This window comes from Marinobacter sp. SS8-8 (genome assembly GCF_030540945.1).
Taxonomy (GTDB): domain Bacteria; phylum Pseudomonadota; class Gammaproteobacteria; order Pseudomonadales; family Oleiphilaceae; genus Marinobacter.
Genome location: NZ_JASSVN010000008.1, coordinates 114,464 through 169,793, shown reverse-complemented (window position 1 = coordinate 169,793; position 55,330 = coordinate 114,464). Strand labels below are relative to the sequence as shown.

Genomic DNA, 55,330 nt, shown 5'->3' with positions numbered 1-55,330 from the left:
CTCACCCGTCCGCCGCTCGTCAGCATCCCGAAGGACCTGCTACCGCTCGACTTGCATGTGTTAAGCCTGCCGCCAGCGTTCAATCTGAGCCATGATCAAACTCTTCAGTTTAAATCATACAGAGATCCGAAGATCCCAATTCCTGCTCAAGACAAAACTCAATTTCGACGAGTCACTGTCCTGATATTTCATCTCCGAAATACCCCGGCCAGCGCCCACACGAATTACTTGGTTAACTTTTTAAAGAGCGGTTGAGCCATGGCTCAATCAAGGAGGCGTATTCTACATCGTTCCGCCACCCTGTCAACCGTTTATCTGAAGAATTTTAAAGCTTGCTTTCTTCACTAATTTCAAACGGTTATTTCTGCCTTGAAAGCCACCACATGTGGCTTGTTCCTCAGAAGTGGTGCGCATTCTACAGGCGTCAGGGAAACTGTCAACGAGGTTTTTGAATTAATTTTTGCAGTTTCGGCTTACACCTACCCTTTCGATCAACCACTGATCAACCTGCCGAATAAACGAACAGAAATCACCCTCTGACAAAGGGAATCATCCCCCGCGAGCCCGCCCACTTCCAGCGAACCGCAAGAAGCACCAGTATGACCAGACCATAAAACATCATCTCACCCACATCGCTGCGAGCCTGCCAGATAAAATGAACCCAGGCGACAACAACACTCGGATAAGCCAGTTTGTGCAATGGTTTCCAACTCTTACCCAATCGCCTCACCATTCCCCTGGCTGATGTCATGGCCAGAGGAATCAGCATCAGGAACGACAATGCTCCCGCCACAATATAGGGCCGCTTGGTGAAAGTGGCCCACAGGTCAGTCCAACCAAGAATAAATTGCAGAAACGCCAGAACATGAAGCGTTGCGTAAAAAAACGCGAACAATCCCAGCATCCGCCGAATCCGGATCCAGCCAACCCACCCAGTCCAGCGTTTGAGCGGCGTCATACATAACGTGGCCACGAGTAGCTGAAAGGCCGCCAGCCCCAGAGACTCGGTGACTTTCTGGCCCGGGTCTGGCCCGAGAGATTGCGCCGCGATACCGGTTATCAGAAACAGCAGGGGCGCACTGGCCAGCAAGGCGGCCAAAAACCGGAAAGCCAGCAGAAATCGAGGGTGCCCGATCCAGCGGAAAATGAGCATTAATAGTATTTCCGCAGATCCATGCCTTTATAGAGATGGGCCACCTGCTCGCCATAACCGTTAAATCTGACCGTTTCCACCCAGTTGGGAGAAAACAGCCCGGAGGGAAGCCTCCTTTCCTTTTTCTGGCTCCATCTGGGATGGTCAACCTCGGGGTTCACGTTGGCGTAAAAGCCGTATTCCTGTGGCGCAATCATTTCCCAGGTCGTTTTTGGCCGCTCCTCCTGGAACCGGATCTTTACGATGGACTTGATGCTTTTGAAACCGTACTTCCAGGGGACAACCAGTCGAATTGGCGCACCATTCTGTTTAGGCAGAGCCTTACCATAAAGGCCGACTGCCAGAAAACTCAGTTCGTTCATGGCCTCATCCATCCGCAAACCTTCCTGGTATGGCCAGTCGATGGTGCTGAAGAGGGAGCGCTGCCCGCGCATCTGGTCCGGATCGTACAGGGTTTCGAAGTACACATACTTCGCGCGGGAGGTGGGCCGCAATCGCTTGAGGATGTCCGCCAGCGGCACACCAATCCAGGGTATCACCATGGACCACGCCTCAACACAACGGAGGCGGTAAACACGCTCCTGATACTCGTAAGGCCTGAGCAGATCCTCAGGCGCGTACTCACCTGGCTGCTCACACTCTCCCTCAACAACCACCGACCAGGGATCGACCGCCATTTCGTCGGCATATTTGGCAGGATCATCCTTTCCCGTTCCAAATTCATAGAAATTATTGTACCGGGCCACATCTTCGAATGGCGTCTTCTTTTCATTCGTGGAGTAGCGGGGCATTGGGACGAAATCCAGGGTTTCACGCTGAACCGGTAACTCCGCGGCAGATAAAAGCCCGGGCATGGAAAGCCCGGCCGCCACGGCAACGGTGCCGGACATAAACTGTCTTCGATTCAGATAGACGGACTCGGGCGTTATTGCGGCGCGAGGCAAAGCCCAGGATGGGCGCTTCTTGATAAACATGAAAAGTCTCCGTCAGGGCGTCAGCCATGTAAGGCGTTGACCGGAGACTGCAGCTAAAATTCCCCGGGCTTCCGTGAGAAAGGCCGGGGAAAACCGCATCTTAGTCGGCGGCGCCCAGGGTTTTCCGGGGTTTACCACGGAACAGGGCACGAACGGGACCAGACAACGCGTAGATAAGGAACCCGGTAAAGAGTACGGTGGCAGGATCCAGTGCGATTACGACAAACACCAGCACTACAAGAAGAATCGCCGCGAACGGCACCCGGCCCCGCAAATCCAGATCCTTGAAACTGCGATACAGGATATTGCTGACCATCAAGACACCAGCGCCTCCGACCACGACCATGGTCAGCAGCGTGAGCCAGGTAGACGGTTCGAACCGATGGAAGTACCAGACCAGGCCTGCAACACAGGCAGCGGCCGCCGGACTGGGCAGGCCAACAAAGAACTTTTTGTCCACCGAACCGATCTGGGTATTGAAACGGGCCAGACGCAAGGCCGCGCCTGCCACATAGATGAAGGTGATGGCCCAGCCGACCTTATCAAAGGCGTTCAGCGACCAGAAAAAGGCAACGAGCCCGGGAGCAACACCAAAGGCCACCATATCGGCAAGACTGTCGTACTCCTCACCAAATTTGCTCTGGGTGTTGGTCATCCGGGCCACACGGCCATCCAGGCCATCCAGGATCATTGAGACAAAAATAGCAATGGCGGCATTATCAAAAACGCCGTTTGCGGCGGAGACTATGGCGTAAAATCCAGAAAACAGCGAAGCCGTTGTCAGCGCATTGGGAAGAAGGTAGATACCTTTGCGCCGAACCGGCGCACCTCCAACAAGCTCTTCCTCAACGACCTCTCCGGCTTCAACTTCACAGTCCGCATGCAGCTTGTCATCAGCAGATGTTTTTTCTTCAGTCATTCCCATTACTCCGGAAAGCGTTTGGGCGGATTATATACGAAAAACGCGGCCACCCGGGCCGCGTTTTTCAAAACCAGGCGCACTTCCGCTCAGTTTTTGTCCTTATCCACAATCTTGTTCGAGGAGATCCACGGCATCATGCCGCGCAGTTTCTCACCCACAATCTCGATTTCGTGAGCGGCATTCTGGCGACGACGCGCCGTCATGGACGGGTAGTTAAGCGCACCTTCAGAGATGAACATCTTGGCGTACTCACCGCTCTGGATGCGTTTCAGTGCGTTGCGCATGGCCTCGCGGGACTGCTCGTTGATGATTTCCGGGCCAGTCACGTATTCGCCATACTCCGCGTTGTTGGAAATGGAGTAGTTCATGTTAGCGATGCCGCCTTCGTACATCAGGTCCACGATGAGCTTCAACTCGTGCAGGCACTCGAAGTAGGCCATTTCAGGGGCGTAGCCCGCCTCGGTCAGGGTCTCGAAACCCGCCTTGACCAGCTCTACGGCGCCACCACACAGAACGGCCTGCTCACCGAACAGATCGGTTTCGGTCTCGTCCTTGAAGGACGTCTCGATGATACCGGTACGACCACCACCGATGCCGCTGGCGTAGGACAGCGCCAGGTTCTTGGCATTGCCAGAGGCATCCTGGAAAATGGCGATCAGGTCCGGAATACCACCACCGTTGGCGAACTCGGTGCGAACGGTGTGGCCCGGAGCCTTCGGTGCAACCATAATCACGTCCAGATCCTTGCGGGGAACGATCTGGTTGTAGTGAATGGCAAAACCGTGAGCGAAGGCCAGGGTCGCGCCCTGCTTCAGGTTCGGCTCGATTTCCGCAGCGTAAAGCTGAGCCTGGAACTCATCCGGAGTCAGAACCATAACAACGTCGGCTGCTGCAACCGCAGAAGGCACATCACTGGTCTTCAGGCCATAGGCTTCCGCCTTGGCAATGGAAGAAGATCCAGGGCGCAGACCCACGGTGACATCAACGCCAGATTCCTTCAGGTTGCACGCGTGGGCGTGGCCCTGGGAACCAAAGCCGATGATGGCAACTTTCTTGCCCTGGATGATGGAAAGATCGCAATCCTTATCGTAATAAACCTGCATGAGAAACCTCTGTTATTTATGACGGCCCCGGAAGGCCATAATGATCAAACCCTGTTTGAAATTGTTAAAGGCTGAGCACCTTCTCGCCCCGGGCAATACCGGATACACCGCTGCGCACTACTTCCAGCACGCCCGAGGTGCCAACAGCCTGAATGAAGCCGTCCAGCTTTTCGCTATCACCCGCCAACTGAACCGTATAGACTGAACTGGTCACATCCACGATCTGGCCGCGGAAAATATCCACGGTACGCTTGATCTCGGCACGCTGGGAACCCGTGGCTTTGAGCTTCACCAACATCAGCTCACGCTCGATGTGAGCGCCTTCGGTCAGGTCCACCAGCTTGACCACTTCGATCAGCTTGTTCAGTTGCTTGGTGATCTGCTCAATCACCTTGTCCGACCCCGTGGTGGTCACGGTCAGACGGGACAGGGTCTCGTCTTCGGTCGGCGCCACGGTCAGCGTTTCAATATTGTAGTTACGCTGGGAGAACAGGCCCACCACCCGTGACAGGGCGCCCGGCTCGTTTTCAAGCAAAACAGAAATGATTCGACGCATGATCACACCCTCTCCGTCTTGCTGAGCCACATATCCTTCATGGAGCCACGGGCAACCTGCATCGGATACACATGCTCAAACCGGTCCACATGGATATCCACGAATACAAGCTCGTCTTTCATGGCCAGCACTTCTTTCAGCCTGGCCTCGAGATCTTCCTTCTTTTCAATCCGGACACCAACGTGGCCATAAGCCTCTGCCAGCTTGATGAAATCAGGAAGGGACTCCATGTAGGATTCGGCATGACGGGACTCGTAGTTCATGTCCTGCCACTGCTTGACCATACCCAGGGCCTGGTTGTTCAGGTTGATAATCTTCACCGGCAAGTTGTACTGCTTGCAAGTGGACAGCTCCTGAATGTTCATCTGAATGCTGCCCTCACCGGTGATGCAGAGCACTTCGTCATCCGGATGAGTCAGCTTGACCCCCATGGCCGCCGGCAAACCGAACCCCATGGTGCCAAGACCACCGGAGTTAATCCAGCGGTTGGGCTTGTCAAACTTGTAGTACTGGGCAGCAAACATCTGGTGCTGGCCCACGTCGGAGGTCACAAACGCTTCACCGTTTGTGAGCCGGCACAGCATTTCGATGACTTCCTGTGGCTTGATTACGTCCGGGCTGGTCTCATACCGCATGCCATGGAATGCCCGCCACTCGTCGATCTGCCTCCACCAGGAAGCAATTGCCTCGGCATCCGGCTTTTCCTTGCTTTCCCTGACCAACGACAGCATTTCCTTGAGTACGGCGTCCACCGGGCCGACGATTGGCACATCGGCATCAACGGTCTTGGAGATGGAGGCCGGGTCTATGTCAACGTGAATAATGCGCGCACCCGGACAGAACTTCTCGGTGGCATTGGTGACACGGTCATCAAAGCGGGCCCCCACACAGAGGATCAGATCCGAATGGTGCATGGCCATATTCGCTTCATAGGTGCCGTGCATGCCGAGCCAGCCAAGGTGCTGTTTGTCGCTGGCCGGGTAACAGCCAATGCCCATCAGGGTATTGGTGATCGGATAGCCGAGCATCCGGACGAGCTCGGTCAGCTGATCCGAGGCCTTGCCAAGAATGACCCCACCGCCCGCGTAGATAATCGGGCGCTTGGCGGCCAGCATCATATCGACCGCTTTCTTGATCTGACCGGCATGGCCGCGAATGGCAGGATTGTAGGAGCGCAACTTGACCTTCTTGGGGTAGGAGTACTCATACCGCTCATTCGGTGTGGTCATATCCTTGGGAATATCCACGACAACCGGACCAGGACGGCCGGTGGCAGCGATGTAATACGCCTTGCGGATGATTTCCGGAATTTCCTCGGGATGACGAACGCTGAAGTTGTGCTTAACCACCGGGCGGGAGACACCCATCATGTCGGTTTCCTGGAAAGCGTCCTCGCCAATGAGGGTGGACGCGACCTGGCCGCACAGAACCACCATGGGGATGGAATCCATGAATGCGGTGGCAATGCCAGTGATGGTGTTGGTGGCTCCAGGACCCGAGGTCACCAGCACGGTACCCGGTTTTCCGGTCGCCCGCGCATAACCGTCGGCCATATGGACCGCCGCCTGCTCGTGCCTTACCAGAATGTGCTTGACTTTGTCCTGCCTGAACAGCGCATCATAGATATGAAGGGCTGCACCACCCGGATAGCCGTATATGTACTCGATACCTTCATCTTGAAGGGAGCGGATCAGCATATCGGCGCCAGACAATAACTCCACGATTTTCTACCCTCTTCTTACGAGTGAATGAGCCGGGATTCATCCCGGTTGCCTGGATTCACGGTGTCCGTGCTTCTTGTGAAAGCGGAACCGGCTGCTCCTCCACACCTTAAAAAGAGGTTGTCTCCTGGCCAGCCGCCCTCCTGAGGGTTGCGGAGAACAGCCAATCAACGGGTTGCACGTAAGCAACAACCATCCCGCGACGAATGTGCGGCGCGTTCAGTGTGGTGATTAACGGGGGATACTCGCTCGGGATTGCCTGCCGTATTGACCCCAGTCTTCAGGCAATCGGTAATTCTGACAGCGCTAAACTCCCTGTCAATAGCCGCTGCAGGTTTCTGTGCTCATACTGGCCGAAGGTCTGCCACACTTGGTACAAATCCGGTGCAAAGATTTGAACCAGACAGAAGAAAATCCGCAGCACTGGTGGCATGATAGGCCACAATCGAAAGAAAAACGGGCCCGGTTTATCCGGGTTGTACGCCTGCCCGGGAGCAGTGAACCTACGTGAGTAGAGCCATGAACAGAAAAACCCTGACGCTGACCTTATTACTGGCCGTTGTACCAGGTATCACCATGAGCGCCGCTGTCTATAAGTGGACTGACGAAAACGGCGTTACCCACTTTGGTGACCGACAGCCAACAGGCGCCAAGGCCGAACGGGTGAATGTACGCTCCGGCACATCTTCCGACGCCTCCGCCAGCCGGCAAAGCCTTCAGGAGCAGTTGCAGAATCTGGAGAAACATCAGGAAGATGAGGCAAAACAGCGTCGGGAGGCTGCCGTGGAGGAAGCCCGCCGGAAACAGCGCGAGGCAAATTGTGCGACAGCCCGGTCCAACCTGGAGGTCATTGCCAACCATGCCCGCATCCGGATTGAGGAAAACGGCGCACTACGCTACCTGACTCAGGAAGAGATTGCCGAGAAACGGGCAGAACTTGAGCGAATGGCGGAAGATAATTGCGGGCCGATGTGAAAATGGGGTCATGAAAATGGGGTCAGATGAAAGCTTTCATCTGACCCCGACTTCACGGCTTGACCCCGGCTTAGACCTCAGGCCTTGGTGAAATCCAGGTGGTGGTCCTTCACCGTGCCACGAATGACATCACCCGACATAAACTCTCCCTTTAGCAGCCTCTGGGCCAGCGGGTTCTCGATCATCCGCTGGATGGCCCGCTTCAGCGGCCGGGCACCGTAGACCGGGTCATAGCCCACTTCCGCCAGCAACTCCATGGCGGCATCATCCAGCTCCAGCTTCATGTCCTGATCTTTCAGGCGCTTGCTCAGAGACTCGATCTGTATCCGGGCAATGCCCTGAATCTGGCTTTCGGCCAGCGGATGGAACACCACCACCTCATCAACCCGGTTAATGAATTCAGGGCGGAAATGCGTACCGACAACGTCCATGACCGCATTCTTCATGGATTCGTAGTTCTCTTCTCCCGCCTTTTGCTGGATGATGTCCGAACCCAGATTCGACGTCATCACTATGACGGTGTTCCGGAAGTCCACAGTTCGGCCCTGCCCGTCCGTCAGGCGACCGTCCTCCAGTACCTGCAGCAGAATGTTGAAGACATCCGGATGGGCTTTTTCCACCTCATCCAGCAGCAATACCGAATAAGGCCGACGGCGAACCGCCTCTGTCAGGTAACCACCTTCCTCATAGCCCACATACCCCGGGGGGGCGCCGATCAGGCGGGCCACGGAATGCTTCTCCATGAACTCGGACATGTCGATGCGAACCATGGCTTCCTCGGTATCGAACAGGAAAGAGGCCAGGGCCTTGCATAGCTCGGTTTTGCCCACGCCGGTCGGGCCAAGGAACAGGAATGAACCGTTGGGGCGATTGGGATCTGACAACCCTGCACGGGAGCGACGAACCGCGTTGGATACCGCCTCCACAGCCTCATCCTGACCGATTACCCGGTCATGGAGCGCCTCTTCCATGCGCATCAGCTTGTCGCGCTCGCCCTCGAGCATCTTGGACACCGGAATACCGGTCCACTTGGAGACAATCTCGGCGATTTCCTCGTCGGTTACCCGGTTGCGAAGCAGCTTCATCTCCATCATTTCGGCCTGGCTGGCCATATCCAGCTGACGCTCAAGCTCAGGAATCTGCCCGTACTGGAGCTCGGACATCTTGCCGAGGTCGCCTGCGCGACGGGCATTTTCCAGATCAATCCTGGCCTGCTCCAGCCGGCTCTTGATCTTCTGGGAGCCATGAAGAGCGGCCTTCTCGGTATTCCAGACTTCTTCCAGGTCCGCGTATTCGCGCTCAATACCGGTAATCACATCCGATAACTCGGACAGCCGCTTTTTCGAGGCGGCATCGGTCTCTTTCTTGAGGGCCTCCCGTTCGATTTTTAGTTGAATCAGGCGCCGCTCAAGCCGGTCCAGAGGCTCCGGTTTGGAATCCATTTCCATGCGGATCTGGGAAGCTGCCTCGTCCACCAGATCAATGGCCTTGTCCGGCAACTGCCGGTCGGCGATGTAACGGTGAGACAGCTTGGCGGCGGCGATGATGGCACCATCGGTCACTTCAACACCGTGGTGAACTTCATAGCGCTCCTTCAGGCCTCGCAGGATTGCGATGGTGTCCTCCTCGCTGGGCTCGCTCACCAACACTTTCTGGAAGCGACGTTCGAGTGCCGCGTCTTTCTCGATATTTTCACGGTATTCATCCAGGGTGGTTGCCCCCACACAGTGCAGTTCGCCCCGGGCCAGGGCCGGCTTGAGCATGTTACCAGCGTCCATGGAGCCCTCGGCCTTGCCAGCACCCACCACGGTGTGAATCTCGTCAATGAACAGGATGATCTGGCCTTCCTGCTTGGACAGTTCATTGAGCACGGCCTTCAGACGCTCCTCAAACTCACCACGGAACTTGGCGCCGGCAATCAGGGCGCCCATATCCAGCGACAGGACTTTTTTGTCCTTCAGGCCATCGGGCACCTCGCCGTTGACAATGCGCTGGGCCAGCCCTTCGACAATGGCGGTTTTACCCACACCAGGCTCACCGATGAGCACCGGGTTGTTTTTCCGGCGACGCTGGAGCACCTGAATGGTGCGGCGGATCTCGTCGTCACGACCAATCACCGGGTCCAGTTTGCCGGCCTCGGCACGCTCGGTCAGGTCGATGGTGTATTTGGACAGAGCCTGGCGGTTTTCCTCGGCACCGGCATCATTGACGGCCTCACCACCGCGAACTTCATCGATGGCTTTTTCCAGGGCAGCTTTGTCGACGCCCTGCTCCCGGAGTACGCGGCCAAGGGTGCCACGGTCTTCCAGGGCGGCCAATAGCATCAGTTCGCTGGAGATATACTGGTCTTTCCGCTTCTGGGACAGTTTGTCGGCAATATTGAACAGGCGACCCATGTCATTGGACATGGAGACATCGCCGGCCGACCCCTGCACTTCCGGCAGATTCTCGATTTCGCGTGCGATGGCCTGCCGAATGCGCCCGGGCTCGGCACCGGCCTGCTTGAGCAGAGGCTTGATGGCACTGCCTTCCTGATCAAGCAGCGCCTGCATCAGATGCACCGGCTCAATGAAGTTGTGATCTTTCCCGACTGCGATGGATTGCGCATCCGCCAGGGCGGTTTGCAACTTACTGGTGAGCTTGTCGATTCTCATGTGTACTTTCCCCAAACATTCTGCGAATACTCTTGGCCATTTGCGGCAGATATTCCATTGCTTTGACACTTAATGTAGGGGCAAGTAGAGCGACTTCAAGCGGGGCTGCGGTGTATTCGTCAGAAAATTGACGGCCGTCATTTTGAGATTGGAACTTGGGTGCAGGTCTGGTGCAGGACTACTTTCCAGAACACGCCGTGAATACATCCCTGTAGGCTTGGCTGCGCCATCCATGCTGCAGACAGTTCTGGAAAGTAGTCCTGCACCAGCCCCCGAAATTCTCGATTACAACCAGAGCCAAACAATAAAAGACAATAATAGTCAGTCTGTTAGCCAGATTAACGTTGCCATCCGCCCGGTCCGGCCATCCCGGCGATAAGAAAAAAACTGATCGGGATCCTGAACAGTACACAGGCCACCGCCATTAACGTTGGAAACACCGAGATGATTTAGCCGCAAAGTGGCAAGGGCATAGATATCGGCCATGAAATGACCCGGGCGAGCGCCTTCGGCTCTGAAGGCGTGGACCGCTTTGGGATCATGGTCAAGGAAGGCATCACGGACTTCCGAGCCGACTTCGAAGCTATCCGGACCGATGGCCGGGCCGAGCCAGGCTTGCAGAGTCTCGGGTACGACGGCCATGGTTCTGACCAGATTTTCGAGAACACCGCCACACAGGCTTCGCCAGCCGCAGTGGGCGGCGCCGACGACTGCTCCTTCACGATCCGCGAGAATAACGGGCAGGCAGTCGGCGGTGAGGATGGCGCAGGCGATGCCCGGATAACGGGTGTAGCTGGCGTCAGCCTTCGAAATTTGTCCGATGTTGTTCGGCGTTAGTTCAACAACCTCGGTGCCGTGTACCTGGTTCAGCCAACCAATCCGGTCACTATCCAGTCCTATGGAGCCGGCGAACCTCTTCCGATTCTCTTGCACGTGTTCCGGGCGATCTCCGACGTGAACCCCGAGGTTAAGACTATCCCAGGGTCGACCGCTGACGCCGCCGGCGCGAGTTGTGCTGATAGCCCGCACTCTATGGGGCACGGACCAGTCCGGTTTCAGGGCGTTACCGTCAATAGTCACGGGATTCCAGCTCCCGCGCGTGTTTGCGCAGAACTTCAATCAACGCAACCATATCCTCCGGCAGAGGAACCTCCCAGGTCAGGATCTCACCGGTTTCCGGGTGCTCAAGGGTCAACTGCCGGGCATGGAGAGCCTGACGGTTAAACGCCGACAGCGCCTGGCGCAACTCTTCGGTGGTTCCCTTCGGCAGCCTCAGCCGGCCGCCATAGAGCGGGTCTCCGACCAGTGGATGTTTGACATGGGCCATATGAACCCGGATCTGATGGGTTCGGCCACTTTCCAGTTTGCAGCGGACGTGGGTGTGGGCCGCAAAACGCTCGACCAAACGATAGTGGGTGACCGCCGGTTTGCCGGAGGCTACGACCGCCATCTTCTTGCGTTCCCGCGGATGCCGGCCAATCGGCGCATCCACCGTTGCACCGCCGGTGAGTGTGCCGACGACGACGGCCTCATACTCGCGGCCCATGGTTCGTGTTTGTAGCTGATCGACCAGGGACGTATGCGCAATCAGGCTGCGGGCAACGACCATGATGCCCGAGGTGTCTTTGTCGAGGCGGTGAACGATGCCCGCTCTGGGCAGATTCTCGACTCCCGGCGCGTAGTTCAGCAGGGCATTGACCAGGGTTCCGTCGGCATGGCCAGCCGCCGGGTGCACCACCAGGCCCGCCGGCTTGTTGACGACCAGCAAATGCTCGTCCTGATAGATAATATCCAGGGAGATCTCCTCAGCCTGCCAGCTCACCTGAGCTTCCGGCTCGGCATCCAACTGCAGTCGATCATCCAGCATCACCTTGTCCCGTGGCTTGCGCGCCTGGCCATTCACTGTCAACGCACCACTTTTGATCCACGACTGCAATCGCGAACGGGAGTGTTCAGGCATCAGCTCCGCCGCTGCCTGATCCAGGCGCCGGTCACTCAACGTCGGCGGGACAACGAAGCTGGCGACGATTCGATTTTCAGATGACATTAAGCCCCCGGGGCCTGTGTGTGTTACGTTTCGGTCAGATTCCTTGAAACAGCGGGGCGTTGTTCTTCAGATGCCTCTGCACATGGAGCAACTTCCCCGCTACAATAGCTGCCCTTGAATTAATCGACATTATACGGGATTCCGGCATGAGATCAGGTCTTCGTTTACTGCTACTTTCCACACTGGTTGTTCTGATCAGTGCCTGCGCCTCCAACAAGCAGGAAGAAGTGCTTCCGGAGAAGACCTACTACGACAATGCCCGCCAGGCCCTGAGCTCCGGCAACTTCAACGAAGCGGAAAAAAGCCTGAATTCGCTGGAAACTTATTATCCTTTCGGCCGCTATGCCGAGCAGGCTCAGCTTGACCTCATTTATGCCCGTTACCAGAACCTGGATCTCGAAGGCGCCCGCGCGGCGGCTGACCGCTTTCTGCGGCTGAACCCGCAAAGTGACCACGCCGATTATGCCCTGTATATGCGCGGCCTTGCCTCCTACAACCTGGACCTGGGGCTTGCGGCCCGTTATTTTCCGATCGACGTGGCCGCCCGGGACCCGGGCGAACAGATTCAGTCCTTCAGGGATTTTTCAGAACTGCTCAACCGCTATCCGGACAGCCAGTATGTGGCAGATGCCCGTCAACGAATGATCGCGATCCGCAATCGGATGGCCGAACTGGAAATTAACGCAGCCCGCTACTATATCAGGCGCCAGGCGTACGTAGCCGCCAACAACCGTGGCCGATACGTGGTGGAGAACTACCCGTCATCGCCTTCCGTTGAAGAAGCCCTGATCATCATGGCAGAAACCTATCAGTTTCTTGACCTGAAAAAGGGCGCCCAGGACGCCATTGCCCTGCTTCGCACCAACTTTCCGGACAGCCAAGCATTTAACGACAACGGCGAGTTCGAATCAGACCTGTTGAAGGGTGAGAGTCGCTCACTCACCAACGTTGTCACCTTTGGCCTGATGGGTGACGAATAAAACGATGAAAATGGGGTCAGATGAAAATTTCATCTGACCCCATTTTCATCTGACCCCGGCAACCGGCTACTTTCCGCTTTTCCAGGCATTGGTAATGGGATAACGCCGGTCCTTGCCAAAACCACGCTCGGTGATCCGTACACCAATCGGCGCCTGACGACGCTTGTATTCGTTGATGTCCACCAGGCGGATAACCCGTTCCACATCGGCCCTTTCAAAGCCTTCCGCAACGATGGCGTCGGCACTGAAATCCCGCTCCACGTAGAGGTTCAGGATCTGATCCAGCACATCGTAGCCGGGCAGACTGTCCTCATCTTTCTGGTCCGGCGCCAGTTCTGCGGAGGGCGGCCGGGTGATAACCCGCTCCGGGATTACCTGGGATACCGTGTTGCGGTACCTGGCCAACCGGAACACCAGGGTTTTCGGCACATCTTTGAGAACGTCAAACCCTCCGGCCATATCCCCGTATAACGTTGAATAGCCCACCGCCATCTCGCTCTTGTTACCGGTTGTCAGCACCAGCGAACCGAACTTGTTAGACAGGGACATCAGCAGGACACCACGCAGACGGGCCTGAAGGTTTTCCTCGGTTGTATCCGGCGTAGTGCCCTCAAAAGGCCCGGCTAGAGTTTCCATAAAGGCGTCGTACATGGGCTCAATCGAGAACACATCGTACTGCACGCCCAGGGCAACGGCCTCCGCTTCGGCATCTTCAAGACTCATGCCGGAGGTATAGCGGAACGGCATCATCACCGCCCGGACACGGTCCTTACCCAGGGCATCAACCGCTACCGCCAGGGTGACCGCCGAGTCGATGCCGCCGGACAACCCCAGAACCACCGATTCAAAGCCATTCTTGTTCACATAATCCCGAACGCCCATCACCAGAGCATTGTACACATTGGCTTCCAGTGAGGGCTCGTCAGGCAAGGGCCGGGAAACCGGCTGGCAGTGGTGCTCGCAAAGGAAATCGACCGGGTACAGGCCCTCGCCAAACTGGGGCGCCTCCGCGGTCAATACACCGGAGTGGTCAAACACCATGGAGCCACCGTCGAAAACCAGTTCGTCCTGGCCACCCACCAGGTTCACATACACGATGCTGACCAGATTCTCCCGGGCTTTACGCTCCAGCAACGCCTTGCGGCGCGCCTGTTTGTCGATGTCGTAGGGGGAGGCGTTCAGGTTCAGGATCAGCCGCGCGCCAGCTGCGGCACAATCCTCAACTGGTCCTTCCTTCCAGAGATCCTCGCAAACCGTGATACCAACTGGAACACCACGGATATCAAGGGTCAAAACATCCGCACCTTCAGCAAAGTACCGCTTTTCATCAAACACCTGGTAATTAGGCGGGAAACGCTTGAAGTACCGACCGGTGATTTCGCCACCGTCGATAACCACCGCCGCGTTATACAGGAGCGCACCATGACGCAGGGGTGCCCCGATAACGATGGCCGGCCCCAGCCGCTCCTCCTGCAGACGCTCGAGGGCTTCGTTAACGCGAACCTCAAGGCTTGGCCGCAACAGCAGGTCCTCCGGTGGATAACCCGTCAGGCAAAGTTCGGGGAAAACCACAACGTCCGCCTGGTGGTTCGATACGGCACGGCGAGCCGCATCAATCACAAGCTCGGTATTACCGGGTATATCACCGACCAGAAAATCCAGCTGGGCCATCACCACCCGCAGTTTTCTGGCAGACACCCCGGTCGCTGCCTCGTTTCCGGACACGGACATAAATCGGCTCCTGTAACTCATTGCCACGAAAAGGCTATTATAACCCCGCAAGCGCGTGGATTTCTTCCGACCAACAGCGGATTCCCGTAAATCATGACAGCAGATACACCAGCACATTCGGCAGAACCACTCAGCCCGACTCCCTCAACGCCGTCCGGCCTGCAGCAGGCCAAGCTGTTCCGGATCTACAACCACTATCGCCTGGTGGTCAGCCTTATACTGGTGGCGCTGCTATTCGTCGATCCGGTCAATTTCGATGTGCGGTTCCGGATGCTCGACTACTATCAGGCCGGCGTTTCGGCGTATCTGGGGTTGAACGCTTTTATCGCCCTGCTCCTCGTGGCCGGGTTTCATCCTGGCCAGCGGCACATCACGCTTTCGATCCTGCTGGATATCCTGATCATACACGGGCTGTTGCTCACCAGTACGGGCATTACCAACGGCCTGGCCAACCTGGTTATTGTTTCCGTGGCCGCAGGCAACATCCTGACCCCAAGCCGCATGGGAACGTTTTATGCCGCACTGGCCGCCATCAGTTCGCTGGGCATCTCCGGGTGGGCGGTACTGGCACTGGGTGAATCGGCAGACGATATTGTCCGGGCCGGCTCCCTCGGCATCCTCTACTTTGCCGCCGCTTTTGTCTTGCAGAACATTTCTCGCAGGATGATGCGCAGTGAAGCACTTGCCAGCAGCCGGGCACGCAGCATTGCCGAACTGGAGCAGATCAACCAGCAGATCATCCAGCGCATGCGCACCGGCATTCTGGTGCTGGACCGTTTCGGCCAGATCCGTCTTGCCAACGCAGCCGCCGAGGAGCTTTTATACGGCGCTCCCAAAGTGTCATTACCGATTCACGAGCGCGCGAGCGTGTTGCCCAACCCCCTGAGGCAGGGTCTCGAAGACTGGCTGAAAGACCCCACGCGGCGAATTGAGCCGTTTCAACCGTCACCGACTTCCCCGCTACTGCAGGCCAACTTTACCCAACTGGACCAGGAGCGGGGCGACCAGATCCTTGTGTTCATCGAGGATATGAGTAAAGTCACCCAGCAGGCCCAACAGATGAAACTCGCGTCCCTGGGGCGACTCACCGCAGGCATTGCCCATGAGATCCGCAACCCGCTTGGCGCGATCAGCCATGCAGCCCAGCTTATGGAAGAAGCGCCGAACCTCGAACCCGATGACCGGCAGATGCTGGAGATTATCCGGCGTCATTCACGCCGGGTGAATGGTATTATCGAGAATGTTCTGGATCTTTCTCGGCGCCGGGCCGCCCATGCGGATCTGATCGAGGTCGCACCCTGGCTCCAGGAATTCCGGGAAGACTTTTTGCAAACGCAGGACAACAGCCGCAGTTCGGCCAACATCGTTCTGAAAATCGATCCGCAATTACCGCCAGCTCGGTTTGACAAAAGCCAGATTGAACAGGTGATGGTGAATCTTTGCGACAACGGTTTGCGCTATAGTAAACAACACTCTGGTAATCGGCGCATCGAACTGCATGCGGGGACAACCGCCGATGGCGAGCGGGCGTATATTGATGTCCGCGACTTTGGCCCCGGCATTGCTCCGGAAAACCGTGGCTCGGTGTTCGAGCCCTTTTTCACCACCGACAAGAGCGGAACCGGGCTAGGGCTTTATCTGGCACGGGAACTGTGCGAGGCTAACCAGGCGCATCTTTCCCTGGTAGAGGACAATCAGCCCGGCTGCTGTTTCCGCATCACGTTCGCCCACCCGGGGCGACTGATCTGACCTGGCGCCGGCGGATATCGGGCGTCTGAATAACGACATGGAACCGACAACACAAGATGACCACCTACACAGCGCTGATCGTTGACGACGAACCGGACATCCGGGAACTGCTGGAAATCACCCTGACCCGGATGGGGGTAAAAACACTTACGGCACACGACCTGACCAGCGCCCTGGCCTTGCTGGAACAAAACAAACCGAACCTCTGCCTCACGGATATGAACCTGCCCGACGGCAATGGCATCGAACTGGTTCAGTGGATCCAGCAGCACGCTCCGGCAACACCGGTGGCCGTCATTACCGCCTACGGCAATATGGATACGGCCATCGAATCCCTCAAAGCCGGTGCCTTTGATTTTGTTTCCAAGCCGGTGGAACTGCCCCGGTTACGGGAACTGGTGAATAGCGCCCTCAGGCTCTCGGAGCCCAAAGCAGATGCGGAAGACGCTGCCGATGAGCCCGGCCTGCTGCTTGGAAAATCCCCCGAGATCAAAAAACTGCGCAACCAGACCCGAAAACTGGCCAGAAGCCAGGCGCCGGTCTTCATCAGTGGTGAGTCCGGCAGTGGTAAGGAACTGGTGGCCAGAATGATCCATCTGCAGGGCCCTCGCCGCGACGGCCCGTTTATCGCGGTTAACTGCGGTGCGATCCCCTCGGAACTGATGGAAAGCGAATTCTTTGGCCACAAGAAAGGCAGCTTTACCGGAGCCGTGGAGAACAAGGACGGCCTGTTCCGCTCGGCTAACGGCGGCACATTGTTCCTTGATGAAGTGGCAGACCTGCCATTGGCCATGCAGGTAAAGCTGCTCAGGGCCCTCCAGGAAAAAGCCGTGCGGCCAGTTGGCGATACCAGGGAAGTGCCGGTGGATATCCGGGTGCTGAGCGCCACCCATAAAAACCTGCCGGAACTGGTTCAGGAAGGCAGTTTTCGGCAGGACCTGTTCTACCGGATCAACGTGATCGAGCTGGCTGTTCCGCCGCTGCGGGAGCGCCTGGACGATATTCCCCTGCTCGCCAGACACATCCTTGAACGCATTGCCAGAGAGTATGAATGCGATCCGGCGACGTTAACATCCGCTGCCATCAGCCACCTCAAGAGTTATGACTTCCCCGGTAACGTAAGGGAACTGGAAAACATACTGGAACGCGCTTTTACCCTGTGCGACGCCGACCAGATTGACGCGGAGGATCTGCTCCTCGGGAACGGAGCCCAGCACGCCGCATCGGCCTCACAGATCATTGCTGAGGGCCAGGTCAGCGAGGGCGAAGGGATAGCGGTACCGGATGGTGAAATCGATCTGGAGGGGTATCTTGAAAAAATTGAACGGCAGGCCATCGAGAAGGCGCTGGAGGCGACCCGGTGGAACAAGACGGCAGCGGCGAAACGATTGGGGATTAGCTTTCGGGCGTTAAGGTATCGATTGAAGAAGTTGGGGATGGAGTGACCGCCGTCCCAGAAAATGCTGCTCAAGGGTACGCAACAATCCGTTTTCAGGTAGACTCCAACATGCTTTTCTAAAGGATAGAAAAGCATCCCTCTACCAATCAACATGGATGTTGGCTATGCAGCTCCAAATCAATGCCAGGGGCTTCACTCTGGTTGAACTCGTTCTGACCATGGCGCTGCTGGCCATCCTGGCCGGCATCGCGAGCACCACTTGGACGCGCCTGATCTCTGAAACCCGTCATACCGACGTCATTAAAAACACGTATCGTATGTTTGCTTTGGCGCGCTCCTACGCCGTGCATCAGAAAACCCTCACCACCATCTGCCCTCTTTCCGCTGCACTACGGTGCACCGATAACTGGAATCAACCGGTGTCTGTTTTCCCCGACAGAGACAACGACAAACGCCCCGACAATGGCCGCATCCATAGAATATTCAATCTTTCAAAAAGCAATGCCAGGCTGTATTCAAGAACGGCGGGAAGGGGCTACTTTCAGTTGGCTCCCAATGGCATGAGTCGCGGCACCATGGGAAGTCTTGTTGCATGCTCTGAATCTGGCAATCAGGGTATAGCAATGAGTTACCTGGCACTTAATATCGGTGGCCGCCTAAGAACCCTTCACGATGAGGACGGCGATGGCACGATCAGGCTTCCTTGGGGCACCACCGTTAACTGCCCAGGCACCTGATGGACAGATAATTGCCTGAGACATGGCAGAAAAGCGTGACTTCAGTCACAACCGGAAAAACAGGATACCACTTACTCCCGGACTTCTACCGTTCGTCGCATGACCGATGCATACCGCTGGCACCTTTGATCTACTACCCTGAGGCTAACCAACAGGATATGGCATGTTGAAAAGAACGGCAGGTTTCACGCTGATTGAGTTGCTAATTACCATGGTAGTGCTCGCGATTATTGCTACGGTCGCGGTGCCCGGTTTTGGAAGGCTGATCGAGGGCAACAGGCTGGCATCTGGTACCAACCTGTTGGTTTCTTCAATTAAGCTCGCAAGAACCGAAGCAATAAAGCGCGGCACCTCTGTAACATTCAGTTCCGATGGCGGCTTGGCCAGTGGCTGGTGTGTACATGAAGGTGATGCAACCGGCGACTGTGCCAATAACCAGATCCGGGGCTTTGAGTCTCCGGGCAATCTTACCTTTACGGAGACTACCGGAGATTTGGTATTTGACCGCCGAGGGTTTCTTGTCCCACAAGCGGCCCAGATTTTTACCGTTGCCCCAAATGGCTGCGCCAGCGGTGACATAACCTTCCGTACTATCCGAATTAGCCCAGTCGGACGAACAGAAATTGACGACGGAGTGTGCCCGTGACCCCAATTGCTCGGAAACTTAAATGGTACACTCAGCCGACTTCGCTAAACCAGCAGTCGGGGCTGGGCTTGATCGAGATTCTTGTCACTGTTCTGGTGCTGGGCATCGGCATACTCGGGGTCGCTTCAACCCAGATCGTCTCTCTGCAAATGAATTCCCAGTCGCAAAATCGCAGCCAGGCTGTATTGCTCGCAGAAGATATCCTAGACCGGATTCGCGCCAATCCGGACAACCCAGGCGCATACGCTCTCGCTGAAGGCAATGCACAAGGTGCTGACAACGGAGCATGTGACACCTCATTCGTGCCTGCCAACGCAACAGTGGCGGCTAATGACATCGCCGCCTGGGAGAACAATCTCGCCTGCCTGCTTCCAGAGGCGGAACGTACGGTGGCTGTGAACGGCAATACGGTTACGGTCACGATCGACTGGGACCAGAATGACCAGGCCATGAACCCTGTAGTAGTGAGGACACAGATTTGATCATGTCAAAGCCCGCACTTTCTCGTCTTTCTGCACAAATATTTGCGCGCTGCCAATCGGGTCTGTCTCTAATTGAACTACTGATAGCCATGGCGCTCGGACTTGTACTGACCCTGGGTGTTACCCAGATTTATCTTAGCGGCAACGAAACCTACCGCCAGACCCAGGGCCTGGCTCATGCCCAGGAAAGCACCCGATTTGTGTCGGCAGTCCTGAACCCTGATCTTCGCTCTGCCGGCAGTTTCGGTTGCCTAGCAGAAATGGGACGACCGCTTGATCAGGTTGTTGATAATCGATTGAACGGCGTCTTGACAGTACCTTTGACACGGGCGGTTCAAGGGTGGGAATACACCGGCACCGGCCCTGGCGACAGCATTACACTTGCAGGCGCTCTGGCCACCCCCGGAGCTGGAAACTGGGCCTCTGGCGCAGGGGGCACGAACCTCCCCGCCAATCTAGCGGGCTCCGTCGTAACCAATTCCGATGTAATCATAGTCAATGCCTTGACACCGCTCGGAGTACCCGTAAATGCAGCCAACCCTCAGAACGGCAATAGCATTAACCTGACAGGCAGCTCCGGAGTTGATGCAAACAGAGTTGTACTCGCGACTCGCGGTGATTGTTCTGAGGGCGAACTTTTTCAAAAAAGTAACAATGCGAACGCCAGCTCCATCACAATGGCCGGTGGCAATATCAATCCTGGCAACAACGGCAACAACTTCAATCTGAGCTACGATCCCCAGACCAAAGTCTACGAATTCACGTCCATGGCCTATTACATCGGCGAGGGCACAAATGGCGAACCTGCCCTGTTCAGACGGCTGATAACGCCGCTTCAACCCCCCCAAGAGCTGGTTTCCGGAGTTGAAACTCTACAAATTCTATACGGAGTGAATACTGGTGGGACCAACGCTGCAGATGATTATCTGCCCGCAAACCAGGTCATTGACTGGGATTCGATTGCCAGTGTTCGATTCTCGGTTCTGACCCGTAGCCAGGATGAAGTCCTCGATGAGGAAAACGACCGTAGCTTTGACATGCTGGGTAGCGAAGTAGCACAGGCAAACAACGGAGATCGACGTGTTCGACTGGTGTCCGTTAGCACCACTGCACTGAGGGGAAGAATGTGACGCAGAAAACGTACAGAACTGAGGCTAGGATAGCGGTCGGCTCCTTCGCGCAACGGCAGCGGGGCGCCACCCTTATCGTAGCGCTTGTGATGCTGCTCCTGATCTCCCTCCTGGCGATCGGTGGCATGCAAGGTTCGGTCATGCAAGAAAGAATGGCGAGTAATGCGCATGACAGCGCGATCTCATTCCAGGCGTCAGAAGCAGGACTCAGGCAGGCAGAAACAGATCTAATAGGAACACTCGTGACACGCCAAACAGCATTTGTCACCGCCAGACTCACGGCGCCGTGGGACTGGGATGGAGCTAATCCGGCAGCTTCTGGAACTGGAAATGCAGGCGGAGATGTTAGTGCTCAACCCGTCTACCACCACGCACGCCTGGCAGATGTATGCCCAATTGAGCCGGGGCAGCCTTGCTTTGAGCGATTTGAAGTTACGTCCCGCGGACAAGGCGGCAGCCCGGACGCCGTCAGTGTTCTGCAATCAACTGTGCTTTTACCACCCCAGTAGACAAAGAGATTTTTCGAGCCGCGCAAGAATATTTTCTGCCCGCTCTAAATGGAGAGTTAGCCATGAGCTTACATATCAAACCCAGACCCAAGAAGTCGCACTTATCCCGGCTGTCTGCATTTGCTGCAAGTCTTGCGTTTTCGTTGGCCACCACCCAGGCCGCTTTCGCCCAGGTCAATCTGTCCTCGGTTCCACTGTTTCTCAAGGAATCAGTCGATCCTAACCTGATGTTCGTGTTTGACGACTCTGGCTCCATGGGTTGGCGATACATGCCGGATGACCTCGGAGGCAACGATATTTACAACAATTGGTATTACTCAAGCGACGTCAACAAAATTTATTACGATCCTGACGTGACCTACGTTCCTCCGTTCAAACCAGATGGCAGCGGTCGGCATCCAAACTCTTCATACACAAGCGCGCCGGTCAATGGCTTTGACCCCAATTCGCAAACCGATAACCTGAGTCAATACATTCGCTTTGATCAGATTGGAACCATTGAAGAAGGTTTTTACATGGATCTGATTCAGTCACAGGAGTGTCTCGCCAATCCCAAAGACAACGATTGCTACAACACAGTGTTACTTAACAATGCCGCGGATGAAGTAAAACAGAATTACGCCAACTGGTTTTCTTACTATAGTACTCGGGATAAGGCTGCCAAGTCAGGCATCACCGAAGCATTTTTTGACCTACCAGAAAACATCCGACTAGGTTATGGCGCGATCAACATTAACGACAACACGATTGATGGTGTTGCGGATACCGATACTATCGTCAGTGGCGCTCGACCTTTTAACAACAACCGGCGAGAACAGTTTCTTTCATGGCTGCAATCAAAAGATGTTAGCGGAGGCACCCCCCTAAGGACAGCTCTTAAGGACATTGGCGAATATTACTCCAGATCAGACAATCGTGGTCCATGGGGAGCCATCCCGGGAACAAACGACAATACAGCACACGTTGAGTGTCGCCAGAGCTTCTCGATACTTATGACAGACGGCATCTGGAACGGAAGCAACCCCAGTGTAGGAAACGTGGACAATGCACCCGGTCCCACCTATACCAATCCTGATCCCAACGGAGATGACTTCAGTTACCAGGCAGTTTCCCCATTTGCAGACAACTACTCCAACACACTGGCCGACGTTGCCATGAAGTATTGGAAAAATGATCTTAGAACCGACCTGGACAACGACGTACCCACAGGGGGAGTCGATCCGGCTTTCTGGCAACATATGGTGACGTTCACAATCGGATTGGGCGTAGTTGGTGATATCTCAGAGGCAGATGCCACCGCAGCGATCAAGTCAGGGGCTCAAATCAACTGGCCAGAGCCAAGTGGAAACAGAAGCCCCGAGAATATTGATGACCTCTTACATGCTGCAATAAATGGGCGAGGTGGTTACGCAAGCGCCCAAGACCCCGAGGCGTTCAAACTTGCAATTGCTGGCTTCCTGGGAGATCTGACGGCCAGGGCACAGACCTCTGCTTCGTCAGCAGCCGTCAGTTCAGCCGTGTTGAGAACTGAATCACTTGGCTTCTTCGCAGGATTCCGCAGTGAAGACTGGTCAGGCACCCTGATGGGCTTCAACTTCGATCAGGGATCGGAAATCTGGAATGCTGAGACTGTGCTTGCGAATACCGCTGTAGCCGACAGAACTCTGATTACTCATAACGGAACTGAGGGGGTTGAACTGGAGTTTGCTAGTGACGCATCCCTGTCCAATCTCTCCGCAGCTCAACGGCAGGCATTGAATGCGGACCCGACTCTCTCCTCGGTACAGGACAACCTCGGTTATCAACGATTGGCATGGCTGCACGGAGACACAAGCGCCAACGCTTCGTTCAGGTCCCGCGAAGTCAACGAGAACGGCAATACAGTAAACAGATTGCTCGGCGATATCATAAATGCCAACCCGCAATTCGTCGGGAAAACCAACTATGGACTTGCCAGGTTGCCCGTGCCTGAAGGAAGTAGTTATGGGCCTTTCCGCTCCACTACCGCCTACCAAAACCGGATTGATGCCCTCTATGTGCCAGCCAATGATGGCATTTTGCATGCGTTCAATAGCGAGACCGGGAACGAGCTGTTCGGCTATGTGCCAGGCGAACTCCTACTTCCTCAGGGAACCAATAGTTATGCACGCATCTCTGACCTGATGGACCCCGCCTATTCCCATAAATATTTTATGGATGGCACTCCCAGGATTCAGGACGCCTACATCGATAAGGATGGCAATAACTCAAAAGAATGGAGAACCATATTACTCGGCACCATGGGTCTTGGGGGCAAAACAGTATTTGCGTTGGATGTCACTGACCCGGGGTCTTTTTCTCCCTCTGACGATGTCCTGTGGGAGTTCACACATCCTGATCTCGGTTACGGTGTAACTGATCCCCAGATTGCGAGGTTGGCCACTGGTGACTGGGTTGCCATTTTCGGTAACGGTTACAATGGTTCAAGCAACGAATCAAGCTTATTCATTGTTAACCTTGCCGATGGAACTCTGCTAAGAGAGCTTGAAACCGGCGCAGGAAGCGCAGTGAGCCCGAATGGCCTGGCTTCGCCAGTTATTACAAGCTTCCCCGAGACGGACGCCATCACCCGTTACGCCTATGCGGGTGACCTGCTTGGCAATATGTGGCGGTTCGATCTTTCGAAAACCAACCTTCAGAACTGGTCGGCCACCCGGGTTTTTTCGGCAGAAGACGGCAGTGGAGCTTCCCAGCCCATTACGGTTGCGCCGCGAGTAGCTCTGAACCCCTCTAATGCTGATGAACTCGTCATCGCCTTCGGGACTGGCAGCTTCATCCGCAATGGTGATGAGAGCAACTACAACGTTCAAAGCCTGTATGCCATCAAAGATGACCTTTCCAAGAGCAATCTGGTGCGATCAGACCTGCTCGAACAGACCATTACGACACAGGAACAAGTAACTGTTAATCGCGCTTCAGGAAATGGGGCGAATACCTTTACTGTTCGCGAAACATCCGATAACGAGCTTACTACCGAAGATGGCTGGTACCTGGATCTGATCTACGGCTCATCACAGACGGGCGAACGCGTCATCAGCCGGGCCACCTTCCCGTTTGGGGTAAATCCCGACAGGGTCAGATTTACAACCGTCATACCTGATGACGATCCCTGCAGCAGCGGAAGAACAGGCTTTATCATGGATCTGAAGCTGGCCAGCGGTGAGCCCTCAGACACCCCGGTTTTCGACTTAAACAGAGATGGGCTCTTCAATTCCGGTGACATCACCGGAGGTTACACACCAAGCGGTATTCAGCAGGGTTACGGCGGTGAAAATAGAACTATCGCGACTAGTGACGGAGATTCTGAAGTGATCATTCCCGGGCTCGACCCAAACCAACTGGATCCGGACGAGCCCTGTGAAGACGCACTTTGTGCCAGATCCTTGGATTCAAACATTGGCCGGCAAACCTGGGAGCAGCTCCGCTAAGGAGCTGTTCCAGAGCGATGCCGCAGAACCTCTATTGACGAACTGGAAGGTACCAGTATGAAACTCAGCAACCACAAAACCCGGTTCAGCCTGATAGCTTTTGCGTCAGTGGCACTCTTGATACTACCGCTGGGGAGCCCGACAGCAGAGGAAATGCCTGAATCAGAGGTCAGTATACTCACAGAAGGACAGCGTTACACAGGCGCTATAAACTCGATAAACCCAGAACAAGGTTTGGTAATCATTGATGACAGATCTTTCATTCTAGACCGCGTTATCCGATTCAACAACGCTATCTGGTCAAGAGAGCAAGTGCTCAATCGTCTCCAACCCGGTACCTCGGTAGAAATTGAGGTGGGAAGAATCGTGGATCAGAGTCTCGGCGCAAGACTTATTACGCAGCTCGAATTACTCGATCAATGAGAATCGCGCAGATGTTCCCAATTTAGATAAGCGAATAGAGCGATATGATTTTGACCAACACCAGAATAGAAAAGAGCATAAAAGCATGCCAAGCTTATGGCTTCACTCTGATTGAAATGATGATTACGGTTGCGATCATCGGAATTATTGCAGCAATCGCATTTCCGCTATATCAAAATCAGGTTGAGCAAACGCGAAGGACAACAGCACAATCGGATTTACTGGAACTGTCCCAGTGGATGGAGCGCCGCTACTCGAACGGCTTTGATTATCGCGATGGAGGGAACAACCCCGCATTGCCATACACTCAGTCGCCTCAAAACGGCACGGCATTTTACGGCATAACTTTTGCCGGCAATGTCACAAGAGACACGTTTACCTTGCAAGCAGCCCCCACCGGAGGACAGGCAGGAGATGACTGTGGGACGCTGACTCTCGACGAACAGGGAAATCGAGGCGCAGCGCAGGCAGGATGCTGGTAACAAACTTGTGATGCCATTGAGCTCAATCGAGCTCAATGGCATCAATCCGCAACTCCCGCGGCATGGAGAACACAATATTCTCCTCGCGCCCGGCAACCTCTTCCGGAACGCTACCACCCAGATCCCTGAGGCGGGCAATCACATCATTCACCAGCACCTCAGGCGCTGAGGCACCAGCAGTAACACCAACCGAGGTCTTCCCTTCAAGCCACTCAGCATCGATCTGGGAGGCCTCATCAATCAGGTAGGCTGGCGTCCCCATTCTCTCGGCCAGCTCACGCAGTCGATTGGAGTTGGAACTGTTCGGAGATCCTACCACCAGCATCAGATCGCAATCGCCAGCCAGCTGCTTGACGGCATCCTGGCGGTTCTGGGTGGCGTAGCAGATGTCGTCTTTGCGCGGGCCCTGGATCTCCGGAAATTTCGCTCGCAGTGCGTCGATAACCCGGGCGGTGTCGTCCATGGACAAGGTGGTTTGGGTAACGTAGGAAAGCTTCGCGGGGTCTTTCACTTCCAGGTTGGCCACGTCCCCTTCGTTTTCCACGAGATAGATGTCACCACCATTGCTGTGGTCGTACTGCCCCATGGTGCCTTCCACTTCCGGGTGGCCATGGTGGCCGATCAGGATGCATTCACGGCCGTCGCGGCTGTAGCGCATCACTTCCAGGTGGACCTTGGTGACCAAAGGACAGGTGGCATCGAAAACCTTCAGGCCGCGGCGGGCGGCTTCATTCTGTACCGCCTGGGAGACGCCGTGGGCACTGAAAATAACGAGCTTGTCGTCCGGCACTTCGTCCAGTTCGTCAACGAAGACGGCGCCGCGGTTTCGGAGGTTGTCCACCACGAATTTGTTATGCACGACTTCGTGGCGCACGTAGATCGGCGCTCCGAACACGTCCAGGGCGCGATTGACGATTTCGATGGCGCGGTCAACGCCGGCACAGAAGCCACGGGGGTTTGCGAGTCTGATTTGCATTATCTTGCCACTATATTCCGGACGAAGGACTTTGGAGCATTGCGACCGCGGGCTACGGGGAAGAACCTGCCGGGACACGCTGTGAATACGTCCCTGTACGCTTGACTGCAGCATCCATGCTGCAGACAGTCCCGGCAGGTTCTTCCCCGCACTCCGCTAGTTCAGAGTATGACGCTCAGCTATTTCTTTTCAATGAGTCGCCCCTACGGGCTCCACATCAATAATCTGTACTTCGAAGGTCAGTGTACGCCCTGCCAGGGGGTGATTGAAATCCACCTCCACTTCGTCACCTTCCACGCGGCTGACAACACCCGGCAACTCGCTCTGGCGGGCATCGGCGAAGGAGATCATTACGCCCGGCTCCAGCACCATATCGGGGCTGAACTCATGGCGCTTGAACGTCTGAACGTTGTTCGGGTTGTGCTGACCAAAGGCTTTCTCAGGCGGCACCTGATAGCTTTCCCGGTCGCCCGCCTTCATGCCCAGCAGGTAAGCCTCGAAATTCTCCGGCAGGTTTTCATCGCCGATTTCGAGTGTTGCAGGCTCTTTCTCAAAGGTGGAATCGATCACTTCACCATCCGGAAACTTGAGGGCGAAATGCAGTTTGACCCGGGTACCCTTGTCAACAGGCAGTTCGTTCATAAGAACTACTCACTCCTCTCAGCGTCCCCGCCAGAATTGGCGGGTTTGCGGAACATATCGAGAATCATCATGGCGGCACCGGTGGTGATGGCGGTGTCAGCCAGGTTAAAGGCGGGGAAGTGCCAGTCCTGCCAGTACACATGCAGGAAGTCGACCACATAGCCATGCACCACCCGGTCGTAGACGTTACCCAGGGCCCCACCGAGAATCAATACGATGGCAATGGCGGTCCAGGTTTCATGACGCTGCAGGTTTTTCAGCCAGTAGATCAGCACAATGCTGACCACCAGGGCCAGGGTTACGAAGAACCAGCGCTGCCAACCTGCCGCGTCGGCCAGGAAGCTGAACGCGGCTCCGGTATTGTGGAGCAACGTCAGGTTGAACATGGGGATGACCGGAACCGGATCACCGTAGGTCAGCATGGCCGTGGCCATGGCCTTGGTGCCGAGATCGAGTATGACCACCAGCACCGCCAGCCATAGCCACTTCAGTTTGCTTCCGGTGACCTGCTCCGTCATGGTCGCGTCCATCAGGCGTAGGCGCGGGCTTCGCCGGGCCCTTCCACGTTGGTCACACAGCGACCACAGAGATCGTCGTACTTGGCATTGCGACCGACGTCTTCCCGGTGATGCCAGCAGCGCTCGCACTTGGTGTGAGTGGCCGGTGTCACCTTAACCCTCAGGCCTTCATGGGAGGTCATTTCCGCATCGCCAGCTTCCGACACCGGTTTAACGCTGGCCTCAGAGGTAATCAGCACGAACCGCAGTTCCTCGCCCAGTTGCATCAGATCGGCCGCCAGGTCGCCTTCGCAGAACAGGGTCACCTCGGCACTGAGCGAGCCTTTGATGTCACCACGTGCCCTGGCCTCTTCCAGGCACTTGTTGACGGCCTCTTTCACACTGTACATCTCGCGCCAGTAGTCACGGCCAAGCTCTGCGTTTTCGGGCAGTGCTGTGAGGCCTTCATACCAGGTTTCGTAGAACACGGTATCGCTTCGCTTGCCCGGCAGGTGCTGCCAGATTTCGTCCGCGGTAAAGCTGAGGATCGGCGCAATCCAGCGAACGAGCGCCTCGGCCACATGGTACAGGGCGGTCTGGCAGGAACGCCGCGCCAGACTGTCCGCCTGGGTGGTGTACTGGCGATCCTTGATGATATCCAGATAGAAGCCGCCCAGGGTGGCTTCGCAGAAGTTGTACACCTTCTGATAAATCCGCAGGAACGCGTAGTTGCCATAGTCCTCATGCAGCTCTTCCTGCAATTGCAGGGCACGGTCCACCATCCAGCGGTCCAGGGCGATCATGTCCTCCGGCGCGACCATGTGCTGCTCCGGATCAAACCCGGTCAAATTGCTCAGCAGGAAGCGGGAGGTATTCCGGATCCGGCGGTAACCATCGGCGGTCTGGCGCAGGATGTCCTTTGAGACGGTCATTTCGCCACTGTAGTCGGTCGCCGCCACCCACAGACGCAGGATGTCCGCACCCAGCTCGTTCATGACTTCCTGGGGCGCGATCACGTTGCCCAGGGATTTGGACATCTTGTGGCCCTTGCCATCGACGGTAAAGCCGTGGGTCAGAACCTGCTTGTACGGTGCCACGCCGTTCATGGCGATGGACGTTTTCAGGGACGATTGGAACCAGCCGCGATGCTGGTCGGAACCTTCCAGGTACATATCCGCCGGGAACTGGCCCAGCTCCTCGCGAACCCGCAGGACCGACTCGTGTGTCACGCCAGAGTCAAACCAGACGTCCAGAGTGTCGGTGACCTTCTCGTACTGCCCGGCATCGTTGCCAAGGAGCGCAGATGCATCCAGCTCATACCAGGCGTCGATACCGCCCTCCTCAATTTGCCGGGCCACCTGCTCGATCAGGTTCTGGGTGTCCGGATGCAGCTCCTGGGTCTCCTTGTGGATAAACAGGGTGATGGGCACGCCCCAGGTCCGTTGGCGTGAGATGCACCAGTCCGGAGATTGGTTGAACATGGCTTCGATACGGTTCTTACCCCAGGCTGGCACCCAGCGCACACCCTGGATTGCTTCCAGGGCGTCGGCGCGGAGATTTTCCTTGTCCATGCTAATAAACCACTGGGGCGTTGCCCGGTAGATCAGCGGGGTCTTGGTGCGCCAGCAATGGGGATAGCTGTGGCGGAATTTCTCGGAGCGCACCAGCTTGCCTTCACGCTCCAGTGCGCTGCAAACGGGCTCGTCGGCCTTGTATACATGCACACCCGCCAGCTCACCGGCGGCGGAGGTATAAGTGCCGTCAGCCTGAACCAGGTTGATGGTACCGATGCCGTACGCCTTGCCTACCTCAAAGTCTTCCATGCCGTGATCGGGCGCGGTGTGGACAGCGCCGGTACCGGCGTCGGTGGATACGTGATCCCCCAGGATAACCGGCACCTGCTTGTCGTAAATCGGATGCTGGAGAACCAGGTGTTCCAGTGCGGCACCGGAACAGGTCGCCAGCACTTCATACTCTTCCACCTGCCAGCGGATCATGATCCCTTCCACCATATCGGCAGCCAGGATCATGCGTTCATGGCCCTGCCCAACATCAGTCTGCACCAGCGCATAGTCCAGATCCGCATTCAGGGAGACCGCCTGGTTGGCCGGAATGGTCCAGGGCGTGGTGGTCCAGATGACGACAGACACATCGCCACTGCCATTATCGGTGCCGAACAGTGACAGGGCTTTTGCCTGATCAACGGCGGTAAAGCGCACATCGATCTGGGTGGAGGTCTTGTCCTGGTACTCTACCTCGGCCTCTGCCAGTGCGGACTGACCCACCACACTCCAGTAAACCGGCTTGTAGCCACGCACCAGATGGCCTTTCGCGACGATCTTGCCAAGGGCTCGAACGATGCCCGCCTCCACCTTCGGGTCCATGGTCAGGTAAGGCTTGTCCCACTCACCCATCACACCCAGGCGGATAAAATCGGCCTTCTGGCCGGCGATCTGCCTGGTGGCATAGTCGCGGCAGGCCTGGCGGAAGGTCTTGTAATCCACCTTCACCCCGGCCCTGCCAATCTCCTGCTCCACCTTGTGCTCGATGGGCAGACCATGGCAGTCCCAGCCCGGCACGTAGGGTGCGTCATAACCCATGAAGCCGCGGGACTTGACGATCATGTCCTTGAGAATCTTGTTGACCGCATGACCAATATGAATGCTGCCGTTGGCGTAGGGAGGGCCATCATGGAGAATGAACTTGTCCCGCCCTTCACGCTGCTTGCGCAGGTTGCCGTAGATGTCCAGATCCTGCCAGCGCTTGAGCATTTCCGGCTCGCGCCTGGCCAGGTTACCGCGCATGGGGAAGGCGGTTTCCGGCAGATTCAGGGTGTGCTTGTAGTCGCTCATGGTTTGGGTGCGTACTCTTTTGGTCTTGGTCAGTTTTGATCGGTCATTTATTCGTTGGGGCGCGGCGGTGGTTTTCAATTCGCGCGTTTCACAGAGCCGTTTTCGGCAACCCACGCTCGGGCGCGTTCAAAATCCCGGGCAATCTGTTCTTTCAATTCGTCCACGGAAGCGAACCTTTCCTCATCCCGCAGGCCGTGGCGGAATACCACTTCCAGATGCTGACCATAAAGTGTGCCAGCAAAGTCAAACAGGTGCACTTCCAGTGAGGGTTGTTTGCCATCCACGGTCGGGCGCAAACCGATATTGGCAACGCCGTCGTACCGGGAACAATCATCCAGGGTGGCGGCAACCACATACACACCGCACAGTGCCGGTGTCCGGTGCAACAGGATGTTCGCGGTTGGCGCACCAATTCGTCGCCCCAACTGACGCCCATAGACAACCCTGCCCCGGATTCGGTAGGGGTGCCCCAGGAGCGATTCCGCCTGTTCCAGGCCATTCACCGTCAGCAATTCCCTGACCCGGGTGCTGCTCACCCGCTCCCCGCCTACGGTTACCGTAAGCGTATTTTCGACGGTAAAGCCAGCGTCTTTACCCACCTTTTCCAGAAGCGCAAAGTCCCCGGCCCGGTCACAGCCAAACCGGAAATCATCGCCTACCACCAGGTGGCGGACAGCCAGCCCTCCAATCAGCACATCGTCTATAAAGCCCATGGCGGAATAGCTGCGAAACGCCTGATTGAAACGCAGGCACAGCACGATATCGATGCCTTCCGCCAGCAGGGCCTCGAATTTCTGCCGAAACCCCATGAGCCTTGGTGGCGCTTCGCTACCCTGAAAAAACTCCCGGGGCTGAGGCTCGAAAATCATAACCACGGATGGAACACCCAGAGCTTCAGCCTTGCTTTTCACCTGATCAATAATGGTCTTATGCCCGAGATGCACACCATCGAAGTTGCCAATGGTGGCCACGCACCCGTTAGCGAGCGGACAGTCGTCCCGACGGGAAAGCATTTTCAGGTTGGTCAGGCCCCGGATCAGACGCATGTAATGCGAACCTTCAATTGCCAGCTAGCTTTCAGCGCCTGCTTTTACTGCAACGCTGGTGAGAAAACGCGCGATTATACCTTACCTGTGGCGGAAATGTCTTACCCGAACCCCAGCCAGCACCAGGGCAACGAAGTAAACCCCGACGCCGGCACCGACCAGCAACGCCATATCCGCGGCCCGCTGGTAACCGCCGTTTGCCAGCCACACAGCCACCGGCGCTCTCAGCCAGATAATGACGGCCGCCAGCGCACTATTGGCAAACAGCAGTTGCAACAGGAAGCGGAACCAGCCGGGCTGACTCTGCCAGGCCCCTTCCTTGCGAAGCCCCCGCCACAGGAGGTAGCCGTTCAACCAGGCCGAAATGGAGGTGGCCAGCGCAAGACCGGCGTGGGCCAGCGGAAATATCAGGATCAGGTTGAACACCATGTTTGCCACCATAGCAATAATGCCGATCTTAACCGGCGTTTTGGTGTCCTCCCTTGCGAAGAACCCCGGTGCCAGAACTTTGATCAGCATGAACGCCAGCAGCCCGGCGGAATAAGCCCGCAAGCTCTGGGCCGACATGGCGACATCGCGGTCTGTTACCGCGCCATAGTGGAAAAGCGTGGCAATCAGCGGTTCGGCCAGCAGCGCAAGCGCCAGGGCTGCCGGCAGACCAATCAACAGAACCGCCCGGACCGCCCAATCCAGGGTGGCCGCAAACTGGTCCGCTGACGCCGCTGCGTGTTTACGGGAAAGGCTCGGCAGAATCACCGTGGCAATAGCTATGCCGAATACCCCAAGGGGCAATTCGGAAAGCCGATCAGAGTAATACAACCAGGAAACGCTCCCGGTCTGTAGAAAAGACGCCAGCACCGTATCGAGCAGCAGGTTGATCTGGCTCACGGACACCCCGAACAGCGCAGGCGCCATCAGCTTCAGAATCCGGCTGACACCTTCGTGGCGATAATCCACCCGGGGCCTCGGCAACAGGCCCAGTCGCATCAAAAAGGGCAACTGGAAAAACAACTGCAAGGCACCGGCAATGAACACACCCCAGGCCAGCGCCATCACGGGCTCGTCCATCAGCGGCGTCAACCAGATGGCCGCCGCAATCATCGCCAGGTTCAGAAGAACCGGGGTAAACGCCGGCACGGCGAAGCGGTCGTAACTGTTCAGGATGCCGCCGGCAAAGGCGGTCAGGGAGATCAGCAACAAATACGGAAAGGTGATGCGCAACATATCGCGGGTCAGCGCAAACTTCACGTCATCATCCAGAAAACCCGGCGCAAAAACCGCCGCCAGCACCGGCGACCCCAGAACAGCAACCAGGGTGACACCCAGCAGCACCAGCCCGAGGGAGCCGGCCACGGCATTGACCAGCCGCTGAACCTCTGAAAGTGACTGATTCTCCCGGTAGGACGACAACACCGGTACAAAGGCCTGGGAAAAGGCACCCTCGGCAAACAGCCTCCGCAGGAAATTCGGGACCTTGAAGGCAACAAAAAAAGCATCCGCCCCGGCGCCGGCGCCGAAATAGCGGGCAATCACCATGTCCCGGACCAGGCCAAGCACCCGGGACAGCATGGTCATGATACCCACAAGCCCCGACGACCTGAGCAGGCCGGGCGCTTTGGGCAGTTGTTTTTGTTCAGGCGCTGACTCAGGTTCCGACGACATGCAGGCTCTTGTCTGGCATTCTGGATATCCTTATTGGAGCGGGCACTTAGGGAATTACCTGCTTCCCGTTCCACCCCGCACTCGGTGAGCCGCGAGTTTACCACAGGCCTTCTGTGTCGGGGCATGAAATGGGTTTTGGCCTTGACATTTCGAGGTTTGGGCGGCATAGTTCCGCGTCATTTATTTCGACGCGCTGGTTTTGGCGCGCCCGCGATGTAACGAATCATTCAGCAACAAATTTGAGATTTTCAGGAGTTTTACGGTGGCAAATACCCCGCAAGCCAAGAAGCGCGCACGTCAGAACGAGAAGAACCGCAAGCACAATGCAAGCCTGCGTTCCATGGCCCGTACCTACATGAAAAAGGTCCAATCCAAGATCGAAGCCGGCAACTACGAAGAAGCCCAGGCCGCTTTCCAGCAGGCTCAACCGATTCTGGACAGTATGGTCAACAAAGGTATCTTCGCGAAGAACAAGGTTGCTCGTCACAAGAGCCGCCTGAGCGCCAAGATCAAGGCCCTGAAAAGCGCCTAATTCGCGCGATTCAGGCAAAAAAACCGGCCAACTGGCCGGTTTTTTTATGGGCGAACGAATATCACACGATCACCAGATTATCCCGGTGAATCATTTCTTCATCGGAAATGTAGCCCAGCACTTCGGCAATCCGGTCACTGGAGCGCCCGGCAATGGCCCTGGCCTCATCGGCATTGTAATTCACGAGCCCCCGGGCAATCTCCTTGCCAGCCTGATCAACGCAAGACACCATCTCACCACGACGAAACTGCCCCGCCACCCCCTTCACACCAACGGGAAGCAGACTGCGACCACCCAAACAAAGCACTTTCACGGCGCCGTCGTCCAGCGTCAGCTTGCCCCGGGTCTGCAGGTGGCTGGCCAGCCACTGTTTGCGCGCGGCAATCCTGCCCTGCTCGGGCAGCAACAGGGTTCCGATCACATCACCCCGCCTTAAGCGGCCAATCACATCTCCAATCCGACCACCCACGATGACCGTGAAGGCGCCCGAGCGAGCCGCCAGACGAGCCGCCCTCAGCTTGGTCTGCATACCTCCGCGACCAAGCACTCCGGCACCACCACCGGCCATGGCATCCAGCTCGTGATCACCGGCCCTTCGCTCGGTCACCAGCCGGGCATCGGCGTTCTTCCTGGGATCCTTGTCAAACAGACCCAGTTGATCAGTCAGTATAATCAGGCCGTCCGCCTCAATCAGGTTGGCAACGAGCGCGCCGAGGGTGTCGTTGTCGCCAAACCGGATCTCGTCGGTGACTACGGTGTCGTTTTCGTTGACGATCGGCACCACACCAACGTCCAGCAACGCCCTGAGCGTGCTTCGGCCGTTGAGGTATCGCTTGCGGTCCGAGAGGTCGTCATGGGTCAGCAGAATCTGGGCAGTGTGGATATCATGCCGCTTGAACTGGGCCTCCCAGGTCTGAACCAATCCCATTTGCCCAACCGCAGCGGCTGCCTGAAGCTCGTGTAACTGCTCAGGCCTGACCGTCCAGCCAAGCCGGCTCATCCCCTCCGCCACCGAACCGGAGGAGACCACGACCACCTCCACACCTTCTTCGACCAGCTCCGCAATCTGATCCACCCATAAACCCAGCGCAGCCACGTCCAGGCCACGGCCATCGTTGGTCAGCAGAGCGCTTCCGATCTTGATGACCAGGCGACGAGCCTGGCGCAGCTGTAGGCGTTCAGTCATGGTGCTTGAGCGGTCTCTCTGATGTTAATCCTGCGTTTACTCCGGGGCGTAAACCACTTCGACGTCGTAGTCATCATCGTCAAAGTCGTCATCATCGCCCTCTTCACGGGCGGCACGCCGCGCCTGGCGTTCGGTTTCAATCCGGGCCCGGGCTTCATCATCCATCTGCCGGCGGCGCTCGGCTTCGCGCTCGGCAAATTCCGGGTTCTGAGCCTCTTCTTCGGCCTGCTCCTCAACCCAGCGCATGACGGCCTGGGCCAGCGGCCTGGTGCCCTCACCGCTAAGCGCGGAAATCCGGAACACCGGCCCCTCCCAACCAAGCTCGTCGACAATTCCCTGGCAATGGGCATCGCGGTCTTCCCCGGCCACCATATCCACCTTGTTCAGCACCAGCCATCGTGGGCGATTGGCCAGGGTTTCACTGAACTTCTCCAGCTCGTGCTCGATGGCCCTGACCGCATCGGCGGGCGATGAGCCATCGAAAGGCGCAACATCAACCAGGTGCAGCAGCAGGCGGGTACGAACGAGGTGCTTCAGGAAGCGGATACCCAGGCCCGCACCTTCGGCCGCCCCTTCAATCAGGCCGGGAATATCGGCAATCACGAAACTCTGGTGCGCCTGCACACTGACGACACCAAGATTGGGCACCAGCGTGGTAAACGGATAGTCCGCAACCTTCGGGCGAGCCGCGGAGACCGAACGGATAAAGGTGGACTTGCCGGCATTGGGCATGCCCAGCAACCCCACATCCGCCAGTACCTTCAGCTCCAGCCTCAGATTGCGCAGCTCGCCCTCGGAGCCCTTGGTGGTCTGGCGGGGCGCACGATTCACTGAGGACTTGAAGCGGGTATTACCAAGACCATGAAACCCACCCTGGGCAACCTTCAGGCGCTGCCCTGCGTGGGTCAGATCCCCAAGCACCTCGTGGGTGTCCATATCGACAACCGTGGTACCGACCGGAACCGGCAAAACCAGGTCTTCGCCCTTGTTGCCGGTACAGTTGCGGCCGGCACCAGGCTCGCCATTCCGGGCCTTGTGTTTACGCTGGAACCGGTAGTCAATCAGTGTGTTGAGCGACTCCTCGGCTTCCAGATACACGGAACCACCATCGCCACCGTCGCCACCGTCGGGGCCACCCTTGGGAACGTATTTCTCACGACGGAAACTCAGGCAGCCGTGACCACCCTTGCCGGCTTCCACAATGATGGTGGCTTCGTCTACGAATTTCATGAATCAACCCTTTGCGCGATGCGCATAAACTAAAAAGCCCCGCAGCCTCAAGGAAGCTTTGCGGGGCTCCGGGTGGCACTGATATCCTGATGCTATCAGGATATCAGTGCCACCCAAGGTTCGACAGAACCGGATCGCCGCTGCTTACGCAGCCGGAACGATGCTCACGAACTTACGGCTCTGCGGGCCTTTGGTTTCGAACTTCACCTGGCCGTCTGCTTTCGCAAACAGGGTGTGGTCCTTGCCAATGCCAACATTGCTACCAGCGTGGAAACGGGTGCCGCGCTGACGGATGATGATGCTGCCTGCAGATACAGTCTCGCCGCCGAAGCGCTTGACGCCAAGTCGTTTCGACTCGGAATCGCGACCGTTACGGGTACTACCTGCTGCCTTTTTATGAGCCATTACCAGCCTCCTTATTTAAGGGGTAATTCGAGAGCCTCAGCCCTGGATACCCGTGATCTTGACTTCAGTAAACCACTGACGGTGGCCCTGACGCTTCATGTGATGCTTACGGCGACGGAACTTGATGATCTGAACCTTGTCGTGACGGCCGTGGCTAACCACTTCCGCAGTCACCCTGGCACCATCGACTACTGGCGCGCCTACCTGAACCTTGTCACCATCGGCGACCAGCAGAACGCGATCAAACTCAACGTTACCGCCGGTTTCAACTTCCAGCTTTTCCAGCTTCAGGGTTTCGCCTTCTTTTACACGGTGCTGCTTACCACCGCTGACAATAACTGCGTACATTCACTCGTTCTCCACGATTGACCCATCCCTGCTCTTATCCACCTGGTTCTAAGGGAGGCGCTCTGGCGACCCTATAGCAGGGAGCGCAGGTTGGGATGAGTTGGGCGCGTGATTGTACGAGAAGACGCCAGGCTAAGCAAGTTGAACCTGGCGATCTGTGAACTTGGGGTCAGATGAAGGCTTTCATCTGACCCCCCTTAACATTGACACCCCTTCCACCAATACCTAGCATTGCTGCTTCCTGCCCGAATTATCAACAGAAACACCAGCAAGGGATCCACAAGCCGCATGACAGCCCAGCGCATTCACGACACCGTGGCCGACGACTTCAGCCGCGTCAATGACCTGATCATCCGGCGGCTTTCCTCAGAGGTTCCCCTGGTGGAAAAGATCGCCCAGTACATCATCGAGAGCGGAGGCAAGCGTCTGAGACCCTTACTGGTCTTGCTTTCCAGCCAGGCTGCGGGCTACGGCAACAGCGACCATCTGAAACTGGCGGCCGTCATCGAATTCCTGCACACCGCCACCCTGCTGCATGACGATGTGGTAGACACATCAGACATGCGGCGGGGCCGGAGCACCGCCAATGCGCGCTGGGGCAACGCCCCGAGTGTGCTGGTCGGTGATTTCCTCTACGCCCGGGCCTTCGAAATGATGGTGGAGCTCAAAAGCCTGCCTGTCATGGAGGTTTTGTCCCACGCCACAGCCGTGATCGCCGAAGGCGAAGTCATGCAACTGATGAACGTGAAAAATCCGGACCTGACCGAAGACCAGTACATGAAGGTCATCCATAACAAAACCGCCATGCTGTTCGAAGCCGCGTCCCACACCGGCGCCCTGATCGCCGGGGCCAGTGACAATCAGGAACGGAGCCTGAAAGACTACGGCAAGCATCTGGGCCTGGCGTTCCAACTGGTGGACGACGTACTGGATTACAGGGGCAATGCCGAAGCCATGGGCAAGAACGTGGGCGATGACCTGGCCGAAGGCAAGACCACCCTGCCTCTGATCTACGCCATGGTCAATGGTACGGAAGACGACCGTCAGCTCATCCGCCAGGCCATTCGCAAAGGCGGGCTGGATGACCTGCCCAGGATTCTTGAGATTATTGAGCAATCCGGTGCCCTTGAATACACCATGACCAAGGCCCGGGAACAGGCCGATCTGGCCAAAGCCTGCCTGAAAACCCTGCCGGCCTCAGACTACAAGGAAGCCATGGAGCTGCTGACAGACGTCGCGGTTGCCCGGGTGAGTTGACGTAAAATTGGGGTCAGATGAAAATTTCATCTGACCCCGGCGTCCGCCTCTGATTTCAGCTTAGGTGCTTGAACATGGGTTCAGATGAACGCTTTCATCTGACCCCGAATTCAACTCAGGCGCTCGCGTCCATGAGGCTCGTCAAAGTCCAGCGCCGGCCCCACCGGCACGATCCGGGTCGGGTTGATGGTCCGCTGGCTCACGTAGTAATGACGCTTGATCTGCCCGATATCCACGGTTTCAGCCACGCCCGGCACCTGATACAGATCCCGGAGGTAAGCAGAAAGCGCCGGGAAATCACTGATCCGCTGGCGATTGCATTTGAAATGGCTGTAATACACCGCATCAAACCGGATTAATGTAGTAAACAGCCGCCAGTCCGCCTCGGTTAACTGGCCACCCACCAGATACCTTTGGCCAGACAACCGCTCTTCAAGCCAGTCCAGCGACTCGAAAAGAGCGTCGTAGGCTCGCTCGTATTGATCCTGAGCGGTAGCAAAGCCGGCCTTGTAGACACCGTTATTGACCGTGTCATAAACCCGGGCATTAACCTCACCAATTTCCCCCCGCAGTTCCCTAGGATAGAAGTCCAGGTCCCTGCGAACACCCTTCAGCCCGTCGAAGGCCGAATTGAACATCCGGATAATCTCGGCGGACTCATTGCTGGCAATCGTTTGCTTTTCCTTGTCCCACAAGGTGGGGACCGTCACCCGCCCGGAATACGCAGGCGCAGCCCTGGTGTAGACCTCATGCATGAACCGGAAACCGTGCAAGTGATCCCGGTGCTGCTCACTGTCATGCCAGAACTCCCAGCCATTTTCCACCATATCCGGGTGCACAACAGACACTGAAATATGCGTCTCCAGCCCCTTGAGCTTCCGGAAAATCAGCGTCCGGTGCGCCCACGGGCACGCCATGGACACATATAGGTGATATCGCCCCGACTCGGCCTTGAAACCACCCTCTCCATCCGGGCCCGGCGAACCATCGGCGGTTACCCAGTTCCGGAACTGCGCCGCCTCCCGCTCAAACCTGCCACCGGTCTTGTCGGTGTCATACCACTGGTCATGCCATTTGCCGTCAATCAAAAGCCCCATAAACCCTCCGATGAAAAACCTTGAAAGTGTGGCCCCTGTAACAAGGGGGCGCCGGCAAAAAGTCTGCCAAGGGTATTGGAGAAGGCCTTTGCAAACCGTGCATTGCCAAGGATGGCAATGCCGAGCCCCCAGGGAAGGGTTCACGGCGTGTTTGCAAAGGCCTTCTCCAATACCCGCTGCCCCCAAAACTGAGAGCGGCCCTGTTACCTGCCCTCCAAAGCCTGATAATTTGAAGGAAGAATACCGGCGACCCTGCTACCCTCTCAAACAAGCATTTCTGGCCAACAACCTCAGATAATTCGAACATGCATACAGCCATCACCATAGACGCCCTCAAAGTCCTTGACGCCATCGACCGCAAAGGCAGCTTTGCCGGCGCCGCCGGCGAACTCTTCCGGGTACCCTCGGCCATCAGCTACACCGTGCAGAAGCTGGAAGAAGACCTGAATGTTGCCATCTATGACCGAACCGGCCACCGCGCCAGACTGACCCCGGCGGGCCGTTACCTTCTGGGAGAAGGCCGCACCCTGCTGGAGGCGGCGGAAAACCTTGCCCACACCACCCGGCAGGTGGCCCAGGGCTGGGAAACCAGATTAAAGATCGGATTCAACTCATTGCTGCCGGCAGAATGCCTGTTCCCGGCCATCCGGGAATTCTATGAACTCGGAGTACCGGTGGACGTGCAAATCGTAGAGGAGGTCTTTGCCGGCACCTGGGACGCCCTGCAAAGTCGCCGGGTCGACCTGATTATCGGTGCGGACAATTTCAGCAAACCGGCGGGAAACTTCGCCACCAGAGCCCTTGGTGAAATGCCTCTCGTGTTTGCTGTCAGCCCCGATCACCCGCTGGCAAGTGCCGAAGAGCCCCTCTCAGAGGAGGATATTTCCAGATACCCGGCCGCCGTGGCGGCTGATACCTCGCGTTCGCTGCCAACGGGGCATGCCGGCATTTTTCGCCGGCAACGAACCCTGACCGTCGCCAACATCGACCAGAAAATTGCGATTCAAGCCGCAGGTCTCGGCGTCGGGTGGCTGCCCAGGGCAAAAATCAGCAAACAGATCACAGACGGTCGCCTGATCCCCAAGCAGGTGCACGAGTCCCGCCAGCCCATCATGCTGTATCTTGCCAGACATGCTGAAGACCAGGGCAAGGCTCTTATGTGGTTCTGGGACCGACTCAGCCGGGAAGACGTTGTAAGACCAACGTCCAAGGGAGTTCTCTGATGCGGCAGCTATCGGAACTGGATGCCTCGTTCCTGTACCTGGAATCGGAAACGACCCCGATGCATATTGGCGGGATCTATCTCTTTGATGCCAGCGAACGTGAAACGCCGCTGGCCTTCAGCACCTTTGTCGCCTACCTTCGCAGCCGCCTGCATGTGGTGCCGGTATTCCGCCAGCGCCTCAAGGAAATCCCCCTGCGTCTGGGCCGCCCCTACTGGGTCGACGACCCTGATTTCAGCATCGAACGCCACCTCGCCTACGTCAATCTCGGCGAACACGGTCGCAAAGCCAGCCTGATGGCGCTGGCCTCCAGGGTTCTCGAGGAACCCCTGAAAAGAGACCGTCCCCTTTGGCATATAACGTTCGTGGACGGTTTCAAGCTGGATGAGCAGGATGCCGGCAGAGCTGGTTTTGCGTTGATCGTGAAGTTACACCATGCAGCTATCGACGCCTTCAGCGGCGAAGAAATCATCGGAAAGTTACTCGAGTACACTCCCGAGCCTCGCTCGATTACACCACCCCGGCCCTGGCACCCCCGCCCGGAACCTTCGGAAGAGCGGGTCATGTTGCAGGCAGGCGCGAATATCCTCAGAACACCACTGCAATTCACCTTACTTGCCGTCAATGCCGCCGAAGCGACCGCACGTGGGTTGATTCAAAAACAGTTGCGGAAACTGCCGCTACCACTGCCGCTGTTCTCAGCCCCCCACAGCCCGTTTAACCGGCAGATAACCGCGAACCGGCAAATCATCGCAGCCAGTGTTGAGTTGTCCCGCCTGAAAACGGTGAAGGCCTCCCTTGGGGACGTCACCCTGAATGACGTGGTTCTCGGCCTGTGCGCCGAGACCCTGAGACGGTACCTGATCAGCGAGGGCTCGGCCGCCGGCAAATCCCTGGTGGCAATGACTCCAATTTCTGTTCGCTCAAACAGCTTGCGCAGGGCGACCGGAAACCAGATGTCCGCCATGCTGCTGGATCTTGCCACCAACGAGCCAAACCCCGCGCAACGGATTCGCCGGATCCACTGGAACGCAGTCACTTCGGAGCCCTACCGTGAGGCCATAGCCGCCGACCGGCTAACGGAGCTTTTACCGTCAACCATGCTGGCCCTGTCCGCCAGACTTTACTCTGAGTTGCAGATTGCCCAACGTTACCAGCCGGTATTCAATCTTCCAATCACCAACGTTCCGGGCCCCCAGGTACCGCTATACTTGCAGGGGGCGCGCCTGGTTCAGCAGTACAACACGGCGCCGCTGTTCGACAGCATGGGGCTGGTGATCGTGGCGGTAAGCTATGAAGGCAGGCTGACACTGAACTTCACCACCTGCCCGGACGTAGTCGCGAACGGGGATTCATTGCAGGCCCATGTCGCTGAAAGCCTTGATGCGATTGAAGAGGCAATACACCGGCTCGGGGCAGACGACAGCCAAGGACCAATACCCGCAAGTTCAACCCAGACCCTGGCCGACGATGCGATTACGGCGCTGGAGGGGCTTCTGAAGAAAGCCTTGCGTCGTTTCCGGGGCTGACCATGGCCCTGGAAGACTCCGATTGGGACGTACTCCGTAAAAATGTAAAAAAATGTTGAATTCGCCCTGAATTGGTTTAATTTTATACAGATTGGCAGATATACTCGGAGCCCGACAAGCAAGGCGGGCACAGGAGGCACCATGGACACCCAGTGCAGAACCGGAGAACAAGGGCCGGTTCCCTTTCGCAGCAGTCGATTCTTTTGTGTGGGGAGCAAATGGTACTTCACTACCCGGGAAGGGTTTGACAGTGGCCCGTTTGCCTCACGGGAACGAGCCGAGACTGGCTTAAAGCGATTTTTACATGTTGTTCGGTTGTTACCCGAAGAACAGCAGCTTCATTAACAGGGAGCCTCGGTGAGGCCCGCTAAATCATTACGGGGATCAGCCAACGGTCGACCGCCCATAGGCAGACAAGCGCCATAACGCCCGCCAGCACATCGTCCACCATGATACCAAGCCCACCGGGCGTTCGTTCGTCCAGCCACCCGATGGGCCATGGTTTGGCGATGTCAAAAAGACGGAAAAGCAGAAAAGCGCCCAATACGCCGTAAATGGTGTCCGGAAACAGTCCCAGGGCGATCCACATCCCGACAAATTCATCCCAGACAATGCCCCCATGATCATGGACCTTGAGGTCCTCAGCGGTTTTTCCACACAGCCAGATACCCACCAAAAAAGCCAGCAACACTACCAGCCAGTAGGCTATCGGTGGCAACCAGGCGAAGCCATACCAGAGAGGAATTGCCGCAAGACTTCCCCAGGTTCCGGGAGCCCGTGCCGTTGCACCGCTGCCAAAACCGAAGGCCAGCAAATGGACCGGATTACGCAGGAATCCCGGAGGCAGGAGAACGTCGGGAATTTCCGGTTCGGACGCCCCGTCTTTCCGGCTCATGGCCTACTCCTGAAATGATCGAACCCGTCATCTGAACCACACAGCTTACCATCGAGAATCAGCCCGGGCCGGGATTCAACAGTACCAATCACCGACAATTCTTTCCGGACCGCGTCGGGGGCGTTTCTCCAGCACTCTGCGGGGATGGTCAGGCACAACTCATAGTCATCCCCGGACCGCAGCGCATAATCCAGCGCCGCGTCGCCTTTCAGGCGCTTCAGATGCGGTGATACCGGCAGCCGGGCACTGTCGATGCTCGCCCCGACTTCCGATGCCTCAAGAATATGCCCAAGGTCTGCAAGCAGGCCGTCAGAAATATCAATAGCGGCACTCGCAATGCCCCGGACAGCGCGGCCAAGTGCCAGCCTCGGCCGCGGTGAATGATAACGATCCAGCAGGGCTGCAACGTCTGGCGAAGGGCTCGCCTCGTCAAGGTAATCCAGCACAGAACCGGCGTCCCCAAGCGTTCCGGAGACCGCGACAAGGTCGCCAGGCCGGGCACCCGCGCGCCGAATGGCAGTTCCATGCTCAACGGTTCCGTGCACCTGAAGAGTCAGAGTAAGCGGGCCGGAGGTTGTATCACCGCCGGCCAGCGCCATCCCGAACGCATTGCTGGCGCTTTTTAGCCCGCTGGCAAAACCGGCAAGCCATTGTTCGTCTGCAGCAGGCATGGTCAGTGCCAGGGTGAAGCAGTCCGGCTCTGCCCCCATGGCGGCCAGATCACTTGCCGCTACGGCCAAAGCACGCCAGCCAAGGTAATCCGGGCGATAGTTCCTGGGAAAGTGGACGCCCTCAACCAGGGTATCCATGGAGAAGACAAGATCCCGGCCCGCGGGAATATGCTGAATTGCGCAGTCATCCCCCGGCCCCAGAATCAGGGACCGGGTTGTCTGCTGCCCGGCAAGCGGCAAAAAATAACGCCGGATCAGCTCGAACTCGCCCATCAGCTAGCGGGAACGGGAGCGGGTCTCGGCAAGCCGGAGTCGACCACTCAGCTTGTCGAGGACACTGTTGACGAATTTATGGCCCTCAGTGCCACCAAAGCGCTTGGCCATTTCAATACCTTCGTTGATGACCACCTTGTAGGGCACATCAAGGCGATGTTTCAGTTCATAGGCACCAAGCCGGATAATGGCCAACTCCACCGGATCCACCTCATTAATCGGGCGATCCAGGAACGGCTCGATCAGCTTGTCCAGTTCGCCCTGCTCCCGGTGCACGCCACGGAGCAGGTCGCGGAAGTACAGCAGATCAACCTTGCTCGTGTCATTGTCGACCATGAACTCGGCCTCAATGTCGGAAATGGCCGTCTTGCTGAAATGGCGCTGATAAAGCCCCTGCATGGCCAGAGCCCTGGCGCGGCGTCGATCACCGGCTTTCGGCTGACCGGCCGGTGCCGGCTGCGGCGATGTACCTTCAGTTTCGCTCATTACTCACCCAGCTTCCTGAACAGGCTGACCATTTCAAGGGCCGTGATGGCCGCTTCGGCGCCCTTGTTACCAGCCTTGGTGCCCGAACGCTCGATAGCCTGTTCGATGGAATCCACCGTCAGCACACCAAAGGTCACCGGTACGTCCGTATCAAGGCTTACCGCGCCGATACCGCTTGACGCTTCACCGGCAACGTATTCGAAATGCGGGGTGCCGCCACGAATGACGGCGCCCAGCGCAATGATGGCATCGTACTCGCCGGTTTCGGCAACACGCTTGACGGCCAGTGGCATCTCATAGGCGCCAGGCACCCGCACAATGGTGACATCATCATCGGGAATCCCGTGGCGGCGCAGGGTATCCAGCGCACCTTCAACCAGGCTTTCAACCACAAAGCCGTTAAAACGGCCCACCACCAGCGCATAACGCCCGGTGCACTCAGTAAAATCACCTTCAATTACTCTGATATCCGCCATCGATGGCTCCTTCACGTGTCGCGGCACCAATGCCGCGACCGGGTTTATCATTCAGGGGTATAAGGAACATACTCAACAACTTCCAGATCAAAACCGGAAATGGCCGAGAACTTGACCGGCGGGCTCAGCAGGCGCATCTTGCCCACGCCAATGTCCCGGAGAATCTGGGAACCGGTGCCCACGGTAAAATAGACACCGGAGCTGCCCTTGCCGGCGGGGCCTTGCCCTTCGTCAAAGAATTCGTGGATGCGGTCTTCCAGGTTATAGCTGTCCTCCGCGCTGTTGAGCAGAACAACCACACCCCTGCCCTCGGTTGCCACTTTTTCAAGGGCGTGGTGCAGAGGCCAGCTCCGTGAATCCTTGCGGCGGGCACCCAGGAGGTCCCGTAAGGTGTCGGTGATGTGAACGCGCACAAGAGCCGGTTCTTCCGGGGAAATATCCCCCTTCACCATAGCCAGGTGAGTCGCACCCTGGACATTGTCACGGTAGGTGCGAAGGCTGAAGACACCGTATTCGGTGTCCAGGTCATTTTCCTCCACACACTCAACGGTGCGCTCGTTCATGGTGCGGTAGTGAATCAGGTCGGCAATGGTGCCAATCTTGAGACCATGTTCTTCGGCAAATCGTTCCAGGTCTTCCCTGCGTGCCATGGAGCCATCGTCGTTCATGATCTCGCAGATCACTCCCGCCGGCTCGCAGCCAGCCAGTCCGGCAAGGTCGCAGGACGCTTCGGTATGGCCGGCGCGACTCAGGACACCACCCGGATCGGACATCAGCGGAAAGATATGGCCGGGCTGAACCAGGTCACTGGCCTTCGCGTTGCGGGCCGCCGCCGCCTGAACGGTGCGGGCACGGTCCGCGGCAGAAATACCGGTTGTCACGCCCACGGCCGCCTCAATGGACAGGGTAAACTTGGTACCAAAACCGGAGGCGTTCTGCTGGACCATCAACGGAAGACCCAGCTGCTCACAGCGGTCCCGGGTCATGGGCATGCAGATGAGGCCGCGGCCAAAACGGGCCATGAAGTTGATGGCCTCAGCCGTGCAATGCTCGGCGGCCATCACCAGATCACCCTCATTCTCGCGATCCTCGTCATCCATCAGTATGACCATCTTGCCCTGACGGATATCTTCAATGATGTCTTCAATACTGTTCAGTGCCATATGGTTTTGCACCCTTGCGGAGTTCCGGCAGCTGCCTGCTGATGGAACCTCCTGAATGTATGGATTACCTGCGGGCGAGAATCAGGCGCTGATCCTCCCCCAACTGACGTCGGTCCAACACCTTCCATTGTACTTTATCCGCCATGGTTTCCAGCGGCAGGTGTACGGTCGGGCGTCCGGTACTGCCAAGGAATACTGGCGCCTGATAGAGCCAGAGTTCGTCTGCCAAGCCGTCGCTGATGAACGTGCCGGCCAGTGTGGGGCCCGCTTCGACCAGCAGTTCATTGATGCCGAGCTCCCCCAGGGAATCCAGCAGTTCGGCCAGATCAACGCCGTTGTCTTTCCAGGCCACCCCGGTGAGACTGATGCCCAGTGCCGCCAGATCCTGGGCCGGTGTCGTCGCCAGCGTTGACGACGCACAGAACACCTGCACATTGCCACCCTGCAGGATCCTTGCCGAACAGGGGGTCCGCGCATCCCGGTCGGCGATCACTCTCAGGGGCTGCCTCGATGGCTCCGTGGCGTCGCCGATATCGCCCAGTTCCTCACGGCGAACCGTCAGCGATGGATCGTCCGCCAGAACCGTACCGACACCCGTGAGGATGGCATCGCTGATGGCTCTGAGACGCTGCACATCCCGGCGGGCATCGCTGCCGGTTATCCACTGGCTCTCGCCGGAGGCCATTGCCGTGCGGCCATCCAGACTGGCCGCCATTTTCAGACGCACCCAGGGACGACCGGTGTTCATGCGTTTCATGAAACCCGGGTTCAGGCGGGTGGCTTCGTCCGCCAGCAGGCCTTCAGTAACCCGGACCCCGGCGCTCCGAAGCATATCCAGCCCACGCCCGGACACCGAAGGGTTCGGGTCCTTTGTCGCCGCATAGACCTGGGCCACTCCTGCGTCGATCAGAGCCCTGGCGCAGGGCGGTGTGCGGCCGAAATGGCTGCAGGGCTCCAGAGTCACGTAAGCCGTGGCACCCCGAGCATCCGGGCCAGCCTCGCTCAGCGCCCGGATTTCGGCATGGGCTTCGCCGGCACGCTCATGCCACCCCTCCCCCAGCACCAGGTCGCCCCGGGCGATAACGCAACCGACCCTGGGGTTGGGATGAGTAGAGTACCGACCGCGCCAGGCAAGCTGGACAGCCCTGGCCATCATGGCCCTGTCGCGGTTTTCGATCATGCTTTTCCTTTGGGAGCGTGATTATCCGCCAGCGCTTTGGCAACATCCACGGCAGTATCACCGTTGCCCGCCGACAGCCGCTCGATTTCTTCCTTGAACTCGTTGATATCCTGGAAGCTGCGGTATACCGACGCGAAACGGACATAGGCCACCTTGTCCAACTGGCGCAATTCGGTCATTACCTCTTCACCCAGCTGCATCGACTTCACTTCCCGCTCTCCCGCCGCCCGCAAACGGTATTTGATGCGATTCAGGGCGGCATCTATCTGCTCAATGCTGACTGGCCGCTTTTCCAGCGCCTTCATCAACCCGGAGCGCAGCTTTTCCTCATCAAAAGGCTGCCGGGTGCCGTCCTGCTTGACCACCCGGGGCATCACCAACTCAGCAGATTCGAAGGTGGTAAACCGCTCACGACACGACAGGCACTCCCTGCGCCGGCGCACCTGATCACCCTCGGCCACCAGCCGGGAGTCAATCACCTTGGTGTCTGCTTCACCACAGAAGGGACAATGCATAGTCAGGAACTCCGGAGAGGAAGCCGGGCCGAAAAGTCGGCCCGGCAGGTCATGCCTGTAGTCTAGCTATAAAACGATTAGCCGTAGACCGGAAAGCGGGCGCAGAGCGCACTTACCTGCTCACGAACCCGGCTGTTGACCGCCTCGTCCTCCAGGTTATCCAGGATGTCGCAGATCCAGCCGGCCAGATCACGGCACTCAGACTCACCGAAACCACGGGTGGTAATCGCCGGAGTACCAATGCGCAGACCGGAAGTGACGAACGGTGACCGGGGATCATTGGGAACCGCGTTCTTGTTCACGGTAATGTGAGCACGACCCAGCGCCGCATCAGCATCTTTACCGGTAATGTCCTGCTTGATCAGGCTGACCAGGAACAGGTGATTCTTCGTGCCACCGGAAACCACGTCGTACCCGCGATCCACAAAAACCTGGGCCATGGCAGAAGCGTTCTTCACAACCTGCTGCTGGTAGGCCTTGAACTCATCGCTCATGGCTTCCTTGAAGCACACAGCCTTGGCGGCAATCACATGCATCAACGGCCCGCCCTGGCCACCCGGGAAGACGGCAGAGTTCAGTTTTTTCTGCAGATCGGCGTCGTCGCAGGCCAGGATCAGACCACCACGGGGACCGCGCAGGGTCTTGTGCGTCGTGGTTGCAACCACGTGAGCGTGGGGAACAGGATCCGGATAAACGCCAGCGGCAACAAGACCAGCCACATGAGCCATATCCACAAACAGGTAGGCACCAACCTTGTCCGCAATCTCACGGAAACGGGCAAAATCCAGCTCCTGTGAATACGCGGAGAAGCCGGCAATGATCATCTTCGGCTTGTGCTCAACAGCCAGCGCTTCCACTTCGTCGTAATCGATCAGGCCAGTTTCCGGGTTCAGGCCGTACTGCACGGCGTGGTAGATCTTGCCAGAAAAGTTCACGCTCGCCCCGTGGGTGAGGTGACCACCGTGGGCCAGGCTCATACCAAGAACCGTATCACCGGGCTTGAGCAAGGCCATGAAGACAGCAGAGTTGGCCTGGGAACCGGAATGCGGCTGAACGTTGGCGTAGGCAGCGCCAAACAGCTCCTTGGCGCGCTCAATCGCCAGGTCTTCAGCAACATCCACAAACTCGCAGCCGCCGTAGTAGCGCTTGCCCGGATAGCCTTCCGCGTACTTATTGGTCAGCACGCTGCCCTGGGCTTCCATTACCCGGGGGCTGGTGTAGTTCTCGGACGCGATCAGCTCAATGTGAGCTTCCTGGCGCTTCTCTTCCGCCTGCATGGCGTTCCAGAGTTCGTCGTCAAAGCCGGCGATTTTCATTTCACGATTAAACATGGATGCGCTGCCCCTGTGTGCTTGGCTGGCCCGGAGAGCTTTGGCGATCTCCGCAGGCTCCCTGAAAAATTGGGCCGCTATTCTATCTTACAAACGGGTGAAAAATCATCCTTTATACCGTCCGCAGATACCGGCATACGGCCAACTCCGGTTTTTGCTCAATTGCTATCACTGGTGCGTTTCGTTACCTTACCGGATCAATAACACGAGCTCCGATCAAGGGTGGCGGGGCTGGCCTTCCGGGATCGTCAAAATCAGGGATGATTTTGCCGAGCGTACATGGACGTATTCACAGCGTATCCCGGAAGGCCAGCCCCGCCGCCCGAGCCACCAGTATTCGAATTCACGAACCTGTTATATCAAGAGGTTTACGCCAGTATGGCCCAATACGTATACACCATGAACCGGGTGGGCAAAGTGGTCCCGCCCAAGCGCGAGATTCTGAAAGACATCTCGTTAAGCTTCTTCCCCGGCGCCAAGATCGGCGTACTGGGCCTCAACGGTGCCGGTAAATCCACCCTGCTCCGCATTATGGCGGGCGTGGATCAGGATTACATCGGTGAAGCCCGCCCGCAGCCCGGCATCAACGTGGGATATCTGCCCCAGGAGCCGGAGCTGGACGAGGACAAAACGGTCAAAGAGATCGTCGACGAGGCGGTTTCCGGCGTTCATGACGCACTGGCCGAACTGGACCAGGTTTACGCAGCCTATGCTGAACCGGACGCCGATTTCGACGCATTGGCCAAGAAGCAGGGCGAACTGGAGGCCTACATCCAGGCTACGGACGGCCACGACATCGAGCGCAAAATGGAAGTCGCCGCAGACGCGTTGCGTCTTCCACCCTGGGATCAGCAGGTAAAAGTGCTGTCCGGTGGTGAGCGCCGGCGTGTTGCCTTGTGCCGTCTGCTGCTTTCCGGGCCTGACATGCTGCTGCTGGACGAGCCCACCAACCATCTGGATGCCGAATCCGTGGCCTGGCTGGAGCGCTTCCTGCACGATTACGAGGGCACCGTGGTTGCCATCACCCACGACCGCTATTTCCTCGACAACGTCGCCGGCTGGATCCTGGAACTGGACCGAGGCCACGGCATTCCGTTTGAAGGCAACTACAGCCAGTGGCTGGAGAACAAGGAAAAACGCCTGGAGATGGAATCCAAACAGGAAGCCTCTCACCAGAAAGCCATCAAACAGGAGCTGGAATGGGTGCGCAGCAACGCCAGGGGCCGTCAGTCCAAGAGCAAGGCCCGCCTGGCCCGCTTTGAGGAGATGAGCTCCCAGGAATTCCAGAAGCGCAACGAAACCAACGAGCTGTACATTCCGCCCGGGCCACGCCTGGGCAACAAAGTGATCGAGGTTGACGGTATCAGCAAGTCCTTCGGCGACCGCCTGCTGTATGAAGATGTGTCCTTGAGCGTACCGCCCGGTGCCATCGTGGGCATTATCGGTGGTAACGGCGCCGGCAAATCGACCCTGTTCAGGATGATCGCGGGTTTCGACCAACCGGATTCCGGCACCATTACCGTCGGTGAAACCGTGGAACTGGCCTACGTGGACCAGATGCGCGACCTGGACGGCAGTAAAACCGTCTGGGAGGAACTCTCCGACGGCAACGATATTATCAAGGTTGGCAACTATGAGACCCCATCCCGGGCCTATGTGGGGCGCTTCAACTTCAAGGGCAGCGACCAGCAGAAGCGGGTCGGCGACCTGTCTGGCGGTGAGCGTAACCGCCTGCACCTGGCCAAACTGCTGAAGGAAGGTGGCAATGTGCTGCTGCTGGACGAACCCACCAACGATCTGGACGTGGAAACGCTGCGTGCCCTGGAGGAAGCCCTGCTCAACTTCCCGGGTTCTGCCCTGGTGATCTCGCACGACCGCTGGTTCCTGGACCGGGTAGCCAGCCACATCCTGGCGTTCGAGGACGATGGGGACGTGGTGTACTTCGAGGGTAACTTCACGGAGTACGATGAGGACTTCAAGAAGCGCAAGGGCGATTCCGCAATGCAGCCCAAACGCATGAAGTACAAGAAGCTGGCCTGAGGTTAGTAAAAGAGGGGTCAGATGAAAGCTTTCATCTGACCCCGTTTTCAACCCCGTTTTCACATCTGCCCCCGCTTTCATCCATTATCCCCTGAGATCGCCATGGCCAAAGTAAAAACCGCCTATGTCTGCACCGAATGCGGTGCCGACTACTCCAAATGGCAGGGCCAGTGCACCGCCTGCCAGGCCTGGAATACCATCAGCGAAGTCCGCGGTGTCAGCAGCACCAAAGGCGCTCGTGGCGCCCGCTTCGAGGGCTTTGCCGGCAGCCTGTCGGAAGTCCAGAGCCTGGACGACGTCAGCCTAGCCGAGCAGTCTCGTATCAGTTCCGGCATGCAGGAGTTCGACCGGGTTCTCGGTGGCGGCCTGGTGGAGGGGTCGGCAGTCCTGATGGGCGGCCATCCTGGCGCCGGCAAGAGTACCCTGCTGCTTCAAGCCGTATGCCATCTGGCCGCCAGCGTCCCCGCGCTTTATGTCACCGGTGAAGAATCCGTGCAGCAGGTCGCCATGCGGGCCAAGCGGCTGGGATTGCCCACCAAAGATCTGAAGATGCTGTCTGAAACCTCAGTTGAGCGGGTGATGCAGGTAACGGAAGCGGAAAAGCCTCGAATTCTGGTGGTGGACAGTATTCAGGTGATGCACGTGGCAGAGATTGAATCAGCCCCCGGCAGCGTGTCCCAGGTACGCGAAAGCGCCGCTTTCCTGACCCGCTTTGCCAAGCGGACCGGCACCATCCTGTTCCTTGTCGGGCACGTCACCAAGGACGGCAGCCTGGCCGGCCCGAAAGTTCTGGAGCACATGATCGACTGCTCCATCCTGCTGGAAGGTTCCAGCGACAGCCGCTACCGCACACTTCGCGGCATCAAGAACCGGTTTGGCGCGGTGAATGAGCTGGGCGTATTCGCCATGCTGGAACAGGGGCTGAAGGAAGTGAAAAACCCCAGCGCGATATTCCTGAACCGCGGCGAGGACGCGGCCCCGGGAAGCGTGGTGATGGTGGTCTGGGAAGGCACCCGGCCCATGCTGGTGGAGATCCAGGCACTGGTGGACATGGCCCAGGGCGGCTATCCGAGACGCGTGGCGGTTGGCCTGGACCAGAACCGGCTGGCGATGCTTCTCGCCGTATTGCACCGTCACGGCGGCATGCATGTATCTGATCAGGATGTGTTCGTGAACGTGGTCGGCGGTGTGAAGGTGAATGAAACCAGCGCCGACCTGGCATTGTTGGCCGCGATTGTCTCCTCCTTCCGCGACCGCGCCCTGCCCCAGGATCTGGTGATTTTTGGCGAAGTCGGCCTTTCCGGCGAAATCCGACCGGTCCCCAGCGGCCAGGAGCGCATTTACGAAGCCGCCAAGCACGGCTTTACCCGGGCACTGGTGCCCAAATCCAATGCCCCCCGCAAGGCCATCGAGGGCATGAAAGTGATTCCGGTGACCAAGCTCAGTGACGCGCTCTCGGCTCTGGAAGATCTCTGAGTATCTTGTCTTGGGAGTTGACGGACAGGATGGCTTTTCTATTTCCAAAAACCGCTACGAGCACATCCATGTGGGCTTGTTTCCGGCCATCCCTGGCCTCCAACATTTTTGGAAATAGAAAAGCCATCCTGTCCTGCATGCTTGGCAGTAATAGTCCCACCCTCATATCTCTTAGCTTTTGACCCGCAACGTAGGTCGGATTAGGCGAAGACGTAATCCGACAAAACCCGCCTAATCAATGAGATGAGCAAACTCCCTCTCCAACAACGCCTGATCACCAAGGTTAAGCTCAACAAGACGTTTGAGGTGGGTAGCGCTATCAAGGTCAATGTACTGACATTTGAAGCCAAGCCTGTGCGGCTCCACGTGCCTGAGCTCAACCGCCATAACAATACCTGCCTCATGATCATCCAGGTGAATAATCACCTCACACGGCTGCCTCAAAGGCACATCCCACCCCTCCGGCCGTTTTACGAGAACGCCTTTCAAGGAAATATCCAGCACCTCGGTGGTCCAGACGGTCTCCAGACAGTGAAGCTCGCAGGGCGCATCGAATTCGATCCGGTGAAACCGGCGTTTTTCGGGAGTTTTGGTGGGCAAGTGGCTACTCCTGTTTACCGATCCTGTTTTACCTGACTATAGACCGGACAGAAGGATGCATCCAGAGGAGTTTTGGAGTGGTCGATTGTTAGGAAGATATATCGCCGCTGTGAGGTAGAGGCCGTTGTGGGGCTCTTTCCAAAAATGTTGGAGGCCATGGATGGCCGGAAACAAGCGCACAGGGAAGTGCCTGTAGCGTTTTTTGGAAAGGGCCCCACAACGGCCTCACCTGCAAAGCCCTCAGGCTAGGGGAAAAAAAACTCCAAGGCTCAGCGGTGATACTCCGGACTCAATTCTACAACCGCCTCGATGAACGCCCTGGCGTGCTCCGGATCCACGTCCGGTGTAATTCCGTGGCCAAGGTTGAAGATATGCCCGGTGCCGGAGCCATAACGGCGCAGGATATCCGCCACTTCCTGGCGAATCCGCTCAGGCGGCGCGTACAGCATGGCCGGGTCCATGTTGCCCTGGAGGGCGACCCGATCACCGATGCGGGCGCGAGCGTTACCGATGTCCGTGGTCCAATCAAGACCAACGGCGTCTGCGCCAGAGTCCGCGATCAATTCCAGCCACTGACCGCCATTCTTGGTGAACAGGATCACCGGCACCCGGCGGCCATCGTTCTCGCGAATCAGGCCGTCGACGATTTTCTTCATGTAGCGTAGCGAGAACTCTTCATAGGCCCAGCTGCTGAGCACGCCACCCCAGGTATCAAATACCTGCACTGCCTGGGCACCAGCCCTGATCTGAGCGTTCAGGTAGTCGATAACCGCATCCGCCAGATGGTCCAGCAGGCGATGCATCACCTCCGGCCGGCCATACATCAGCTTCTTGGCTTCCCGGAAATCCCTGGAGGAGCCACCTTCGACCATGTAAGTCGCCAGGGTCCAGGGGCTGCCGGAGAAACCAATCAGAGGCACGGTGCCATTAAGGGCGCCGCGAATGGTGGATACTGCGTTCATGACGTAGTCCAGATCCACCTCGGCGTTGATTTTCGGCAGTGCCGCAACGTCTGCCTCAGAGCGAATAGTATTCCGGAACCTGGGGCCTTCCCCGGTTTCAAAGTAAAGACCCAGCCCCAGCGCATCCGGAATGGTCAGAATGTCCGAGAACAGGATAGCCGCATCCAGGGGGTATCGCTCCAAAGGCTGAAGGGTGACTTCACAGGCCAGCGGAGTATTCTTGCACAAGCTGAGAAAATCCCCGGCCTTCGCCCGTGTCGCTCGATATTCCGGCAGGTATCGCCCTGCCTGTCGCATCATCCATACCGGAGTACGGTCAACGGGCTGGCGCATCAGTGCGCGCAGGAAACGGTCATTTTTCAGCTCGGTCATGGCAACTCCTGGTCTGGGAAACGAAATTTCTGGGAGGTAATGATACGCGGTTTAGGTCAATTGGAAAGGTGTCGGGTCAATTGGAAGGCGTCGGAGAGAAACCAGGTGAACCGGGGGTCAGATGAAGGCTTTCACCTGACCCCATGTCCGGATCGATCCGGCAATCAGATCTCCAGGTAATCCATGATACCTTCGGCCGCCTGGCGCCCTTCCCAGATAGCGGTTACGACCAGGTCCGAGCCGCGGACCATGTCGCCGCCGGCGAAGATTTTCGCGTTACTGGTCTGGAAGGCAAACTCGGCTTCCTCGGGGGCGGTCACGCGACCGGAATCGTCGGTGTTCACCTTCAGTTCATCGAACCACTCGGCAGGGCTGGGACGGAATCCGAAAGCAACCAGAACGGCATCCGCCGGAATCACTTCCTCACTGCCCGGCACCACTTCCGGACGGCGGCGGCCGTTGTCATCGGGCTCGCCCAGTCGCGTCTGGATCACCTTGACACCTTCAACCCGATCTTCACCCAGGATGGCGATCGGCTGCCGGTTGAAGAGGAACTTCACACCTTCCT

51 protein-coding genes and 1 rRNA gene (1 of these 52 only partly in view) are annotated in these 55,330 nt (G+C 57.3%); 19 read left to right on the top strand and 33 right to left on the bottom strand.

Annotated features, from left to right (window positions below; genetic code table 11):
- The 7 genes from QPL96_RS10530 to QPL96_RS10500 form a co-directional block, all read right to left on the bottom strand.
- A 16S ribosomal RNA gene (locus QPL96_RS10530) occupies positions 1 to 111 on the bottom strand; the annotation flags it as partial.
- Between the two features lie 418 nt (positions 112 to 529).
- On the bottom strand, positions 530 to 1,153 hold the full coding sequence (locus QPL96_RS10525) for a sulfite oxidase heme-binding subunit YedZ (RefSeq protein ID WP_303287332.1): 624 nt from the start codon (positions 1,151 to 1,153) through the stop codon (positions 530 to 532).
- Positions 1,153 to 2,127: a protein-methionine-sulfoxide reductase catalytic subunit MsrP gene (gene msrP / locus QPL96_RS10520; protein WP_303287331.1), complete on the bottom strand. Its 975-nt coding sequence runs from the start codon at positions 2,125 to 2,127 to the stop codon at positions 1,153 to 1,155. Before msrP ends, QPL96_RS10525 begins: the two co-directional genes overlap by 1 nt.
- A gap of 100 nt (positions 2,128 to 2,227) precedes the next feature.
- Entirely contained in the window at positions 2,228 to 3,046 is an 819-nt protein-coding gene (gene pssA, locus QPL96_RS10515; RefSeq protein WP_303287330.1) for a CDP-diacylglycerol--serine O-phosphatidyltransferase, read from the bottom strand.
- An 89-nt stretch (positions 3,047 to 3,135) separates the two neighbouring features.
- Positions 3,136 to 4,152, bottom strand: a complete 1,017-nt coding sequence (ilvC, locus tag QPL96_RS10510) for a ketol-acid reductoisomerase (RefSeq protein WP_303287329.1) — start codon at positions 4,150 to 4,152, stop codon at positions 3,136 to 3,138.
- A gap of 64 nt (positions 4,153 to 4,216) precedes the next feature.
- Positions 4,217 to 4,708, bottom strand: a complete 492-nt coding sequence (ilvN, locus tag QPL96_RS10505; RefSeq protein WP_008170692.1) for an acetolactate synthase small subunit — start codon at positions 4,706 to 4,708, stop codon at positions 4,217 to 4,219.
- Between the two features lie 2 nt (positions 4,709 to 4,710).
- Entirely contained in the window at positions 4,711 to 6,429 is a 1,719-nt protein-coding gene (locus tag QPL96_RS10500) for an acetolactate synthase 3 large subunit (protein ID WP_303287328.1), read from the bottom strand.
- A gap of 519 nt (positions 6,430 to 6,948) precedes the next feature.
- Here QPL96_RS10500 and QPL96_RS10495 point away from each other — a divergent pair.
- Positions 6,949 to 7,404, top strand: a complete 456-nt coding sequence (locus QPL96_RS10495) for a DUF4124 domain-containing protein (RefSeq protein WP_303287327.1) — start codon at positions 6,949 to 6,951, stop codon at positions 7,402 to 7,404.
- A gap of 77 nt (positions 7,405 to 7,481) precedes the next feature.
- Here QPL96_RS10495 and clpB read toward each other — a convergent pair whose 3' ends face one another.
- From clpB to rluD, 3 genes are all read right to left on the bottom strand, one after another.
- Entirely contained in the window at positions 7,482 to 10,058 is a 2,577-nt protein-coding gene (clpB, locus tag QPL96_RS10490; RefSeq protein WP_303287326.1) for an ATP-dependent chaperone ClpB, read from the bottom strand.
- A gap of 321 nt (positions 10,059 to 10,379) precedes the next feature.
- Complete coding sequence (gene pgeF, locus QPL96_RS10485) at positions 10,380 to 11,138, bottom strand: peptidoglycan editing factor PgeF (protein WP_303287325.1); 759 nt, start codon at positions 11,136 to 11,138, stop codon at positions 10,380 to 10,382.
- The gene (gene rluD, locus QPL96_RS10480; protein WP_303287324.1) at positions 11,128 to 12,105 is read right to left on the bottom strand and encodes a 23S rRNA pseudouridine(1911/1915/1917) synthase RluD; all 978 of its coding nucleotides are present in this window, start codon (positions 12,103 to 12,105) and stop codon (positions 11,128 to 11,130) included. The genes pgeF and rluD overlap by 11 nt, the downstream gene beginning before the upstream one ends.
- Positions 12,106 to 12,251: 146 nt before the next feature.
- Here rluD and QPL96_RS10475 point away from each other — a divergent pair, with 146 nt between their 5' ends.
- Entirely contained in the window at positions 12,252 to 13,085 is an 834-nt protein-coding gene (locus QPL96_RS10475) for an outer membrane protein assembly factor BamD (protein WP_303287323.1), read from the top strand.
- Positions 13,086 to 13,151: 66 nt separating this feature from the next.
- On the opposite strand, the gene QPL96_RS10470 is transcribed toward QPL96_RS10475, so the two are convergent.
- Positions 13,152 to 14,816, bottom strand: a complete 1,665-nt coding sequence (locus tag QPL96_RS10470; protein WP_303287322.1) for an NAD+ synthase — start codon at positions 14,814 to 14,816, stop codon at positions 13,152 to 13,154.
- Positions 14,817 to 14,909: 93 nt separating this feature from the next.
- Here QPL96_RS10470 and QPL96_RS10465 point away from each other — a divergent pair, with 93 nt between their 5' ends.
- The 10 genes from QPL96_RS10465 (at position 14,910) to QPL96_RS10425 (ending at position 25,840) form a co-directional block, all read left to right on the top strand.
- Positions 14,910 to 16,565 carry a PAS domain-containing sensor histidine kinase gene (locus QPL96_RS10465; protein ID WP_303287321.1) on the top strand — a complete coding sequence of 552 codons (1,656 nt, stop codon included), beginning with the start codon at positions 14,910 to 14,912 and terminating at the stop codon, positions 16,563 to 16,565.
- 56 nt (positions 16,566 to 16,621) lie between these two features.
- Positions 16,622 to 18,010 (top strand): sigma-54 dependent transcriptional regulator, encoded by a 1,389-nt coding sequence (locus QPL96_RS10460; protein ID WP_303287320.1) that lies wholly within the window; start codon positions 16,622 to 16,624, stop codon positions 18,008 to 18,010.
- Positions 18,011 to 18,128: 118 nt separating this feature from the next.
- Positions 18,129 to 18,701, top strand: a complete 573-nt coding sequence (locus tag QPL96_RS10455; RefSeq protein ID WP_303287319.1) for a GspH/FimT family pseudopilin — start codon at positions 18,129 to 18,131, stop codon at positions 18,699 to 18,701.
- 163 nt (positions 18,702 to 18,864) lie between these two features.
- The gene (locus QPL96_RS10450) at positions 18,865 to 19,347 is read left to right on the top strand and encodes a GspH/FimT family pseudopilin (RefSeq protein WP_303287318.1); all 483 of its coding nucleotides are present in this window, start codon (positions 18,865 to 18,867) and stop codon (positions 19,345 to 19,347) included.
- Positions 19,344 to 19,829, top strand: a complete 486-nt coding sequence (gene pilV / locus QPL96_RS10445; RefSeq protein WP_303287317.1) for a type IV pilus modification protein PilV — start codon at positions 19,344 to 19,346, stop codon at positions 19,827 to 19,829. The genes QPL96_RS10450 and pilV overlap by 4 nt, the downstream gene beginning before the upstream one ends.
- A gap of 2 nt (positions 19,830 to 19,831) precedes the next feature.
- On the top strand, positions 19,832 to 20,959 hold the full coding sequence (locus tag QPL96_RS10440) for a PilW family protein (protein WP_303287316.1): 1,128 nt from the start codon (positions 19,832 to 19,834) through the stop codon (positions 20,957 to 20,959).
- Positions 20,956 to 21,468 (top strand): PilX N-terminal domain-containing pilus assembly protein, encoded by a 513-nt coding sequence (locus QPL96_RS19470; protein ID WP_368388915.1) that lies wholly within the window; start codon positions 20,956 to 20,958, stop codon positions 21,466 to 21,468. Before QPL96_RS10440 ends, QPL96_RS19470 begins: the two co-directional genes overlap by 4 nt.
- Before the next feature lie 62 nt (positions 21,469 to 21,530).
- On the top strand, positions 21,531 to 24,935 hold the full coding sequence (locus QPL96_RS10435; protein ID WP_303287315.1) for a pilus assembly protein: 3,405 nt from the start codon (positions 21,531 to 21,533) through the stop codon (positions 24,933 to 24,935).
- A 57-nt stretch (positions 24,936 to 24,992) separates the two neighbouring features.
- A complete protein-coding gene (locus QPL96_RS10430; RefSeq protein WP_303287314.1) occupies positions 24,993 to 25,358 on the top strand; it encodes a hypothetical protein in 366 nt (121 codons plus the stop codon).
- A gap of 44 nt (positions 25,359 to 25,402) precedes the next feature.
- The gene (locus QPL96_RS10425; RefSeq protein WP_303287313.1) at positions 25,403 to 25,840 is read left to right on the top strand and encodes a type IV pilin protein; all 438 of its coding nucleotides are present in this window, start codon (positions 25,403 to 25,405) and stop codon (positions 25,838 to 25,840) included.
- Between the two features lie 22 nt (positions 25,841 to 25,862).
- On the opposite strand, the gene ispH is transcribed toward QPL96_RS10425, so the two are convergent.
- The 6 genes from ispH to murJ form a co-directional block, all read right to left on the bottom strand.
- Positions 25,863 to 26,816: a 4-hydroxy-3-methylbut-2-enyl diphosphate reductase gene (gene ispH / locus QPL96_RS10420; protein ID WP_303287312.1), complete on the bottom strand. Its 954-nt coding sequence runs from the start codon at positions 26,814 to 26,816 to the stop codon at positions 25,863 to 25,865.
- A 189-nt stretch (positions 26,817 to 27,005) separates the two neighbouring features.
- Entirely contained in the window at positions 27,006 to 27,458 is a 453-nt protein-coding gene (gene fkpB, locus QPL96_RS10415) for an FKBP-type peptidyl-prolyl cis-trans isomerase (protein WP_303287311.1), read from the bottom strand.
- Positions 27,459 to 27,463: 5 nt separating this feature from the next.
- The gene (gene lspA / locus QPL96_RS10410) at positions 27,464 to 27,988 is read right to left on the bottom strand and encodes a signal peptidase II (protein WP_303287310.1); all 525 of its coding nucleotides are present in this window, start codon (positions 27,986 to 27,988) and stop codon (positions 27,464 to 27,466) included.
- Positions 27,988 to 30,807 (bottom strand): isoleucine--tRNA ligase, encoded by a 2,820-nt coding sequence (ileS, locus tag QPL96_RS10405; RefSeq protein ID WP_303287309.1) that lies wholly within the window; start codon positions 30,805 to 30,807, stop codon positions 27,988 to 27,990. The genes lspA and ileS overlap by 1 nt, the downstream gene beginning before the upstream one ends.
- Before the next feature lie 74 nt (positions 30,808 to 30,881).
- Positions 30,882 to 31,853 carry a bifunctional riboflavin kinase/FAD synthetase gene (ribF, locus tag QPL96_RS10400; protein WP_303287308.1) on the bottom strand — a complete coding sequence of 324 codons (972 nt, stop codon included), beginning with the start codon at positions 31,851 to 31,853 and terminating at the stop codon, positions 30,882 to 30,884.
- Positions 31,854 to 31,934: 81 nt separating this feature from the next.
- Positions 31,935 to 33,515, bottom strand: a complete 1,581-nt coding sequence (gene murJ, locus QPL96_RS10395; protein ID WP_303287307.1) for a murein biosynthesis integral membrane protein MurJ — start codon at positions 33,513 to 33,515, stop codon at positions 31,935 to 31,937.
- 262 nt (positions 33,516 to 33,777) lie between these two features.
- On the opposite strand from murJ, the gene rpsT reads away from it, so the two are divergent.
- Entirely contained in the window at positions 33,778 to 34,047 is a 270-nt protein-coding gene (gene rpsT, locus QPL96_RS10390; protein WP_303287306.1) for a 30S ribosomal protein S20, read from the top strand.
- 61 nt (positions 34,048 to 34,108) lie between these two features.
- Here the strand turns inward: rpsT and proB are convergent, their stop codons facing one another.
- From proB to rplU, 4 genes are all read right to left on the bottom strand, one after another.
- Positions 34,109 to 35,233 carry a glutamate 5-kinase gene (gene proB / locus QPL96_RS10385; protein WP_303287305.1) on the bottom strand — a complete coding sequence of 375 codons (1,125 nt, stop codon included), beginning with the start codon at positions 35,231 to 35,233 and terminating at the stop codon, positions 34,109 to 34,111.
- A gap of 36 nt (positions 35,234 to 35,269) precedes the next feature.
- Complete coding sequence (gene cgtA / locus QPL96_RS10380; protein ID WP_303287304.1) at positions 35,270 to 36,463, bottom strand: Obg family GTPase CgtA; 1,194 nt, start codon at positions 36,461 to 36,463, stop codon at positions 35,270 to 35,272.
- Between the two features lie 144 nt (positions 36,464 to 36,607).
- On the bottom strand, positions 36,608 to 36,868 hold the full coding sequence (gene rpmA / locus QPL96_RS10375) for a 50S ribosomal protein L27 (protein WP_008170742.1): 261 nt from the start codon (positions 36,866 to 36,868) through the stop codon (positions 36,608 to 36,610).
- Positions 36,869 to 36,904: 36 nt separating this feature from the next.
- Positions 36,905 to 37,216, bottom strand: coding sequence for a 50S ribosomal protein L21 (gene rplU, locus QPL96_RS10370; protein ID WP_303287303.1), 312 nt, complete (start codon positions 37,214 to 37,216; stop codon positions 36,905 to 36,907).
- Positions 37,217 to 37,504: 288 nt separating this feature from the next.
- On the opposite strand from rplU, the gene ispB reads away from it, so the two are divergent.
- Positions 37,505 to 38,473, top strand: coding sequence for an octaprenyl diphosphate synthase (ispB, locus tag QPL96_RS10365; RefSeq protein ID WP_303287302.1), 969 nt, complete (start codon positions 37,505 to 37,507; stop codon positions 38,471 to 38,473).
- A gap of 110 nt (positions 38,474 to 38,583) precedes the next feature.
- Here ispB and QPL96_RS10360 read toward each other — a convergent pair whose 3' ends face one another.
- A complete protein-coding gene (locus tag QPL96_RS10360) occupies positions 38,584 to 39,570 on the bottom strand; it encodes a glutathione S-transferase family protein (RefSeq protein WP_303287301.1) in 987 nt (328 codons plus the stop codon).
- Between the two features lie 305 nt (positions 39,571 to 39,875).
- On the opposite strand from QPL96_RS10360, the gene QPL96_RS10355 reads away from it, so the two are divergent.
- The 3 genes from QPL96_RS10355 (at position 39,876) to QPL96_RS10345 (ending at position 42,667) form a co-directional block, all read left to right on the top strand.
- The gene (locus tag QPL96_RS10355) at positions 39,876 to 40,793 is read left to right on the top strand and encodes a LysR substrate-binding domain-containing protein (protein WP_303287300.1); all 918 of its coding nucleotides are present in this window, start codon (positions 39,876 to 39,878) and stop codon (positions 40,791 to 40,793) included.
- On the top strand, positions 40,793 to 42,322 hold the full coding sequence (locus tag QPL96_RS10350; protein ID WP_303287299.1) for a wax ester/triacylglycerol synthase family O-acyltransferase: 1,530 nt from the start codon (positions 40,793 to 40,795) through the stop codon (positions 42,320 to 42,322). The genes QPL96_RS10355 and QPL96_RS10350 overlap by 1 nt, the downstream gene beginning before the upstream one ends.
- A gap of 141 nt (positions 42,323 to 42,463) precedes the next feature.
- Entirely contained in the window at positions 42,464 to 42,667 is a 204-nt protein-coding gene (locus tag QPL96_RS10345) for a DUF6316 family protein (protein WP_099619836.1), read from the top strand.
- A gap of 22 nt (positions 42,668 to 42,689) precedes the next feature.
- On the opposite strand, the gene QPL96_RS10340 is transcribed toward QPL96_RS10345, so the two are convergent.
- The 8 genes from QPL96_RS10340 to glyA form a co-directional block, all read right to left on the bottom strand.
- Positions 42,690 to 43,217, bottom strand: a complete 528-nt coding sequence (locus QPL96_RS10340; protein ID WP_303287298.1) for a phosphatidylglycerophosphatase A — start codon at positions 43,215 to 43,217, stop codon at positions 42,690 to 42,692.
- Positions 43,214 to 44,161, bottom strand: a complete 948-nt coding sequence (thiL, locus tag QPL96_RS10335; RefSeq protein ID WP_303287297.1) for a thiamine-phosphate kinase — start codon at positions 44,159 to 44,161, stop codon at positions 43,214 to 43,216. The genes QPL96_RS10340 and thiL overlap by 4 nt, the downstream gene beginning before the upstream one ends.
- A gap of 3 nt (positions 44,162 to 44,164) precedes the next feature.
- Entirely contained in the window at positions 44,165 to 44,647 is a 483-nt protein-coding gene (nusB, locus tag QPL96_RS10330) for a transcription antitermination factor NusB (RefSeq protein WP_303287296.1), read from the bottom strand.
- Positions 44,647 to 45,123: a 6,7-dimethyl-8-ribityllumazine synthase gene (gene ribE / locus QPL96_RS10325; RefSeq protein ID WP_303287295.1), complete on the bottom strand. Its 477-nt coding sequence runs from the start codon at positions 45,121 to 45,123 to the stop codon at positions 44,647 to 44,649. Before ribE ends, nusB begins: the two co-directional genes overlap by 1 nt.
- A gap of 47 nt (positions 45,124 to 45,170) precedes the next feature.
- Entirely contained in the window at positions 45,171 to 46,286 is a 1,116-nt protein-coding gene (ribBA, locus tag QPL96_RS10320) for a bifunctional 3,4-dihydroxy-2-butanone-4-phosphate synthase/GTP cyclohydrolase II (RefSeq protein ID WP_303287294.1), read from the bottom strand.
- 64 nt (positions 46,287 to 46,350) lie between these two features.
- Complete coding sequence (ribD, locus tag QPL96_RS10315; RefSeq protein ID WP_303287293.1) at positions 46,351 to 47,466, bottom strand: bifunctional diaminohydroxyphosphoribosylaminopyrimidine deaminase/5-amino-6-(5-phosphoribosylamino)uracil reductase RibD; 1,116 nt, start codon at positions 47,464 to 47,466, stop codon at positions 46,351 to 46,353.
- Positions 47,463 to 47,981, bottom strand: coding sequence for a transcriptional regulator NrdR (gene nrdR, locus QPL96_RS10310; RefSeq protein ID WP_303287292.1), 519 nt, complete (start codon positions 47,979 to 47,981; stop codon positions 47,463 to 47,465). The genes ribD and nrdR overlap by 4 nt, the downstream gene beginning before the upstream one ends.
- Before the next feature lie 77 nt (positions 47,982 to 48,058).
- Complete coding sequence (glyA, locus tag QPL96_RS10305) at positions 48,059 to 49,312, bottom strand: serine hydroxymethyltransferase (RefSeq protein ID WP_303287291.1); 1,254 nt, start codon at positions 49,310 to 49,312, stop codon at positions 48,059 to 48,061.
- A 378-nt stretch (positions 49,313 to 49,690) separates the two neighbouring features.
- On the opposite strand from glyA, the gene ettA reads away from it, so the two are divergent.
- Positions 49,691 to 51,352: an energy-dependent translational throttle protein EttA gene (ettA, locus tag QPL96_RS10300; RefSeq protein WP_303287290.1), complete on the top strand. Its 1,662-nt coding sequence runs from the start codon at positions 49,691 to 49,693 to the stop codon at positions 51,350 to 51,352.
- Positions 51,353 to 51,454: 102 nt separating this feature from the next.
- A complete protein-coding gene (gene radA, locus QPL96_RS10295) occupies positions 51,455 to 52,828 on the top strand; it encodes a DNA repair protein RadA (protein WP_303287289.1) in 1,374 nt (457 codons plus the stop codon).
- 231 nt (positions 52,829 to 53,059) lie between these two features.
- Here radA and QPL96_RS10290 read toward each other — a convergent pair whose 3' ends face one another.
- From QPL96_RS10290 to QPL96_RS10280, 3 genes are all read right to left on the bottom strand, one after another.
- A complete protein-coding gene (locus tag QPL96_RS10290) occupies positions 53,060 to 53,428 on the bottom strand; it encodes a PilZ domain-containing protein (RefSeq protein ID WP_303287288.1) in 369 nt (122 codons plus the stop codon).
- A gap of 269 nt (positions 53,429 to 53,697) precedes the next feature.
- Positions 53,698 to 54,762 carry a uroporphyrinogen decarboxylase gene (hemE, locus tag QPL96_RS10285; RefSeq protein WP_303287287.1) on the bottom strand — a complete coding sequence of 355 codons (1,065 nt, stop codon included), beginning with the start codon at positions 54,760 to 54,762 and terminating at the stop codon, positions 53,698 to 53,700.
- Between the two features lie 164 nt (positions 54,763 to 54,926).
- Positions 54,927 to 55,330, bottom strand: partial view of an FAD-dependent oxidoreductase gene (locus QPL96_RS10280; protein ID WP_303287286.1) — the 3' portion only. The gene runs 1,015 nt beyond the window's last position; only the last 404 of its 1,419 coding nucleotides appear in the window; the start codon falls outside the window, past its right edge — the gene reads right to left on this strand; the stop codon is at positions 54,927 to 54,929.

Excerpts from the sequence above, each read along its gene's own strand:
- lspA (WP_303287310.1), bottom strand. The coding sequence starts at position 27,988 with ATGGACGCGACCATGACGGAGCAGGTCACCGGAAGCAAACTGAAGTGG.
- ileS (WP_303287309.1), bottom strand. The coding sequence starts at position 30,807 with ATGAGCGACTACAAGCACACCCTGAATCTGCCGGAAACCGCCTTCCCC.
- QPL96_RS10355 (WP_303287300.1), top strand. The coding sequence starts at position 39,876 with ATGCATACAGCCATCACCATAGACGCCCTCAAAGTCCTTGACGCCATC.
- glyA (WP_303287291.1), bottom strand. The coding sequence starts at position 49,312 with ATGTTTAATCGTGAAATGAAAATCGCCGGCTTTGACGACGAACTCTGG.
- radA (WP_303287289.1), top strand. The coding sequence starts at position 51,455 with ATGGCCAAAGTAAAAACCGCCTATGTCTGCACCGAATGCGGTGCCGAC.
- ribBA (WP_303287294.1), bottom strand. The coding sequence starts at position 46,286 with ATGGCACTGAACAGTATTGAAGACATCATTGAAGATATCCGTCAGGGC.
- QPL96_RS10495 (WP_303287327.1), top strand. The coding sequence starts at position 6,949 with ATGAACAGAAAAACCCTGACGCTGACCTTATTACTGGCCGTTGTACCA.
- QPL96_RS10350 (WP_303287299.1), top strand. The coding sequence starts at position 40,793 with ATGCGGCAGCTATCGGAACTGGATGCCTCGTTCCTGTACCTGGAATCG.
- QPL96_RS10470 (WP_303287322.1), bottom strand. The coding sequence starts at position 14,816 with ATGTCCGTGTCCGGAAACGAGGCAGCGACCGGGGTGTCTGCCAGAAAA.
- msrP (WP_303287331.1), bottom strand. The coding sequence starts at position 2,127 with ATGTTTATCAAGAAGCGCCCATCCTGGGCTTTGCCTCGCGCCGCAATA.
- QPL96_RS10455 (WP_303287319.1), top strand. The coding sequence starts at position 18,129 with ATGCAGCTCCAAATCAATGCCAGGGGCTTCACTCTGGTTGAACTCGTT.
- clpB (WP_303287326.1), bottom strand. The coding sequence starts at position 10,058 with ATGAGAATCGACAAGCTCACCAGTAAGTTGCAAACCGCCCTGGCGGAT.
- pssA (WP_303287330.1), bottom strand. The coding sequence starts at position 3,046 with ATGACTGAAGAAAAAACATCTGCTGATGACAAGCTGCATGCGGACTGT.
- QPL96_RS10465 (WP_303287321.1), top strand. The coding sequence starts at position 14,910 with ATGACAGCAGATACACCAGCACATTCGGCAGAACCACTCAGCCCGACT.
- QPL96_RS10435 (WP_303287315.1), top strand. The coding sequence starts at position 21,531 with ATGAGCTTACATATCAAACCCAGACCCAAGAAGTCGCACTTATCCCGG.
- nusB (WP_303287296.1), bottom strand. The coding sequence starts at position 44,647 with ATGAGCGAAACTGAAGGTACATCGCCGCAGCCGGCACCGGCCGGTCAG.
- ilvN (WP_008170692.1), bottom strand. The coding sequence starts at position 4,708 with ATGCGTCGAATCATTTCTGTTTTGCTTGAAAACGAGCCGGGCGCCCTG.
- QPL96_RS10460 (WP_303287320.1), top strand. The coding sequence starts at position 16,622 with ATGACCACCTACACAGCGCTGATCGTTGACGACGAACCGGACATCCGG.
- QPL96_RS10475 (WP_303287323.1), top strand. The coding sequence starts at position 12,252 with ATGAGATCAGGTCTTCGTTTACTGCTACTTTCCACACTGGTTGTTCTG.
- ribD (WP_303287293.1), bottom strand. The coding sequence starts at position 47,466 with ATGATCGAAAACCGCGACAGGGCCATGATGGCCAGGGCTGTCCAGCTT.
- QPL96_RS10430 (WP_303287314.1), top strand. The coding sequence starts at position 24,993 with ATGAAACTCAGCAACCACAAAACCCGGTTCAGCCTGATAGCTTTTGCG.
- QPL96_RS10345 (WP_099619836.1), top strand. The coding sequence starts at position 42,464 with ATGGACACCCAGTGCAGAACCGGAGAACAAGGGCCGGTTCCCTTTCGC.
- ilvC (WP_303287329.1), bottom strand. The coding sequence starts at position 4,152 with ATGCAGGTTTATTACGATAAGGATTGCGATCTTTCCATCATCCAGGGC.
- murJ (WP_303287307.1), bottom strand. The coding sequence starts at position 33,515 with ATGTCGTCGGAACCTGAGTCAGCGCCTGAACAAAAACAACTGCCCAAA.
- QPL96_RS10425 (WP_303287313.1), top strand. The coding sequence starts at position 25,403 with ATGATTTTGACCAACACCAGAATAGAAAAGAGCATAAAAGCATGCCAA.
- rpmA (WP_008170742.1), bottom strand. The coding sequence starts at position 36,868 with ATGGCTCATAAAAAGGCAGCAGGTAGTACCCGTAACGGTCGCGATTCC.
- fkpB (WP_303287311.1), bottom strand. The coding sequence starts at position 27,458 with ATGAACGAACTGCCTGTTGACAAGGGTACCCGGGTCAAACTGCATTTC.
- ispH (WP_303287312.1), bottom strand. The coding sequence starts at position 26,816 with ATGCAAATCAGACTCGCAAACCCCCGTGGCTTCTGTGCCGGCGTTGAC.
- cgtA (WP_303287304.1), bottom strand. The coding sequence starts at position 36,463 with ATGAAATTCGTAGACGAAGCCACCATCATTGTGGAAGCCGGCAAGGGT.
- QPL96_RS10440 (WP_303287316.1), top strand. The coding sequence starts at position 19,832 with ATGTCAAAGCCCGCACTTTCTCGTCTTTCTGCACAAATATTTGCGCGC.
- QPL96_RS10525 (WP_303287332.1), bottom strand. The coding sequence starts at position 1,153 with ATGCTCATTTTCCGCTGGATCGGGCACCCTCGATTTCTGCTGGCTTTC.
- rplU (WP_303287303.1), bottom strand. The coding sequence starts at position 37,216 with ATGTACGCAGTTATTGTCAGCGGTGGTAAGCAGCACCGTGTAAAAGAA.
- QPL96_RS10450 (WP_303287318.1), top strand. The coding sequence starts at position 18,865 with ATGTTGAAAAGAACGGCAGGTTTCACGCTGATTGAGTTGCTAATTACC.
- QPL96_RS10360 (WP_303287301.1), bottom strand. The coding sequence starts at position 39,570 with ATGGGGCTTTTGATTGACGGCAAATGGCATGACCAGTGGTATGACACC.
- nrdR (WP_303287292.1), bottom strand. The coding sequence starts at position 47,981 with ATGCATTGTCCCTTCTGTGGTGAAGCAGACACCAAGGTGATTGACTCC.
- thiL (WP_303287297.1), bottom strand. The coding sequence starts at position 44,161 with ATGGGCGAGTTCGAGCTGATCCGGCGTTATTTTTTGCCGCTTGCCGGG.
- proB (WP_303287305.1), bottom strand. The coding sequence starts at position 35,233 with ATGACTGAACGCCTACAGCTGCGCCAGGCTCGTCGCCTGGTCATCAAG.
- QPL96_RS10340 (WP_303287298.1), bottom strand. The coding sequence starts at position 43,217 with ATGAGCCGGAAAGACGGGGCGTCCGAACCGGAAATTCCCGACGTTCTC.
- ettA (WP_303287290.1), top strand. The coding sequence starts at position 49,691 with ATGGCCCAATACGTATACACCATGAACCGGGTGGGCAAAGTGGTCCCG.
- rluD (WP_303287324.1), bottom strand. The coding sequence starts at position 12,105 with ATGTCATCTGAAAATCGAATCGTCGCCAGCTTCGTTGTCCCGCCGACG.
- ribE (WP_303287295.1), bottom strand. The coding sequence starts at position 45,123 with ATGGCGGATATCAGAGTAATTGAAGGTGATTTTACTGAGTGCACCGGG.
- ispB (WP_303287302.1), top strand. The coding sequence starts at position 37,505 with ATGACAGCCCAGCGCATTCACGACACCGTGGCCGACGACTTCAGCCGC.
- hemE (WP_303287287.1), bottom strand. The coding sequence starts at position 54,762 with ATGACCGAGCTGAAAAATGACCGTTTCCTGCGCGCACTGATGCGCCAG.
- ribF (WP_303287308.1), bottom strand. The coding sequence starts at position 31,853 with ATGCGTCTGATCCGGGGCCTGACCAACCTGAAAATGCTTTCCCGTCGG.